General features: G+C 73.8%; 52 protein-coding genes (2 of these 52 cut by a window edge). 26 read left to right on the top strand and 26 right to left on the bottom strand.

All coding sequences use genetic code 11. The features are described 5' to 3' along the window. Positions 1-102, bottom strand: partial view of a DUF6412 domain-containing protein gene (locus tag ACGFIA_RS22070; protein ID WP_357383813.1) — the 5' portion only. Its footprint begins 183 nt before the window's first position; the window shows 102 of its 285 coding nt (coding positions 1-102); it begins with the start codon at positions 100-102; its stop codon lies off the left edge, out of view. A gap of 196 nt (positions 103-298) precedes the next feature. Between ACGFIA_RS22070 and ACGFIA_RS22075 the strand changes: the two genes are divergently transcribed. The 4 genes from ACGFIA_RS22075 (at position 299) to ACGFIA_RS22090 (ending at position 5,365) form a co-directional block, all read left to right on the top strand. Further along, positions 299-1,447: a glutamate--cysteine ligase gene (locus tag ACGFIA_RS22075; RefSeq protein WP_357383811.1), complete on the top strand. Its 1,149-nt coding sequence runs from the start codon at positions 299-301 to the stop codon at positions 1,445-1,447. A gap of 41 nt (positions 1,448-1,488) precedes the next feature. Beyond that, positions 1,489-2,865: an FAD-dependent oxidoreductase gene (locus tag ACGFIA_RS22080; RefSeq protein WP_357383809.1), complete on the top strand. Its 1,377-nt coding sequence runs from the start codon at positions 1,489-1,491 to the stop codon at positions 2,863-2,865. A gap of 130 nt (positions 2,866-2,995) precedes the next feature. Then, positions 2,996-4,417 carry a WGR domain-containing protein gene (locus ACGFIA_RS22085; protein ID WP_393261753.1) on the top strand — a complete coding sequence of 474 codons (1,422 nt, stop codon included), beginning with the start codon at positions 2,996-2,998 and terminating at the stop codon, positions 4,415-4,417. A 75-nt stretch (positions 4,418-4,492) separates the two neighbouring features. Beyond that, the gene (locus ACGFIA_RS22090; RefSeq protein WP_357472270.1) at positions 4,493-5,365 is read left to right on the top strand and encodes an aminoglycoside phosphotransferase family protein; all 873 of its coding nucleotides are present in this window, start codon (positions 4,493-4,495) and stop codon (positions 5,363-5,365) included. Between the two features lie 61 nt (positions 5,366-5,426). On the opposite strand, the gene ACGFIA_RS22095 is transcribed toward ACGFIA_RS22090, so the two are convergent. After that, a complete protein-coding gene (locus ACGFIA_RS22095; protein ID WP_393261756.1) occupies positions 5,427-6,236 on the bottom strand; it encodes an Fpg/Nei family DNA glycosylase in 810 nt (269 codons plus the stop codon). A 313-nt stretch (positions 6,237-6,549) separates the two neighbouring features. Between ACGFIA_RS22095 and ACGFIA_RS22100 the strand changes: the two genes are divergently transcribed. From ACGFIA_RS22100 to rocD, 5 genes are all read left to right on the top strand, one after another. After that, the gene (locus tag ACGFIA_RS22100; RefSeq protein WP_393261759.1) at positions 6,550-7,299 is read left to right on the top strand and encodes a cellulose binding domain-containing protein; all 750 of its coding nucleotides are present in this window, start codon (positions 6,550-6,552) and stop codon (positions 7,297-7,299) included. Positions 7,300-7,304: 5 nt separating this feature from the next. Next, positions 7,305-8,753 (top strand): RICIN domain-containing protein, encoded by a 1,449-nt coding sequence (locus tag ACGFIA_RS22105; RefSeq protein ID WP_393261762.1) that lies wholly within the window; start codon positions 7,305-7,307, stop codon positions 8,751-8,753. 135 nt (positions 8,754-8,888) lie between these two features. After that, positions 8,889-9,797 (top strand): thrombospondin, encoded by a 909-nt coding sequence (locus ACGFIA_RS22110; RefSeq protein WP_357383797.1) that lies wholly within the window; start codon positions 8,889-8,891, stop codon positions 9,795-9,797. A gap of 286 nt (positions 9,798-10,083) precedes the next feature. Continuing rightward, positions 10,084-10,899: a dimethylargininase gene (gene ddaH / locus ACGFIA_RS22115; protein WP_393261879.1), complete on the top strand. Its 816-nt coding sequence runs from the start codon at positions 10,084-10,086 to the stop codon at positions 10,897-10,899. Further along, positions 10,899-12,113, top strand: coding sequence for an ornithine--oxo-acid transaminase (gene rocD / locus ACGFIA_RS22120; protein ID WP_357383927.1), 1,215 nt, complete (start codon positions 10,899-10,901; stop codon positions 12,111-12,113). Before ddaH ends, rocD begins: the two co-directional genes overlap by 1 nt. A gap of 72 nt (positions 12,114-12,185) precedes the next feature. On the opposite strand, the gene ACGFIA_RS22125 is transcribed toward rocD, so the two are convergent. Then, the gene (locus tag ACGFIA_RS22125; protein ID WP_357383795.1) at positions 12,186-13,334 is read right to left on the bottom strand and encodes an FHA domain-containing protein; all 1,149 of its coding nucleotides are present in this window, start codon (positions 13,332-13,334) and stop codon (positions 12,186-12,188) included. A 119-nt stretch (positions 13,335-13,453) separates the two neighbouring features. Further along, positions 13,454-14,506 carry an acyl-CoA desaturase gene (locus tag ACGFIA_RS22130; RefSeq protein ID WP_357383793.1) on the bottom strand — a complete coding sequence of 351 codons (1,053 nt, stop codon included), beginning with the start codon at positions 14,504-14,506 and terminating at the stop codon, positions 13,454-13,456. A gap of 285 nt (positions 14,507-14,791) precedes the next feature. Here ACGFIA_RS22130 and ACGFIA_RS22135 point away from each other — a divergent pair, with 285 nt between their 5' ends. Then, a complete protein-coding gene (locus ACGFIA_RS22135; RefSeq protein ID WP_357383791.1) occupies positions 14,792-15,571 on the top strand; it encodes a glucose 1-dehydrogenase in 780 nt (259 codons plus the stop codon). Positions 15,572-15,644: 73 nt separating this feature from the next. Here the strand turns inward: ACGFIA_RS22135 and ACGFIA_RS22140 are convergent, their stop codons facing one another. From ACGFIA_RS22140 to ACGFIA_RS22155, 4 genes are read right to left on the bottom strand one after another with little or no spacing between them, the layout of a single operon-like run. Further along, a complete protein-coding gene (locus tag ACGFIA_RS22140; RefSeq protein WP_357383789.1) occupies positions 15,645-19,154 on the bottom strand; it encodes an SCO7613 C-terminal domain-containing membrane protein in 3,510 nt (1,169 codons plus the stop codon). Between the two features lie 47 nt (positions 19,155-19,201). Beyond that, positions 19,202-19,522: a divalent-cation tolerance protein CutA gene (gene cutA / locus ACGFIA_RS22145; protein ID WP_357383787.1), complete on the bottom strand. Its 321-nt coding sequence runs from the start codon at positions 19,520-19,522 to the stop codon at positions 19,202-19,204. Positions 19,523-19,580: 58 nt separating this feature from the next. Next, positions 19,581-20,603, bottom strand: coding sequence for a 1-acyl-sn-glycerol-3-phosphate acyltransferase (locus ACGFIA_RS22150; protein ID WP_357383785.1), 1,023 nt, complete (start codon positions 20,601-20,603; stop codon positions 19,581-19,583). Continuing rightward, on the bottom strand, positions 20,604-21,437 hold the full coding sequence (locus ACGFIA_RS22155; protein WP_357383783.1) for a patatin-like phospholipase family protein: 834 nt from the start codon (positions 21,435-21,437) through the stop codon (positions 20,604-20,606). It abuts the gene before it with no gap. Between the two features lie 180 nt (positions 21,438-21,617). Between ACGFIA_RS22155 and ACGFIA_RS22160 the strand changes: the two genes are divergently transcribed. Further along, entirely contained in the window at positions 21,618-23,108 is a 1,491-nt protein-coding gene (locus tag ACGFIA_RS22160; RefSeq protein WP_357383781.1) for a protein kinase, read from the top strand. A gap of 4 nt (positions 23,109-23,112) precedes the next feature. On the opposite strand, the gene ACGFIA_RS22165 is transcribed toward ACGFIA_RS22160, so the two are convergent. The 9 genes from ACGFIA_RS22165 to ACGFIA_RS22205 all read right to left on the bottom strand — a co-directional run bounded on the left by ACGFIA_RS22165 (position 23,113) and on the right by ACGFIA_RS22205 (position 32,307). Then, positions 23,113-24,174 (bottom strand): glycosyltransferase family 4 protein, encoded by a 1,062-nt coding sequence (locus ACGFIA_RS22165; protein ID WP_393261882.1) that lies wholly within the window; start codon positions 24,172-24,174, stop codon positions 23,113-23,115. Positions 24,175-24,306: 132 nt separating this feature from the next. Further along, positions 24,307-24,981 carry a BON domain-containing protein gene (locus ACGFIA_RS22170; RefSeq protein ID WP_357383779.1) on the bottom strand — a complete coding sequence of 225 codons (675 nt, stop codon included), beginning with the start codon at positions 24,979-24,981 and terminating at the stop codon, positions 24,307-24,309. A gap of 250 nt (positions 24,982-25,231) precedes the next feature. Then, on the bottom strand, positions 25,232-26,719 hold the full coding sequence (locus ACGFIA_RS22175; RefSeq protein ID WP_357383777.1) for a trypsin-like peptidase domain-containing protein: 1,488 nt from the start codon (positions 26,717-26,719) through the stop codon (positions 25,232-25,234). A 62-nt stretch (positions 26,720-26,781) separates the two neighbouring features. Further along, positions 26,782-28,326 carry an ATP-binding protein gene (locus tag ACGFIA_RS22180; protein WP_357383775.1) on the bottom strand — a complete coding sequence of 515 codons (1,545 nt, stop codon included), beginning with the start codon at positions 28,324-28,326 and terminating at the stop codon, positions 26,782-26,784. Then, positions 28,323-29,024 carry a response regulator transcription factor gene (locus tag ACGFIA_RS22185; RefSeq protein ID WP_357383773.1) on the bottom strand — a complete coding sequence of 234 codons (702 nt, stop codon included), beginning with the start codon at positions 29,022-29,024 and terminating at the stop codon, positions 28,323-28,325. Before ACGFIA_RS22185 ends, ACGFIA_RS22180 begins: the two co-directional genes overlap by 4 nt. A gap of 64 nt (positions 29,025-29,088) precedes the next feature. Next, positions 29,089-29,709 (bottom strand): PadR family transcriptional regulator, encoded by a 621-nt coding sequence (locus ACGFIA_RS22190; RefSeq protein ID WP_357383771.1) that lies wholly within the window; start codon positions 29,707-29,709, stop codon positions 29,089-29,091. Next, complete coding sequence (locus tag ACGFIA_RS22195; RefSeq protein ID WP_357383769.1) at positions 29,706-30,536, bottom strand: DUF4097 family beta strand repeat-containing protein; 831 nt, start codon at positions 30,534-30,536, stop codon at positions 29,706-29,708. The genes ACGFIA_RS22190 and ACGFIA_RS22195 overlap by 4 nt, the downstream gene beginning before the upstream one ends. Positions 30,537-30,661: 125 nt before the next feature. Continuing rightward, the gene (locus ACGFIA_RS22200) at positions 30,662-31,534 is read right to left on the bottom strand and encodes a lysophospholipid acyltransferase family protein (RefSeq protein ID WP_393261772.1); all 873 of its coding nucleotides are present in this window, start codon (positions 31,532-31,534) and stop codon (positions 30,662-30,664) included. Then, positions 31,531-32,307, bottom strand: a complete 777-nt coding sequence (locus ACGFIA_RS22205; RefSeq protein ID WP_357383764.1) for a GNAT family N-acyltransferase — start codon at positions 32,305-32,307, stop codon at positions 31,531-31,533. Before ACGFIA_RS22205 ends, ACGFIA_RS22200 begins: the two co-directional genes overlap by 4 nt. A gap of 173 nt (positions 32,308-32,480) precedes the next feature. On the opposite strand from ACGFIA_RS22205, the gene ACGFIA_RS22210 reads away from it, so the two are divergent. From ACGFIA_RS22210 to ACGFIA_RS22230, 5 genes are all read left to right on the top strand, one after another. Beyond that, positions 32,481-33,137, top strand: a complete 657-nt coding sequence (locus ACGFIA_RS22210; RefSeq protein ID WP_393261884.1) for a hypothetical protein — start codon at positions 32,481-32,483, stop codon at positions 33,135-33,137. 137 nt (positions 33,138-33,274) lie between these two features. Then, entirely contained in the window at positions 33,275-34,216 is a 942-nt protein-coding gene (locus ACGFIA_RS22215; RefSeq protein ID WP_393261774.1) for an ABC transporter ATP-binding protein, read from the top strand. Next, positions 34,213-35,037, top strand: coding sequence for an ABC transporter permease (locus tag ACGFIA_RS22220; protein ID WP_357472295.1), 825 nt, complete (start codon positions 34,213-34,215; stop codon positions 35,035-35,037). The genes ACGFIA_RS22215 and ACGFIA_RS22220 overlap by 4 nt, the downstream gene beginning before the upstream one ends. A gap of 257 nt (positions 35,038-35,294) precedes the next feature. Then, on the top strand, positions 35,295-39,038 hold the full coding sequence (locus ACGFIA_RS22225; protein ID WP_393261777.1) for a multifunctional oxoglutarate decarboxylase/oxoglutarate dehydrogenase thiamine pyrophosphate-binding subunit/dihydrolipoyllysine-residue succinyltransferase subunit: 3,744 nt from the start codon (positions 35,295-35,297) through the stop codon (positions 39,036-39,038). 63 nt (positions 39,039-39,101) lie between these two features. Then, a complete protein-coding gene (locus tag ACGFIA_RS22230) occupies positions 39,102-39,281 on the top strand; it encodes a DUF6104 family protein (protein ID WP_357383756.1) in 180 nt (59 codons plus the stop codon). 6 nt (positions 39,282-39,287) lie between these two features. On the opposite strand, the gene ACGFIA_RS22235 is transcribed toward ACGFIA_RS22230, so the two are convergent. Beyond that, positions 39,288-41,600: a bifunctional polysaccharide deacetylase/glycosyltransferase family 2 protein gene (locus ACGFIA_RS22235; protein WP_393261780.1), complete on the bottom strand. Its 2,313-nt coding sequence runs from the start codon at positions 41,598-41,600 to the stop codon at positions 39,288-39,290. Further along, the gene (locus tag ACGFIA_RS22240) at positions 41,593-42,129 is read right to left on the bottom strand and encodes a hypothetical protein (protein ID WP_357383752.1); all 537 of its coding nucleotides are present in this window, start codon (positions 42,127-42,129) and stop codon (positions 41,593-41,595) included. The genes ACGFIA_RS22235 and ACGFIA_RS22240 overlap by 8 nt, the downstream gene beginning before the upstream one ends. A 93-nt stretch (positions 42,130-42,222) precedes the next feature. Here ACGFIA_RS22240 and pta point away from each other — a divergent pair, with 93 nt between their 5' ends. Continuing rightward, positions 42,223-44,298, top strand: a complete 2,076-nt coding sequence (pta, locus tag ACGFIA_RS22245) for a phosphate acetyltransferase (protein ID WP_357383750.1) — start codon at positions 42,223-42,225, stop codon at positions 44,296-44,298. Then, entirely contained in the window at positions 44,295-45,407 is a 1,113-nt protein-coding gene (locus ACGFIA_RS22250; RefSeq protein WP_393261784.1) for an acetate/propionate family kinase, read from the top strand. Before pta ends, ACGFIA_RS22250 begins: the two co-directional genes overlap by 4 nt. Before the next feature lie 37 nt (positions 45,408-45,444). Here ACGFIA_RS22250 and ACGFIA_RS22255 read toward each other — a convergent pair whose 3' ends face one another. Further along, positions 45,445-45,618 (bottom strand): hypothetical protein, encoded by a 174-nt coding sequence (locus ACGFIA_RS22255; protein ID WP_216929420.1) that lies wholly within the window; start codon positions 45,616-45,618, stop codon positions 45,445-45,447. 181 nt (positions 45,619-45,799) lie between these two features. Between ACGFIA_RS22255 and ACGFIA_RS22260 the strand changes: the two genes are divergently transcribed. The 3 genes from ACGFIA_RS22260 to ACGFIA_RS22270 are packed head-to-tail and all read left to right on the top strand — an operon-like array spanning position 45,800 to position 48,536. Next, on the top strand, positions 45,800-46,885 hold the full coding sequence (locus tag ACGFIA_RS22260; protein WP_357480766.1) for an alpha/beta hydrolase: 1,086 nt from the start codon (positions 45,800-45,802) through the stop codon (positions 46,883-46,885). After that, positions 46,882-47,529, top strand: a complete 648-nt coding sequence (locus ACGFIA_RS22265; protein ID WP_393261789.1) for a nucleotidyltransferase domain-containing protein — start codon at positions 46,882-46,884, stop codon at positions 47,527-47,529. The genes ACGFIA_RS22260 and ACGFIA_RS22265 overlap by 4 nt, the downstream gene beginning before the upstream one ends. A 41-nt stretch (positions 47,530-47,570) precedes the next feature. Continuing rightward, the gene (locus ACGFIA_RS22270) at positions 47,571-48,536 is read left to right on the top strand and encodes a chlorophyllase (protein WP_357383742.1); all 966 of its coding nucleotides are present in this window, start codon (positions 47,571-47,573) and stop codon (positions 48,534-48,536) included. A gap of 62 nt (positions 48,537-48,598) precedes the next feature. Here the strand turns inward: ACGFIA_RS22270 and ACGFIA_RS22275 are convergent, their stop codons facing one another. The 3 genes from ACGFIA_RS22275 to ACGFIA_RS22285 form a co-directional block, all read right to left on the bottom strand. Then, positions 48,599-49,552, bottom strand: a complete 954-nt coding sequence (locus ACGFIA_RS22275; RefSeq protein ID WP_357383740.1) for a zinc-binding dehydrogenase — start codon at positions 49,550-49,552, stop codon at positions 48,599-48,601. Positions 49,553-49,637: 85 nt separating this feature from the next. After that, on the bottom strand, positions 49,638-50,813 hold the full coding sequence (locus ACGFIA_RS22280) for an NADP-dependent malic enzyme (RefSeq protein ID WP_357383738.1): 1,176 nt from the start codon (positions 50,811-50,813) through the stop codon (positions 49,638-49,640). A gap of 158 nt (positions 50,814-50,971) precedes the next feature. Continuing rightward, positions 50,972-51,310 carry a S24/S26 family peptidase gene (locus ACGFIA_RS22285; RefSeq protein WP_357383736.1) on the bottom strand — a complete coding sequence of 113 codons (339 nt, stop codon included), beginning with the start codon at positions 51,308-51,310 and terminating at the stop codon, positions 50,972-50,974. 78 nt (positions 51,311-51,388) lie between these two features. Here ACGFIA_RS22285 and sodN point away from each other — a divergent pair, with 78 nt between their 5' ends. Genes sodN through ACGFIA_RS22300 form a run of 3 tightly spaced genes read left to right on the top strand, consistent with a single transcriptional unit; the run spans position 51,389 to position 52,754 of the window. Continuing rightward, positions 51,389-51,793 carry a superoxide dismutase, Ni gene (gene sodN, locus ACGFIA_RS22290; RefSeq protein ID WP_128138300.1) on the top strand — a complete coding sequence of 135 codons (405 nt, stop codon included), beginning with the start codon at positions 51,389-51,391 and terminating at the stop codon, positions 51,791-51,793. Beyond that, on the top strand, positions 51,790-52,314 hold the full coding sequence (locus ACGFIA_RS22295) for a GNAT family N-acetyltransferase (protein ID WP_357383734.1): 525 nt from the start codon (positions 51,790-51,792) through the stop codon (positions 52,312-52,314). Before sodN ends, ACGFIA_RS22295 begins: the two co-directional genes overlap by 4 nt. Before the next feature lie 32 nt (positions 52,315-52,346). Continuing rightward, the gene (locus ACGFIA_RS22300) at positions 52,347-52,754 is read left to right on the top strand and encodes an ATP-binding protein (RefSeq protein ID WP_357383732.1); all 408 of its coding nucleotides are present in this window, start codon (positions 52,347-52,349) and stop codon (positions 52,752-52,754) included. Between the two features lie 78 nt (positions 52,755-52,832). Here the strand turns inward: ACGFIA_RS22300 and ACGFIA_RS22305 are convergent, their stop codons facing one another. Then, positions 52,833-53,234 (bottom strand): hypothetical protein, encoded by a 402-nt coding sequence (locus ACGFIA_RS22305; RefSeq protein WP_357383730.1) that lies wholly within the window; start codon positions 53,232-53,234, stop codon positions 52,833-52,835. 43 nt (positions 53,235-53,277) lie between these two features. Between ACGFIA_RS22305 and ACGFIA_RS22310 the strand changes: the two genes are divergently transcribed. Both ACGFIA_RS22310 and ACGFIA_RS22315 read left to right on the top strand, forming a co-directional pair. Continuing rightward, positions 53,278-54,228 carry a diacylglycerol kinase family protein gene (locus tag ACGFIA_RS22310; protein WP_357383728.1) on the top strand — a complete coding sequence of 317 codons (951 nt, stop codon included), beginning with the start codon at positions 53,278-53,280 and terminating at the stop codon, positions 54,226-54,228. 446 nt (positions 54,229-54,674) lie between these two features. After that, a complete protein-coding gene (locus ACGFIA_RS22315; RefSeq protein WP_013288358.1) occupies positions 54,675-54,932 on the top strand; it encodes a WhiB family transcriptional regulator in 258 nt (85 codons plus the stop codon). Positions 54,933-54,997: 65 nt separating this feature from the next. Here ACGFIA_RS22315 and ACGFIA_RS22320 read toward each other — a convergent pair whose 3' ends face one another. Then, the gene (locus ACGFIA_RS22320) at positions 54,998-55,747 is read right to left on the bottom strand and encodes a CbiX/SirB N-terminal domain-containing protein (protein ID WP_357383726.1); all 750 of its coding nucleotides are present in this window, start codon (positions 55,745-55,747) and stop codon (positions 54,998-55,000) included. Continuing rightward, on the bottom strand, positions 55,729-55,856 hold the end of the coding sequence (locus ACGFIA_RS22325) for a phosphoadenylyl-sulfate reductase (protein ID WP_357383723.1). Its footprint extends 622 nt past the window's final position; the window shows 128 of its 750 coding nt (coding positions 623-750); its start codon lies beyond the right edge, outside the window; the stop codon is at positions 55,729-55,731. Before ACGFIA_RS22325 ends, ACGFIA_RS22320 begins: the two co-directional genes overlap by 19 nt.

Below are 55,856 nucleotides of genomic sequence, written 5' to 3' on the forward strand. Positions count from 1 at the left end.
GGCGACGACCGCCGCACCGGCGAGCAGCCCGGCCGGCCGGTCGGCGACCAGCGCGAGGGCGTAGGCCCACGCCCCCGTCAGCACCGCCAGGATCCCCGCCACACGGTGACAGTAGCCCGCCGTGTCACGCCCCGCGGCCCCGTGCGTCCACGCCGCCGCGCCGCCGGGCGGACCCCCACGACCCCGAACGGGCGAACCGGCGCCGACACGCCGCCGGGCGCGTTTCCGGGCCCGGACACGGTGGGTAACAGGCCATCGACCACGCGGCACGGTGCCGCAAGCGGTCCCGAGGAAGACGGTGGTGACGATGAGTGGCTCAGTGGCGGAGCGGGAGCGGAGCGCCGCAGCGGGCGGAACCGACCTGCTGACAGTCGGCGTCGAGGAGGAGTTCCTGCTCGCCGACCCGCACACCGGGACCGCCGTACCCGCCGTGGACCTGGTGATGGAGCAGGTGCCGGCCGAGCTGCGGGGCCAGGTGGAACGCGAGTTCCAGACCAGCCAGATCGAGATCGGCAGCCCGCCCGGGCTGGACCTGTCCTCGATCCGGCACTCGCTGTCGATGCTGCGCGCCGAGCTGGCCGACGCGGCCGAGCGGGCCGGCGTACGGCTGCTGGCGATCGGCACCGGGCCGGTCGACGGGCCGGTGCCGCCGGTGGTGGACAAGCCGCGCTTCGACCGGATGATCGAGCGGTTCCGGCTGCTGGTGCCCGGCCCCGGCAACAACGGCATGCACATCCACGTCGGCATTCCCGACCCGGACACCGGCGTGCAGGTGCTCAACCACGTCCGGCCGTGGCTGCCGATCCTGCACGCGGCCACCGCGAACTCCCCGTTCTCCCGGGGCGAGGACACCGGGTACGCGAGCTGGCGCTCGGTGGAGTGGGAACGCTGGCCGTCGGTCGCGCCCACCCCGTACCTGGAGTCGCACGAGCACTACGAGCGGCTGATCCGGCAGCTCATCGCCAGCGGCGTGATGCTGGACGAGGGAATGCTCTACTGGTACGCCCGGCTCTCCGCCAAGTACCCCACCGTGGAGATCCGCATCGGCGACGTCTGCCCGTCGGTGGACGACGCGGTGCTGGTGGCGGCGCTGGTCCGCGCGCTCGTCGCGACAGCGCTCACCGACATCGCCGCCGGCCGTCCGGCCGTCAACACCGACCACCACCTCCTGGTGGCGGCGCACTGGCGGGCCGCCCACGACGGGCTGGAGGGCGAGGGCGTCGACCTCACCGACGGTGAGCTGCGCCCGGCCTGGGAACTGCTGGACCGGCTCGTCGACCGGCTGCGCCCGGAACTGGAACGGCACGGCGACCTGGACCGGGTCACCGATCTGCTGGGCGGGCTGCGCCGGCACGGCAGCGGCGCGGCGCGGCAGCGCGCGGTGTTCGAGCGCACCGGCAGCCTCGTCGACGTGGTCGCGGACGTGGCACGGCAGACCCGTGGCTGAGCGGCCGTGCGGCCGCGGCCCGGCGTGACAGGATGGGCGACGTGGCCGAGCGCATGATCGTCATCGGCGGCGACGCCGCCGGAATGTCGGCGGCGTCGCAGGCGCGACGCCGCCGCCGCGACCGCTCCGACCTGGAGATCGTCGCGTTCGAGCGGGGGCACTTCACCTCCTACTCGGCCTGCGGCATCCCCTACTGGGTGAGCGGCGTGGTCGAGGAGCGGGACGAGTTGATCTCCCGCGACCCGGAGACCTTCCGCGACGAGTTCGGCATCGAGGTCCGCACCCGGCACGAGGTCACCGCCATCGACCTCGACCGCCGCGAGGTCCTCGCGCGGGACCTGGACGGCGGCGGCGAGGTCCGCGCCGGTTTCGACACCCTGGTGTACGCCACCGGCGCGTCACCGATCCAGCCGGACTGGGCGCGCGACGACGTGTCGGGGGTGTTCGGCGTGCAGACGCTCGACGACGGCGCGGCGCTGATCGACTGGCTCGCACGTGAGCCCCGGCCGCGGCGGGCGGTGGTGGTCGGCGGCGGCTACGTCGGCGTCGAGATGGCCGAGGCGCTCGTGCAGCGCGGGCTCTCGGTGCAGCTGGTCGAGCAGGCCGACCAGCCGATGTCGACTGTGGACCCGGACATGGGCGAGCTGGTGGTCGAGGCGATGCGGGCCACCGGGATCAACGTCCGTACCGGCATCACCGTCACCGGCCTGGAGGAGCGGGACGGCCGGATCCGCGCGGTGCTCACCGACGAGGGGCCGATCCCGGCCGACGTCGTGGTGCTGGGTCTCGGGGTACGCCCCAACACCGCGCTCGCCGAGGCCGCCGGCCTGCCGATCGGTCCCTCCGGGGCGATCCGGGTGGACCGGCGGATGCGGGTGCCGGGCGTGCCCGGCGTCTGGGCGGCGGGCGACTGCGTGGAGTCCCTGCACCGGGTCAGCGGCATGCCGGTGCACATCCCGCTCGGCACGCACGCCAACAAGCAGGGCCGCGTGGCGGGCATCAACATCGGCGGCGGGTACGCCACCTTCCCCGGCGTCATCGGCACCGCCGTCACAAAGGTCTGCGAGCTGGAGGTGGGCCGCACCGGGCTGCGCGAGCGGGACGCCCGGGAGGCCGGCTTCGAGTTCGTCACCGTGCACACCCAGTCGACGAACCGGGCCGGCTACTACCCGGGCGCGCGGCCGATGACGATCAAGCTGATCGCCGAGCGGCCCAGCGGGCGGCTGCTCGGGGCGCAGATCGTCGGCTGGTCCGAGGCGGCCAAGCGGATCGACGCGCTCGCGGTGGCACTGTGGAACGGCATGACGGTGGACGAGATGACAGCGCTCGACCTGGGGTACGCGCCGCCGTACGCCCCGGTGTGGGATCCGGTGCTGATCGCCGCCCGCAAGGCCGTCGACGCCCTCGCCGCCGTGTAAGGAAGGGCCCCCTATTAACGCCTCCGGTAGAGGAAGGGCCCCTTCTTAACACCGAGACCCGGGTTTGTCGGTGCCGGGGGTTAGCGTGTGCGCGTCGCCGGTCCGGCACTCCCCTCGGAGGTAACCCCACATGTCCCAGGAGACGACCTACCTCGAACTGTCCGAAGTGGACGGTGGAGCCCACAAGTTCTACGAGGTGGTGGTCGACGACACCGCGATGACAGTGCGCTTCGGGCGGATCGGCGACCAGGGCCAGGTGAAGACCAGCACCTACCCGGACAACTCCCGCGCCCGCGCCGCCGCGGCGAAGAAGATCGGCGAGAAGATCCGCAAGGGGTACGCCCCGGCGGTGCCCGGCGTACGCCAGAAGCGCACTGTCTCGCGCCGGCAGATCGTCAGCACCCGCTCGACCGCCCGCACCGCCCCGGTCCTCTGGCGGTACGCCTCGGGCGCCCCCGCCTTCGGCATCTTCGTCGACGACAGGCACTGCATGGTCGGCAACGAACACGGCGTGATCACCACGCTCGACCACGACGCCCGCCTGGTCAACCAGGTCCGGCTGCCCGACGGGGTGAAGTGCATCGTCGCCGACGACGCCTGGGTCTACGCCGGCTGCGACGACGGCAACGTCTACGACCTGTCCGGCAAGGTGCCCCGCGCGGCGTACGCGATCGCGCCCGAGATCGACATCTACTGGCTGGACATCCACGACGGCGTGCTGGGCGTGTCCGACCGCGACGGCGGCATCTCGGCGATCGACCACGAGGACGAGTTCCTCTGGCGCCGGCCGGGGCGGGGCCGGTCGGCGTGGATGGTCCGCTGCGACGCCGACGCGCTCTACCACGGCCACTCGCAGGGCGTCACCGGTTACGACTGGCGCACCGGGCGGGAGCTGTGGCACACCGGCACCGGCGCGGTGCTGTTCGGCTGGCAGGAGCGCGACGCGGTCTTCGCCGGCACCGGCACCCGCGAGGTGGTGCGCCTGCGCAAGGACGGCCGGGCCGAGCAGGTCTACCGCTGCGACTCGGCGGTCTTCTCCTGCGCCACAGCCGAGGGCGGCCGGTACGTGTTCGCCGGCGACAGCGCCTCCTCGATCTACTGCTTCGACCAGGCCGGCAACCGGTTGTGGAAGCTCGGCACCGGCTGCGGCTCGGCATACTCGATGCAGTACCACGACAACCGGCTCTACGTGGTCACCACGAGCGGCCACCTGGCCTGCATCGACGCGAGCGAGGCGGCGATCCGGGCGGCCGAGGCGGGCAGCGTGCCCGACGTGGTCGACGTCAAGGCGCCGGCCCGGATGCCGGAGACGGCCGCCTGGACCTCGGTCGAGGTGACCACCGACGACCGTGACGGCGTGCTGGTGCAGTGCGTCGAGCAGGGCGGCCGGCTGCGCGTGCACGTCCTCGCCGACGGCTACCGGCGGGACTGGTCGGTGCAGTTCCCCAAGGGCATCCGTGAGCCGGGCGCGCGCTACCTGGTCACCGAGGTCCGCGAGTCGGGCCGTGGCGGCTTCTACCGGGCGTACGGGGACATCCGCCGACTGCGTTGACGCGCACCGGCGAGGCGGGCCGCACGAGGCCGGGCCGGGACAGCGGATCGTCGCCGTACCAGCCAGGATGTGCCGATGCGGTACGACATTCCCGAAGGGCTGCGCTGGGTCGAGCGGACGGAGGCCGGCCGGGCGTGGCTCGCGGAGCTGCCCGGCCGGCTGGCCCACTGCGTCGCGCGGTGGGAGCTGACGGTCGGCCCGCCGTTCGCGTACGCGTTCGCCTCGCTGGCGCTGCCCGCGACGCTTCCCGACGGCACGCGGGCGGTGCTGAAGCTCCAGTACCCGGACGACGACAGCGTCCACGAGGCGACAGCGCTGGCACACTGGGCCGGTCGGGGCGCGATCCGGCTGCTCGCCCACGACGCCGACCGGCGCGCGCTGCTCGTGGAACGGTGCGATCCCGGTACGCCGTTGCACGCGCTGGCGGCCGACGCCGCGCTCGACGTCGCGGTCGGCCTGCTGCCGGGGCTCGCGGTGCCGGCCGGCGCGCCGTTCACCTCGCTGGCCGAGGAGGCGGCCGGGTGGGCGGAGCGGATGCCTGGCAACTGGCGACGGGCCGGGCGCCCGTACGAGCGGCGCCTGCTCGACGCCGCGCTCGGGCTGCTCGCCGAGCTGGCGCCGGGCCAGGGCGAGCAGGTGCTTGTCAACCAGGACCTGCACGCCGGCAACATCCTGGCCGCCGCACGCGAGCCGTGGCTGGTGATCGACCCGAAGCCGCTGGTCGGCGAGCGGGAGTTCGCCGTGGTGCCGCTCGTGCGCGGCGCGGAGCTGGGGCACTCCCCGGCGGCGGTGCGGCACCGGCTCGACCGGCTCAGCGCCGGCCTGGGCCTGGACCGGGAGCGGGTACGCGGCTGGGCGATCGGTCAGACGGTGGCCTGGAGCATCGGCGGCGACCAGGTCTTCCCCGGCAACGTCGAGGTCGCCCGGTGGCTGCTCGACGAGACGTGACAGCGCCGCCGCACCCGGGAGGGCGCGACGCGGCCGACGCGACAGCCGGTGCGGCGCGCGGTCAGCCCGCCTGGCAGGCAGGGCACCAGTAGAGGTTGCGGCCGGCCAGTGTGCCCCGGCTGACCGGGGTGCCGCAGACGTGGCAGGGCGCGCCGGGGCGGCGGTAGACGTACACCTCGCCACCGTGCCTGTCGACGCGCGGCGCGCGGCCTGTCACCTCCGGCAGGTCGGCGTCGCGCACCGTGTCGATCCGCCCCCGCTCGACAGCCCGGGTCATCAGCGCGACCAGGTCTGCCCAGAGTTCGGTCCAGCCGGCCGGCGTCAGTTCCCGCCCGGGCAGCAGCGGCGGCAGCCCGGCCCGGAACAGCGCCTCGGTCACGAAGATCAGGCCGGTGCCGGCCACCACCGACTGGTCGAGCAGCAGCGCCGCGAGCGGGGTGGGGCTGCGCCGGATCCGCGCGTACGCCCGGTCCGGGTCGGCGTCGGCGCGCAGCGGGTCCGGCCCGAGCCGGTCGCGCAGCGCCGCCACCTCCGGCGGGGTCAGCAGCTCGCAGGCGGTCGGACCGCGCAGCTCCAGCCAGTTCCGGTCGCTGTGCAGGCGCAGCCGCAGCTGCCCGACCGGGGCCGGCGGCTCCCCCGGCCCGTCGGCGAACTTCCCGTACAGACCCAGGTGTACGTGCAGCGTCAACTCGCCCGCGTAGTGGTGCAGCAGGTGCTTGCCGTACGCCTCGGTGCCGTCCAGCACGGTGCCGCTCAGGCGGGCCACGCCCTCGGCGAAGCGGCCCTGCGGGCTGTCGGCGTGCACCTTGTCGCCCGCGAACAGCTCGGCGTGCCGGGCGGCGAGGCGGTGGATGCTGTGTCCCTCTGGCACGACCGCCAAGCGTAGCCAGCGGGTCGCACCGTCGGCGACGTCGGGTCGTGGGACGGCATTGAATCGATGCTCGTCGACTGAAAGACTGGCTGCGGTAGCGCTCGGGAGCCAGTGCGAGCCGCTCGATCTCGCCGGAGGGACAAGCGCGGGGTGATGCGCCGCCCCGGTGCCGGGCAGTCGTCTCCGGCAGTCCACCGTGCCGCCGCGCCGCCCCTCGGGGACGGCTGGGCACCAGCCGATCACGCGGCGGCGACATCGCGGTCCACCACCGCGGCGCCGACCACCCCCGGCGCCCCCAGTTCGGGAGAGACACATGCTCCGTACGCTCGGCGCGGCCCTGGCCGCCGTGCTCGCCCTGACCGGCCTGGCCGCCTCGGCGGACGCCGGCCGGTCCCCCGCCACCACGGCGATGACGCCTGCCACCGCGGCGACGCCAACCCCCACGCCCACGTACGCCTGCCCGCCGGCGCTGCCGGTCACCGGCCAGGTGACCGGTGCCACCACGACCAGCATCACCATCACCTACTGGATGGTGCTCAGCCCGCCCTGCGGCTACGACCCGCCGCTCCTCATCAGCCTCTTCGCCAGCCGCGAGGACGCCACCGCGTGGCGCGATCCGGTGGCCGAGGCGGTCACCGGACCGGAACGGTCGGGGAAGGTGACGCTCGGCGGCCTGACCCCCGGTACCGAGTACTGGTTCCGGTTCGGCGACACCAAGGGCACGCGGGATCCGTACGTGATCGGCGGCCCGGCGCGCACGCTGTCGCTCTGTTCCGCGACGGCCACCATCGACAGCCGGTGGGACGGTGGCTTCGTCGCGACAGTGACGGTGCGCAACGACGGCGCCGAGCCGGTCCCGGGCTGGCTCGTGTCGTGGCGGTGGTCCGGTGACGAGCACATCCGGTCGGTCTGGGGCGGCGTGGTCGAGGGCGCCGGGCAGGACGTCGCGGTGCGCAACGCCTCCTGGAACGGGACGCTGGCACCCGGCGGTTCGGCGACGTTCGGCCTGCTCGTGGCGGCGGGCACGACGCCCGCCGCGATCACGCCGGTCTGCGGGCGGTGACCGCCATGCGACGGCACGGCGGCAGGGGCCGCCTCCTGGCGGCGGGGCTGGCGCTCGCGGTGGCCCTGGCGGCGACAGTGCTGGGGCCGGCGGCGGGTGCGCTCGCCGCGCCGGTGACGGTCACGAACGGCACCCAGTTCACCGACACGAGCGGCGCGGTGGTGCACGCCCACGGCGGCGGCGTGCTCGAGGTCGGCGACTACTACTACTGGTTCGGCGAGAACCGCAACCCGGACAACACGTTCCGGGCGGTGTCGGTCTACCGTTCCACGGACCTGCGTACCTGGGAGTTCCGCAACAACGTGCTCACCCAGTCGTCGGCCGCCGAACTGCGGGTCGCCAACATCGAGCGGCCGAAGGTCGTCTACAACGCGGGCACCGGCCGGTTCGTGATGTGGATGCACAAGGAGAACGGGTCCGACTACAACGAGGCGCGGGCCGCCGTCGCCTCCTCGGCGACTGTGGACGGGAACTACACCTACCACGGCAGCTTCCGGCCGCTGGGGCAGCACATGTCCCGCGACATCACGCTCTACAACGACAACGGCACCGCGTACATGATCTCGGCGGCCGACGACAACTACGACCTGAACATCTACCGGCTCACGCCGGACTACCTGAACGTGGCCGCCCTGGTGGGCAACTTCTGGGACGGTGCCCACCGCGAGGCGCCCGCGATGTTCAAGCGGGGCTCGACGTACTTCCTGCTGACGTCGGGGGCGACGGGCTGGAGCCCGAACCAGGCCCGGTACGCCACCGCGCCGAGCATCGCGGGGCCGTGGAGCGGCTGGACCGACGTGGGCAACGGCACCGCCTTCAACTCCCAGCCGGCCTTCGTGCTGCCGATCCAGGGCACGTCCGGCACCAGCTACCTCTACCTGGGTGACAGGTGGGCGGGCGCGTGGGGCGGCCCGGCCAACGACTCCCAGTACGTGTGGCTGCCGATCACCTTCCCGACCGCCACCAGCATGAGCCTGACCTGGTATCCGTCGATCACCATCGACACGGCGGCGGGCACCGTCACCGGGAACTCGCCCGCGTACTACCGCGTCACGGCCCGGCACAGCGGCCGGGTGCTCGATGTGATCAACGGCTCCACGGCGAACAACGCCGAGGTCAAGCAGTGGAGCTGGAACGGCGGCGGCAATCAGCGGTGGGAGTTCCAGGACGCCGGAGGTGGCTGGTTCCGCCTGGTCAACGCCGGAAGCGGCAAGTGTCTCGACGTCGCGAACGCGTCCACCGCCGACGGCGCCAACATCATCCAGTACACCTGCGGCAGCGGCGCCAACCAGCAGTGGCAGTGGGCCGCGCTGGGCGGCTGGTTCCAGCTGCGGGCGCGGCACAGCGGCAAGTGCCTGGACGTGGTGAACGCCGGCACCGGCGACGGCGCGGACGTGCAGCAGTACACCTGCGGCGCGGGCACCAACCAGCAGTGGTCACGCACCGTGTCCTGACCGGCGCCGATCTCCGCACGCTCCGGTGCTGGTCGCCTGAGCGTGCGGAGCAGCCGACGGGTGTCGATTTCGGCACACCTGGGTACTTCCTTTCTGTCATGCGCGGCCTCCGCGCCTGGATCAGGAGGTGCCATCGTGAAGATCCTGTCCCGCCGGAACCCTCCGGCGACCAGTACCGATACCAACGGCGACGGCGTGGTCGACGAGCGCGACCGGACCGCCGAGCAGCCGGCCGGCCGGCCCGTGGTCACCGACCGCGACGAGGAGCGGACCACGTACCGCAGCGCCGCCACCGCGACCGAGAACGAGCGTGCCCGGGACGCGGTGGCCGACCGGGACGCGCGCGATCTCGACGCGGCGACGCCGGCCGACGACCGCACGACCGACCTCCGGGGAGCGGCCACGACGGCCCACGGCCGGAACGCGGCGGCCGACGACGAGCCGGACGCCGAGGCCCGGCGCCGGGCCGCGGACCGGGGCGCGGCGGCGCGAGCGGTCACCGGCCGCCGGGTCGACGCCGACACCCGGACGGTTCCGGTGACCGACGCCCGGACCGCCGGTGCGACGCCCGCCGTCGGAGCCCCCGTCGCCGAGCCCACCGTCGACCTGGACCGCGACGGCCGCCCGGACCACACCGACCTCGACCGGGACGGCCGCCCCGACGGTACGGATGCCGATCGCGACGGCCGGGTGGACCGGCCGGAGCCGTACACCACAAAGCGTCCCCGGGCCAGCCTGCTCGCCACGCTCGGCCTGATCGTCTCGGTGGTCGGGGCGTTGTTCGTGCTCTCCGGCACGCTCGCCGGGTACGGCATCGGGCTCGGCGCGGCCGGCGCGGTGCTGGCGGTGCTGGGCCTGATCGCCACCCGTCGGCGGCACGTGGCCGGCAAGACCGACGCGCTGATCGGCATCGCGGTGGGCCTTTCCGCGGTGGTGCTCGGCATCGTGGCGATGACCGGCCAGTTCGACTGGCCGACCACCGACGGCGACTGGGTGGGCCGCTTCCGCGAGTGGCTCGACTCACAGTTTGGCGCCTGGTTCTGACGGGCACCTTTCCGATCGCCGGCAGGGCCGGCCAGCCCGATCAGATCTGGTGGTTCACCAGCCGGGCGACACCTCTTTCGGGGGCGGCGGTTCGCCGCCCCCGAAGTGTGTCCGGCGTCGGCGCAATGATTGCTCACTGGTGACCGATTCAACGCAACGATTCGCCGCCGAACGCAACTTCTCGCGGTGGATGTCGTCTACCGGGGCCGCATAACGTTGGACCACGGCGCCAGCCCGTGGGCCGACGGTGGCCGGGCGCGCCCGACCCTGGGAGCACGACATGACGATGGACGCCATCCGCCAGCGCTTTCTGATGTGCCGGCCGACGTACTTCGCCGTCGACTACGCGATCAACCCGTGGATGGACCCCACCGCCCCGGTCGACGCCGACCTGGCGATCCGGCAGTGGGAGCGGCTTCGCCGGACGTACCTGGACCTGGGCCACGAGGTCGAGCTGATCGAGCCGGTCGTCGGCCTGCCGGACATGGTCTTCGCCGCGAACGGCGGCACCGTGATCGACGGCAGGGCCATGGCGGTGCAGTTCCGCGACCCGCAGCGCGCCGACGAGGCGCCCGCGTACCGGGCCTGGTTCGAGGGCGCCGGCTTCGAGATGTACGACCCGAAGCACGTCAACGAGGGCGAGGGCGACGTCCTGCTGGCCGGCGACCACCTGCTCGCCGGCACCGGGTTCCGCACCGCGCACGCCTCCCACGCGCAGCTCCAGGAGGTCTTCGGCTACCCGGTGGTGACCATGCAGCTGGTGGACCCCCGCTTCTACCACCTGGACACCGCGCTCACGGTGCTCGACGAGCGCACCGTGGCGTACCTGCCGGAGGCGTTCTCCCCCGGCAGCCGGGCGGTGCTGCGCCGGCTGTTCCCGGACGCGATCCACGCCACCATGGCCGACGCCGAGGTGCTGGGCCTGAACGCGGTCAGCGACGGCCGGCACGTGGTGCTGCCCGCGCAGGCCACCGACCTGGCCGCGAAGCTGCGCGACCGGGGCTACGAGACCATCGGGATCGACCTGTCCGAGCTGCGCAAGGCCGGCGGCGGACCGAAGTGCTGCACGTTGCGACTCCGTCAGGGAAAGGCGAGCAAGTGATCATCGACGACATGCTGCGGACTCCGTCCGCGGTCCGGGACGCGGAGCGTCACACGGCGCACAACTACCACCCGCTGCCCGTGGTGATCTCGTCGGCCGAGGGCGCCTGGCTGACCGACGTGGACGGCCGCCGCTACCTCGACTGCCTGGCGGGATACTCGGCGCTGAACTTCGGCCACCGGCACCCGAAACTGATCGAGGCCGCGCACGCGCAGCTCGACCGGCTCACGCTGACCAGCCGCGCGTTCATCCACGACCAGTTCGCCGACTTCTGCCGCGAGCTGGCCGCGCTCTGCGGCAAGGACCTGGTGCTGCCGATGAACACCGGCGCCGAGGCGGTGGAGACCGGCATCAAGGTGGCCCGCAAGTGGGGCTACCAGGTCAAGGGCGTCACGCCGGGCCAGGCCAACATCGTGGTGGCGGAGGGCAACTTCCACGGCCGTACGACCACGATCGTCAGCTTCTCCACCGACGAGGACGCGCGCGCCGACTTCGGGCCGTACACCCCGGGTTTCACTGTGGTCCCCTACGGCGACCTGGACGCGCTGACCGAGGCGATCGACGAGAACACGGTGGCCGTGCTGCTGGAGCCGATCCAGGGTGAGCAGGGTGTCGTGGTGCCGCCGGAGGGCTACCTGCCGGGTGTGCGCCGGGTCTGCACCGAGCGCGACGTGCTGTTCGTCGCCGACGAGATCCAGTCGGGGCTGGGGCGTACCGGGGCGACGTTCGCCTGCGAGCACGAGGGCGTCGAGCCGGACATGTACCTGCTGGGCAAGGCGCTCGGCGGCGGCATCGTGCCGGTGTCGGCGGTGGCCGCGAACCGCGACGTGCTGGGTGTGCTCCAGCCGGGTCAGCACGGCTCGACGTTCGGCGGCAACCCGCTGGCCTGCGCGGTAGCGACCGAGGTGGTCCGGCTGCTGGCCACCGGCGAGTTCCAGCGCCGCTCGGCCGAGCTGGGCGAGCGGCTGCACGCCGGCCTGCGCGGCCTGATCGGCAAGGGCCTGGTGGCGGTACGCGGTCGCGGCCTGTGGGCCGGGCTGGACATCGACCCGGCGCTGATGACGGGCCGGCAGGCGTGCGAGCGGCTGATGGAGCGCGGTGTGCTCGCGAAGGACACGCACGGCTCGACCATCCGGCTCGCCCCGCCGCTGGTGATCACCGAGGACGAGATCGACCACGCGGTGGCGCAGCTCGCCGCCGTGCTGGCCGGCTGAGGGCGTACGCCTCACTCCGTACACGAGAAGGCGCCGGGACCGCGACGGTCCCGGCGCCTTCGCGCGTGCCGGTCACTGACGCGGCAGCCGCATCGCCATGGTCGGCGCCTCGGCCATCACCGAGTTCGGCGTGTACTTCGCGTCGCTGCTCATGTCGTCGGCGCGGCCGATCTGCACGCCCGGGTACAGCTCGATCAGGTCGCCCTCGGCCAGCACCCGGGACTGCTGCGGCGCCAGCGCGATCCGCTCGTGCTCGGCCATCGAGCCGCCGGGGCGTACGCCGGAGCCGTTGGTGCTGGTGTCGGTGACCACCACCTCGCCCACCCGCAGCTCCAGCCGGATGTGGCTGCGGCTGATCCAGCGGCGGGCCTCGTCGTTGAGCCACTGGCCGAGCGTCACCCCGCCCGGGCCGTCGGGCGCCCGGCCGATCGCCACCGGCTCGGTCTCGGTCAGCACGAACCGCTTGCGGACCAGCCCGCCGATGCGCGCCGCGAGCACCACGGTACGCGGGCGCGGGCCGGCGTCGGAGAGCCGTGCGCCGTGCCGGGGGCAGGTCGGCGCCCCGGTACGCAGCGTGGGCGGCGGCTGCTCGGCCGGCACCCGGTCCACGGCGGCCAGGTCGGCGAACGCGCCCCCGCCCCCGCCGCCGCCGAACAGCGCGCACCCCGGCTCCGGGCAGCGCCACTTCCGGGAGAGCAGCTTGACCCCGGCCGGGGAGCGGCTGCCGGTGGCCGGGTCCTGGCCGCCGCCGACGTGCGCGATGAAGACCGGCCCGCCGGCGCCGGGCACCGGGGCGAGCACGCGGCCCGCCTGCCCGACCCACGGGTACCGCCCGACGAGCCCGTCCAGCCGCGCCCGGGTGAGCACCGGCAGGCCGAGCAGGTCGGCCACCTCCAGCATCCGGTCACCGGGCTGGTCGAGCACCTCCACCAGGCCGTCGTCGGCCCAGCGGCGCACCACCATCCGCTCGTTGGAGGTCAGGTCGGCGTCGGACAGCAGCGCCCGGTGCACGATCGCGTAGACCGGGACGCTGTCCTCGCCGATCTGCCGGGACAGCGCGTCGATCACCATGCCGAGCCGCAGCAGGCTGGCCGGACGGCCGCCGTCCAGGTTCTGCCACCGGATGACCTCGGCCAGGTCGACCACGGCCCGGGCCAGCGACGGGTCGGTGCAGACCCGCCCCTCGATGGCGTCGAGCACCTTGCTGATCTCGAATCTCATGCCGCAGCTCCGCACGATGTCGTCAGTGACGCGGCCGGGCCCGTTCGCCCCGCCGCGCCGCGCGCCACCACCGCGGCGCGCCCTCCACCACCCGACGACCCTACCGGCAGCCGGTCGGCTCAGGCCGCGCGCAGCGGCCGGCCCACGTCGTGCAGGTGCGCCAACGCCTGCCGGTACGACTCGACCAGCCCGGTCTCCGCGTACGGGACGCCCTGCTCGGCGCAGTACGCCATCACCAGCGGCCGGGCCCGGCGCAGGTTGGCGCGCGGCATGTTCGGGAACAGGTGGTGCTCGATCTGGTAGTTGAGCCCGCCCAGCGCCAGGTCGACGAACCGGCCGCCGCGTACGTTGCGCGAGGTCAGCACCTGCTTACGCAGGTAGTCCAGCTCGTCGTCGGCGGTCGGCATCGGCATGCCCTTGTGGTTCGGGGCGAACGAGCAGCCCATGTAGAGGCCCCACAGCCCCTGGTGCACGGCGACGAACAGCAGCGCCTTGGCCGGTGACATGACCGCGAACAGCAGCCCGAGATAGCCGGCGGCGTGCGCGGCGAGCAGCAGCGCCTCCACGGCCCGGTGCCGCATCGGCACCCGCCACCGCCCGTCCGGCTCGCGGCCGACGAGCGCCTGCACGCTGGCCACGTGCAGCGCCAGCCCTTCCAGCAGCAGCAGCGGGAAGAACAGCCACGCCTGGCGGCGGGCCATCCACCGGCTCAGGCCGCGCGTGGCCGTCGCCTGCTCGTACGTCCAGACCAGCGCGCCCGCGCCGACGTCCGGGTCCTCGTCGGTGTGGTTCGGGTTGGCGTGGTGGCGGTTGTGTTTGTCCACCCACCAGCCGTAGCTGAGACCGACCGCCAGGTTGCCGGCGACCAGTCCGGCCGCCTCGCTCGGCCCGCGCCGGCGGAACATCTGCCGGTGCCCGGCGTCGTGGCCGAGGAAGGCCACCTGTGTGGTGGCCGCCGCCATGACCACCGCCAGGAGGATCTGCCACCACGAGTCGCCGACGAGCGCCACCACCACCCAGCCGGCCACAAACACGCCGAGCGTCAGCGCGATCCGGAGCGCGTACCGGCCGGGCCGCCGCTCGAACAGCCCCGCCTCGGCGATCCGGCGGGACAGCCGCGCGTAGTCGCTGCCCCGCCGTGCCGCGGGTTCCGTCAACGTGGAAGAAGTCATGTCGCCCCCGATGCCGCGAGCCACGCTCTCGTACGCGACTCTCCGTCACCGATTCTGGCGATTTTCGTCGCCGTGGGTAATCCCGCAGACCCCCGGCCCGATGGTGGTGCTGTCCCTACCCCGCCGGGCCGGACCAGCGCAAACGATCTTCGTCACATCGCAGCGAGCCCGCTCGCCGGTGGGCGCACCCGCTCTGACCAGCTAGTCTGGACGAAAAGATGAGTGTTGCTCACCCGAACGGCCAGGTGCGGGCCGCAGGGTCATCGACAGACGGGAGACAGCGCGGTGCGTGGATTGACAGACAAGGTTGTGCTCGTGACAGGCGGCGGCTTCAGCCCCGATCAGGTCGGCTCCGGACTCGGCATGTCCATGTGCGTCGAGCTGGCCGCCGAGGGCGCGAAGGTCGTCGTCTCCGACCTCTCCCTGGAGCGCGCCGAGGCGACCGTCGCGCGGATCAAGGAGGCCGGCGGGGACGCGGTGGCGGTGGCCGCCGACGTCATCGACGAGGACTCGGTACGCGCCATGGTGAGCGCCGCTCTCGACGCGTACGGGCGCATCGACGTGCTGGTGAACAACGCGGGCGTGTTCGGCGCGTACGTGCCGCTGCTGGAGATCGAGAACAGCCAGTGGGACCGCGTCATGGAGGTCGACCTGAAGGGCGTCTTCCTCGCCACCAAGGCCACGCTGCCGCACATGCTGGAGCGCGGCAAGGGCGTCGTGATCAACGTGTCCTCGGCGTCCGGCCTGGTCGCCAGCGAGGTCGGCGCGGAGTACACCACCGCCAAGCACGGCGTCATCGGGCTGACCAAGCAGATCGCCTACGACTACGGCCACAAGGGCATCCGCGCGGTCGGCATCGGCCCCGGCGTGATCAAGACCGCCGCCTTCGAGGGCGCGGAGATCACCAGCGACTTCCCGTTCTACGACCTGACCATGCAGGCGCCCGCCGGCCGGTACGGCGAGCCGCACGAGATCGCCCGCGCGGTCTGCTTCCTCGCCAGCGACGACGCGTCCTTCATCCACGGCCACACCATCCCGGTCGACGGCGGTTCGCCGATCCGGTGAGACCGACGACACCGATCGATCCCGACGCGGCGAGCCCTCCCACCATCGCGGGTGAGAGGGCTCGCCGCGTTCGTCAGCCGAGCCGGGCGACGGCGTCGCGCAGCCGGACCAGATCGCGCCGGCGCCGCTCGTAGGTGGCGGCCAGCCCGATCAGCAGCAGCCCACCCACCCCCAGGAAGATCCAGCGGGGCATCAGGTCCCAGCCCCGGGCCAGCTCGTGCAGGGCCAGCGGCACCAGCGTGGCCGCGCCCAGCACCACCGGCGCCTGCCAGCGCCGGGCCGCCCCGCCGAGCACGACCGCCAGCGCCGCCGCGCCGAGCGCCAGCCGCCGCCACGGCTGCGGCTCACCGGAGACCAGCACCGACACGAGGCTCGGCAGGAACGCCGCGACGAGTCCCGGGCCGAGCGCCAGCCAACTGGTCAGCCCGGGCCGGCGCCGCAACGCCAGCAACCCGGCGCCCAGGGCGAGCGCCGCCGCCGACAGCGTGTACGCCTCCGGCACCGTCACCCCGCGCGCGGCCAGCAGCAGCCAGGCGCCGACCAGCTCGCTGCTCGCGGCCACCGCCGCGAGCACGCGCCGCCCGGCCGGCGACTCGCCCCGGCGCAGCACCCGGAGCGCGACGGCGACGCCCCACAGCACGCAGACGGCCGCCGCGTGCCGCAACGAGCCGCTGGCGAGCAGCAGCGCGAGCAGCGCCACGGCCTGCGCCGCCGCCTCCAGCACCCACGCACCGGCCCGCTTCGCGCCGACTCCGCCCGGCCCGTTCGCCGGCAGGGCCGGCCCGCCCACAGCACCCGACGTCACCGGCCCAGCCGCACCCGGCGCCAGAGCGGGCACGACGGGCCCGGCCGCTGCCGGCCGACGGGACCGGCCCGCGCGCAGCAGCGGCGCCGCGTGCGACGTCACCGCCGCGACGGCCAGGACGGCGAACGCCCCGGTACGCATCGGCTGCCCGGCCGCGATCGACGCGGTGACGGCGAACCCGGTGGCCGCCGCCACGGCGCCCAGCCAGCCCGCGATCCGGACCGGCGTCGACCGCCCGGCCACCCCGGTCACGACCCCGGCCACCACCAGCACACCCAGCGCGGTGAGCGTCAGGGCCCGGGTGGCGAGCAGGCCACCGAACCCGGGTACGGCCAGCACCGCCCCGAGCGGCACGAGCACCACCGGGCGCACACCGGTGAGCGCGGCGGCCAGCAGCGCGGCCAGCCCGATCCCGAACGCGACCGCCGGCACCACCGGCCAGGGCGCACCCGCCGCCGCCAGCAGCACCGGAAGCGCCACCGCGCCGAACGGCAGCGCGGCGAGCCACCACGCGACGCGGCGATCGGTGGCGGCGAAGGCTGCGGCGGCGACGCCCAGGGCCAGCAGCACCAGCCCGGCACGGGCGGTCTCGGCGGACGCCGCCGCGACGGCGGGCGCCCCGGACCAGGGCAGCACCGGCAGGTTCGCGAGCACCAGCAGCACCGGCCGCGCGGAGTCCAGCAACGCCAGCACGGCCAGCGCGGCACCCACCACCCGCGGCGCGACCGCCGGCCGGGCACCCGCCCCGGCGGCGAGCGCCAGCAGTACCCCCGCCGTGGCGTACGGCGCCACCGGTTCCCCGCCCGGCGCGACGACCGGGCCGAGGCCGACCCCGGCGAGCGCCACGGCGAGCCCCGCCGAGGCGTACCCGCTCAGGTCGGTCCACAGGCGACGGACGGCGAGGACGGCGGCGACCGGCACCACGACAGCGGCGGTAGCGCCCCGCAGTTGCCACCAGACCGGCGCACCCAGGCCGAGCAGCGCGACGGCCACCGCAGCCGGTACGGCAAGCAACGCCACCGCCAGCGCGACGCCGCCGACCACGGGCTGCGCGTCCCGCCCGCGCCGGCCCAGTGCCGCGAGCGCCACGCCGAGCACCACCGTCACGGCGAGCACGGCGACGGCACCGGCCGGGGCGGCGCAGCCGACCAGCAGCGCGTGCCCGAGCAGCACCGCCCCGGCCGACGCGGCGGCCGGCACGACGACCCGTCCCCCGCGCGGCCGGACCACCGCCGCCAGCAGCAGCGCGGTGGCCGCCGCGAGGTCCACGACCAGCACCAGCGGCCACGGCGTCGCCGTCACGGCCGGCACCGCGAGGGCGACCAGCCCGGCGGCCGCCACGCCGGCGAGCGGCCGGACGGCCCGCGGCGTCAGCAGCGCCACCGCCCCGGCGGTCAGCAGCAGGGCCACCGGAAGCTGCCAGCCCCAGGACGGAACCGGCACGTCCCGGCCGCCCTGCCAGGCCGGGAATCCGGCACTCGCGGTGGCCGCGCCGACCAGGCCGGTGAGCACGACCGCGACCTGGCCCAGCCCGGCGGCCACGGCGAGCGCGCCCACGAGCGGGCCGGTCCGGACCGGCGCCGGCAGCGCCCGGACCGCACCGGCGAGCGCCGCCACCACCAGGCCGGCGGCGAGCAGCAGCAGCCCCGGCCGCAGTTCGCCGACCGGCCGGATCAGCGCGAGGGCGAGCACCGGCACCAGCAGCCCGGTGGTCGTCGCGCGCCAGAGGCGGCCACCGGCGGCGAGCGCGCCGGCGACCACTGCGAGCGCCACCACCAGCAGCGGGCCACCGGCGAGCAGCGGCGTGCCCGCCGCGCGACCGACAGCCAGCGGCACCAGCGCGCAGCCGGCCGCCAGGACCAGCGCCACACCGTGTCCGGTCCAACCCAGCACCCGCCCGACCACCAGCGCCACGCGCGCCTCAGGGGTCCGGCGGCGCAGCGCGAGCACCACCGCGAGGTTGCCGAGCGCCACAGCGGTCAGCACCAGCGCCCAGCCGGCGGCGGTGGGCCGGAACGCGGCAGCGGCCAGCGGCAGCACCGGCTGGGCGAGCAGCCACGCCGCGAACCAGGGTGCGGTCAGCCGGCTGGCCAGGCCGTACCCGGCCGCCACCGCCGTGCCGGCCGCCGCGACAAGCGCCGCGTACCGGCTGCCGGGCAGGGCGGTCACCCCGAACAGGTCCACCGACCAGGCGGCGTACCCGTCCAGGACCACGAGCAGCAACGCCACCGAGGCGAGCGTCTCGGCGGTGCCGCGCAGCCCGCGCGCCCGGGCGACCAGCGGCGCGGCCAGGGCCAGCGCGGTCACGGCGAGCAGGATCAGCGCCCGGCCGGCCACCCCGAACGTGGTCCAGGCGACGGCGGTGAACACCACAGCGGCGGTGCCGAGCAGCAGTCCACCGAGGACGAACAGCAGGCCCTGGACCGCGCGGGTGGAGGTCTCCGCGCCGCCGGGGCGTACCGCTGGGGTGGGGGGAACCGGGCGCGGCGGCGTCACCGCCGGGTGCGGCGCGGGACCGGCGGCGTGCGGCGCGGGGATCTCCTGGCGGACCCGGGCGGCGAGCGCCGCCCGCCGCTGCCGGGCCGTGACCAGCCGGCCGGAGAGCTCCTGGTACGCGAGCCGGGCCGCCTCGACGCGCGGCACCAGCTCGCCGATCTCCCGGTCCAGCCGGATCACCTCGGCGGCGGGCGGGTAGGGCGGACGGCCGCAGCCGCGGCATCCGGCGACGAGGTCGGCCGGGGCGCCGCAACCGGGGCAGGGGTAGCCGGTGTTCTCCACCCGGCCAGCCTCGCGGGCGGCGGGGTGGAGGGACAGAGTAGGAGTACCTAGGGCCGGGTCTGCTCGTGTACCCAGGCGGTGTAACCGGGGTTGCCGCTGCCCTCCCGGCTGACCAGGATCTCCGGCACCTCGTACGGGTGGTTGGCCCGGATCTGGTCGACCAGGGCGTCCACCCGGTCCGGCGCGGTCTTGAACCGCACCTGCCACTCGACAGTGGTCTGGATCGCCGACTGCCACCAGTAGGTGCTGTCCACCGGGCCGCCGACCTGAGCACAGGCCGCCAGCCGGCCGGCGACGGCCGCGGCCGCCAGCACGTCCGCGACCCCGCGGGCGTCCACCACAGTCGTCACCACGCAGATCTGGTCCACCAGCGCACCCTACGTCGCCCGCCGCCACCGCGCTGAACAGGAGCTCCGGTGATTCGGCTCAGGTGTCGGCCGCGCCGTCGCGGTTGTCCGCGATCCACCTGTCGATGCGGGCCCACCAGTCGAAAAGCCAGTCGATGCGTTCCTGCTTGCCGGCCGGGATCTCCTCCGGCGGCACCGACCAGAACCGCATCACGATCCGCTTGTCCATCGGCAGCTCGCGCCACACGTCCGCGACGGTGAGCATCTGGTCCAGACCGGTGTGCGCCACGAAGATCACTCCGGCGTCCGGCGCGGCGTCGAGCGCGGCGAGCAGCCCGCCCGGCTGCGGGGCGAGCACGTGCCGCATCCGCTCGGCCCGCCGCGCCATCCGTTCCAGGCCGAGCGAGCGCAGCCGGTCGATCGCGCGCAGCCGGCGCGACGGGGTGAAGTTGCCGCCCTCCGGGAAGATCACGAAGGCGTCGTCGTCGTCCAGGCCGGTGGCCAGGTGCCCGACCTGCCGGGTCACCGACTCGCGCCCGTCCGGCCCGGCCGCGATGAACCGGTTGGGCAGCCGGTTGAGCAGCACGTCGATGGCCGGATCCCACTGGAGCGTCTCCTTGAGCACGATCCGGGGCTCACGGTTGAACCAGTTCACCAGCGCGTGGATCAGGATGAACGAGTCGCCCGGCCCGGCGTGCCGGCAGACCACCAGCTCGGGGCGGCCGGGCAGGGCGGTGTCCGGGTCGGTGCCGACCACGTCGATGCTCAGCCGCAGCGTCCACCGGGCCTGCCAGAACATGACCCGCAGGAACCAGCCGGCCAGGACGTAGTGGGCCCGCTGGAAGGCCGGCGCGCGCTTGTACACGCCGAAGCCCGAGGCGAGCCAGAGCACGAACAGGGCGAGCAGCGCGGCGGCGTCCCAGACCAGGTAGACGGTGCCGATCCAGAGCAGCCGCAGCGGGCGCAGCCGCCCCGGCACCAGCGGGGACGCGGCCAGCGCCAGCAGCGCCCAGCCGGGCAGCGTGGTCACCACGAAGAAGGCCAGCAGCACCACACCAGGGGCGAGCACCAGCCGGCGTAGCCAGCGGGGCGGCAGCGGCATTCAGCGCTCCAGCGCGGTGTCCAGGTATCGGCGGGAGGCAGTGTACGCCCGGCTGATCCGCCGTCCCACCGCCGCCGTGTCCCGGTACGCCCACGGGCTGTCGTCGCGCGGCTCCAGCCCGCCGGTGGGCAGCACGTGCACCTCGACGTCCTCGGGCAGCGCCGCCATCTCCCGCGCGAACCGGTGCCGGCGGGCGATCTCGAACGCCACCTGGGCGATCTCCCACGGGCGGCGCGGCGGGCTCAGCTCGCGTTCGATCCGGCCCACCTGGAGTACGAAGATCTGCTTCGCGCCGAGCGTTACCGCCTCGCCGACCGGGATCGAGTTGACCACCCCGCCGTCGATGTAGTGCTGGCCGTCGATCTGGGTGGGCGGCAGCAGCCCCGGCACCGAGGCGGACGCGAGCACCGCCGGCACCAGCGGTCCGGTGTGGAACCAGTGCTCGGCGGCGCGCTCGATGTTCGCGGCGCAGCAGCGGAACGGCACAACCAGGTCGGCGAAGGTGGTGTTCTCGCCCAGTGTGCTCTCCAGCAGGCGGTACAGCGGCCGGGGCGAGTGCAGGTGGGTACGGGCGGCGAACCGGCGCAGCTGCCGGGCGACCGAGTCGCCGTACACCTCGCTGGCCTCGGGCGACGCCCACAGCCGGACCAGCCGGTCGGTGACCGCCTCGGTCGGGTCGGCGGCGACCAGGGCGCCGTTCACCGCGCCGATCGACGTGCCGAGCACCAGGTCGGGTTTGATCCGGGCGCGGAACAGGGCGCGCAGCATCCCCACCTCGACCGCGCCGAGCACTCCCCCGCCGCCGAGCACGAACGCCACCGGACCTGCTGCCATGCCGTTCATCCTGGCACGCGGCCCACACCCGGCCGGTTGGCCGCCCCGCCCGGTCACCGGAGCGTCACACGAACCGGCCCGGCTTGTGACGCACCGCGATCGTCAACCGGACGACTGTTGACAGGTCAGACACATTCCCGCAACCTGATAGCGCTCCCGAGCCCAGGCAGGTGCGAGCTGATGGCGACACTCCAGGCCGGCCGTCTGCTGGCCCGTCGGTACCGGCTCATCGACCGGATCGGCGCCGGTGGCATGTCGGTGATCTGGCGTGCCCGCGACGAGGTGCTCGACCGGGTGGTGGCGGTGAAGGTGCTCGCCCCCTCGCTCGCCGCCGACGCCCGGTTCCGCGACATGGTGCGCGAGGAGGCCCGCTCGGCCGCGCAGCTCGACCACCCGCACGTCACCGCCGTGCACGACTACGGCGAAACGGTGGCCCCGGACGGCTCGATCACCTCGTTCGTGGTGATGGAGCTGCTCAGCGGCGAGGAACTGGAGCACCGGCTCACCGAGGGGCCGATGCCCTGGCCGGCGGCGGTGGAGACGGGCGCGCAGGTGGCCGAGGCGCTGGCCGCGGCGCACCGGCTCGGCATCGTGCACCGCGACGTGACACCGGCCAACGTGATGATGACGGCCACCGGCGCGAAGGTGCTCGACTTCGGCATCGCCACCCGGATCGGCACGCCCGACGACGACGAGGACGGCGGCACGTTCGGCACTCCGGCGTACGTGGCACCGGAGCGGCTCGACGGTGCGCCCGCCCAGCCGGCCACCGACGTGTACTCGCTCGGCGTGCTGCTGTTCGAGACGCTGACCGGGCACCCGCCGTACCCGGCGGAGACCTGGGAGGAACTGAGCGCGGCGCTCGCGGACAGTCCGGAGCCCACTCTGGACGACGTACCGGGACTGCCCCGGCCGGTCGCGGAGATCTGCCTGCGCTGCCTGGCCCGCGACCCGCGGCGGCGGCCCACCGCGCACCGGGTCGCCGCCGTGCTGCGCGACCAGTTGCTGCCCGCCGACCCGCAGGCGGCCACCATGCTGGCGCCGACCATGACGCTGCCCGCGCTGACCTCGCCGCCGCCCGATCCAGCCGCGCAGCCGGCTGCGGGCCGGATCCCCGTGGCGCAGCCGGTGCCGGAGCCGTCCCCCGCCGCGCAGCCGCTGCCGGTTGCGCGGCCGGGCCGGCGGCGTACCCTCACGCTGGCAGCGGTCGGTGTGACAGTGGTCGCCGCCGCGGCGCTGCTGGTGCCCGCGCTGACGCCGGACCGGCAGGCCGGACCCCGGGTGCTGCCGACCGCCGGGCCGGTGCAGCCGTCGCCCGCCGAACCGCCGGTGACCGACGACCCGGCCACCACCCCGCCGGCCACCACGACACCCCCGCCGCCGACCGGGGGCACCCGCCCGCCGGCCGCCGGTCAGGCCGACGCCGCCGAACGGGTGGACGGACTGATCGAGGCCGGGCTGACCGAGGGCCAGATCCGCGAGGACGTCGGGGTGGACCTGCGTAACCTGCTGCGCAACGCGGTCGCCGCGAACGGCGAGGACGCGGTGACCGCCGCCGTGGACCGGCTCCGCGGCAAGATCGACGAACGCCGCCGTGAGGGCAGCATCAGTCCCGGGTACGCGCGGCGGCTCGACGCCGCCGCCGCGGAACTCGTGGCCGGGCAGACCTGACGGGTCAGCCGGCGACGGCCGGCGCCACCGCGCGGGCCGCCCCCGTGCTCGCCCGCGCGGCCAGGAAGCCCCGGTAGACCGCCTCGTAGTCGGCGGCCATCCGCTCCACCGAGAAGTTCTCCGCCACGTGCGCGACGCAGTCCCCCGGGTCCAGGTCCGCCGCCGCCCGCAACGCCGCCGGCAGCTCGCCGGGGTGGTCGCAGACGAAACCGGTGACCCCGTCGCGGATCAGCTCCGGCACCGCGCCCCGGCTCAGCGCCACCACCGGCGTACCGGTCGCCATCGCCTCCACCATCACCATGCCGAACGGCTCCGCCCACTGGATCGGCATGATCAGGCAGCGGGCGTCCAGCATCAGCCGCAGCGCGGTCGCCCGGTCCGCGTTCACCACGAGTGTCACGTCGTCGCCGAGCAGCGGCCGGACCACCTGCTCCAGGTAGCGCCGCTCGGCCGGTTCGCTGCTCTTGCCGGCGAGCGTGAGCGGCAGCCCGGCCGCCCGGCAGGCCGCCACGGCCACGTCCGGGCCCTTGTCCGGGCTGAACCGGGCCAGCCAGAGCACCGGGCCCGCGCCCGGACCGCGCTTGCGGGGGATGTCCCGCAGCGGCATCGCGTTGTGCACGGTGCCGGCCCAGGGCAGCCCCGGGTTCGCCCGGCGCTGGGCGTGCGAGATCGCGACCAGCCCCACGCCCCGGTCGGTGGCGCCGAGCGCCGTGCCGTACTCGCCGACCGGGTTGCCGTGCACGGTGGCCACTGTGGGCACCCGGCGGCGGCCGGCCACCATCGGGCCGATCGTGGTGTGGTCGTGGATCAGGTCGAAGTCGGCCGGGCCGACCAGGCGGTCGACGTGGGCCAGGTGCGCCAGCTCGGGCAGCGACTCGCCCATCCGCTCGTACTGGAGGTCGGCGCAGGTGGAGACGAACTCGGCGGCGGTGCCGTGGTCGGTCCCGGCGCCGAACAACGTGACGCGGTGCCCCCGCTCGACAAGCGCGTCGACGAGACCCGCCACCACGGTCTCCAGCCCGCCGTAGCCGGGCGGCGGCACCGACAGCCAGGGCGGCACCACCATGGCGATCCGCAACGGCCCGGCCCACCCGCGCTCCGGGGACTGCTGGTTCACGGCTACGAGTCCTCCCCGTCGGTTCCCCGGCGTACCCCGCTGCGCGCGGGTTCCCGACCCGGCTCGCGGTAAACGACCGCGTCAGCCGGACACCACGATCCCGACGTGCACCTCCCGTACGCCGGGTAGCGCCCAGGCGGCCCGTTCCGCGTCCTCCCGCTGCCACCAGGCGCTCGCCACGCCGTCGAGCACGACCGTGTCGCCGTCGACCCGGGCGTCGATCCGCTCGGTCCCGGTACGCCGCGCCAGCAGGCGGCGCAGGTCGAGCCGCCTCTGCTCGTCGCTCGGCGGGGTAGGGGGCCGCACCTCGACCAGGTTCGTCACGCCGCGTACGCCGCGCAGCCGGCGCAGCTCCCGCTCGGCGGTACGGCGCTGGAAGCCGAACTCGACCTCGCCGCGGAGCATCACCCAGCCGTCGGCCACCGTCACGTCCAGCCGCTCGGCGGGCACGAAGCTGTCCCACTCCAGGGCCCGGCTCGCCGCGATCGCGATGTCGGCGTCGGTACGCCGTTCCGTGGCGGGCAGGACGACCGCCAGGTCACTGGCGACCGCGCGCACGCCGCGTACCCGGTGGGCGCAGCGTTCGGCGGCCCACCGCCGGGCGTAGCCGTCCACCTGCCCGGTGAGCGTGACGACGCCGTCGGCGACCGTCACGCCGACCTCGGTGGCCCGGGTCTGCGCGTCCCAGTCCAGTTCCGCGAGGACGTCACGCTGGATCGCCTGGTCGGTACGCACGGCAGGCATGGTGGTGGTCATACCCGCCAGGCTGCCGCCGGTGCGGGTGAGCCGGCCTCACCCGTACCGGGTGACAGATCGTCATCCGCCGTGGGCGATCCGCCCTCGCAGGGGCGAGGCCGGCCCTGCCGGCGTCGGTGACCTCGACGCCGGCTCCACGTCACTGTGAGTCGCGGCTCGGGCGAGAGGGAACGAGGAGGGGCGGCGGGTGACGGAGCCAACCCCCTTGGCTCCGTCGCCCGCCGCCCGGGAGGGAGGCAGATCCTCGGGACTATGACGTCTCGGCGAGCGTCACGGTTGCGTTCTCGGTGGATCCGTTTCGCTTGTACTGCACCTCGACCCGGTCACCGACCTTGCCGGCCTGCACGGCGCCGACCAGGTCGTTCGAGTCGTTGATCACCTTGTCGCCGAACTTGGTGATCACGTCGCCGCGCTGGATCCCGGCCTTCTCGGCGGGGCTGCCCGGCGTGACGGCGGCGACCAGCGCCCCGCCGTCCTCGGCGCCGTTGACGCTCACCCCCAGCGAGGGGTGGCTGATCTTCTCACCGCGCTGGAGCTTCTCGGCCACGTCCTTGGCCTTGTTGCTCGGGATGGCGAAGCCGACGCCGATGTTCCCGGTGCTGCCCTGTCCGGCGGTGGCGATGGCGGTGTTGATGCCGATCACCTCGCCCCGGGTGTTCACCAGCGCGCCGCCGGAGTTGCCCGGGTTGATCGGGGCGTCGGTCTGCAGCAGCCCGGAGATCGAGCTGGCGCCCTGCTGCGGGTTCTGCTGCTGGCCGCCGCCCGCCTGGATGGTGCGGTCGCGGGCGCTCAGGATGCCGGCGGTGACCGAACCCTGGAGGCCGAGCGGGCTGCCCAGGGCGAGCACCTGGTCCCCGACCTGCATGGCGTCGCTGTCGCCGAACTTGGCCGCCTTCAGGTCGCGCACGCCCTCGGCCTGGACCACCGCGAGGTCGGTCTTCGGGTCGGTGCCGACGACCTTGGCGGAGGCGCTCTTGCCGTCGGCGAAGACCACCCGGACCGTGTCGCCGCCACCGGCGACCACGTGGTTGTTCGTGAGCACGTACCCGTCGGCGCTGAGGATCACCCCGGAGCCCTCACCGCTGCCCGTCATGATCGTGACGATGCTGTCCTGGACGGAGGCCGCGATCTTGGGCAGGTCGGCGCTGTTGATCACCGGAGCGGCGGAGTAGGTGCGGGTGGGGCCGCCCCCGTCGAGCGCGAGGGCGAGCGCGCCACCCGCGACACCGGAGCCGAACATCAGCGCCAGCGCCAGCACGCCCGCGCCGACGAACTTACCGGCCCGGCTGGGCCGCGCCGGTTGCTGCGGGCCCCACTGCGGCGTCGGCTGGTACGGCTGGTAGCCCTGCTGCCCCTGGTACGGCTGCGCCTGGTACGACGGCACCGGCCCACCGTGCTGCGTGGACGGGTAGCCCGCGTTGCCCTGCTGGTTCCAGCCGCCCTGCTGGTGCTGTCCCCCGTACCAGGGATGGGGTTGCTGCGGCTGCCCCGAGGCCGGGTACGGCGGGGCGGACGGCGTCGCCGGCTGCGGCGGGTACGGCCCGGCGGGCGTGGTGTTCCCGGCGGGCGTGGCGGTTCCGGCGGCCGGGGAGTCGGCCGGAACCGACGCGGGGGCCGGGGTGGTGGAGGAGGAGTCCGACGTCCCGCTCTCGACGCGGGGCAGCTCGGCGGTGTGGTGCGACGGCTCGGCGTCGGCGGGGGCCGGCGACCGCTGCGGATCGGTCTCGTGGTCGGTCATGTCACCAGCTTTCCCCGTAGCACTGTCACCAGCCTGGAATCTGCCTGGAAGTTTTCTGAATGTCACTCGCCCGAATCGGTCGCCTCGGCGAGCAGCGGCAACTTCACCCGGAACGTCGCTCCGCCCCCGGGCGTCTCCGCCACCTCGACGGTGCCGTGGTGAGCGGCGACGAGCGCGGCGACGATGGCCAGGCCGAGGCCCGTGCTGATCGGCCCGCCGGCCCGGCGGGTGCGGGCGGCGTCCACCCGGTAGAACCGCTCGAACACCCGCTCGGCCTGCTCCGGCGTGAGGCCCGGACCGGTGTCCGCCACCTCCACCACGGCGAGGTTGCCCGCCTCCTCCCGCAGCCGCAGCGTCACCGCGGCGTCCGGCGGCGTGTGGGTGAGCGCGTTCGTCATCAGGTTGCCGATCACCTGGCGCAGCCGGGCGTCGTCGCCGAGCACCACCAGCGGGCCGCCGCCCGGCTCCCGCTCCAGCTCGATCCGCCGCTCCGGGTCGACCACCCGGGCCGCCTGCACCGCGTCGGACGCCAGCACCGGCAGCTCGACCGGGGCCAACGTGATCGGCCGTTCCCGGTCCATCCGCGCGAGCAGCAGCAGGTCCTCCACCAGCAGACCCATCCGGGACGCCTCGTCCTCGATCCGGCGCAGCAGATCCGCGGTCTGCTCCGGCGCGCGCACCGCGCCCTGCCGGTACAGCTCGGCGAAGCCCCGGATGGTGGTCAGCGGCGTCCGCAGCTCGTGCGAGGCGTCGGCGATGAACTGCCGCATCCGTTCCTCGGAGCGGCGGGCCCGTGCCTCCGACGCCTGCGCGTACGCGGCGGCGTCCCGCGCGCCCATCTCGGCGCTGCGCGCCGCCGCCTCGGAGGCGGCCCGCGCGGTGAACGCGGCCTCGATCTGCGCGAGCATGGCGTTCAGCGCCCGGGACAGTCGGCCCAGCTCAGAGGTGGGGCAGGGCCGCCCCATCTCCGGGTCGGGCACCCGCCGGGTCAGATCGCCGCCGGCGATGGCGGCCGCCGTACGCTCTATCTCCACGAGCGGTTTCAAGCTGGCCCGGACGATTCCCGCACCCACCGAGGCCAGGATGATCAGGACCGCGCCACCGACGAGCACGTCGATCCAGAGCAGCTGCCGGACCGAGAGGTCGACGTCGTCGAGGTTCTGCCCGATCGCCAGGTAGGTGTTCTCGTCGACCTGCCGCACCATCAGGCGCCACCGCACCCGCATGTCCGCGCCGTCGTCGGTGAAGGCCGCTCCGCCGGCGTGGTCGAGGTACCAGTTCGCGTCCCTGAGCCCCGCGGGCAGGTCGTCCGGCACCAGCGAACTGTCGCGGAGGATCGCCACGCGCTGGGTGCGGCGGTCCCACTCGCTGAAGAGGTAGTCGGTGGGCAGGTTGTTGGCGTTGGCCTGGTTGACCACCACATCCTTGTTGAACTGGTCGCTCAGCTCGCCGTCGATCCGGTCGACCAGGTAGTTGTGCAGGAAGTAGGCGGTGGAGACACTGATCACCAGCAACGCGCCGGCCACCAGCGCCAGCACGGCGGTGACCAGCTTGAGCCGCAGCGGAATCCCGCGCAGCCAGCCCTTGGCGTCGTGGACGAGGTTCACGCCGCCGGCTTGCGGAGCACGTAACCCACTCCCCGGAGCGTGTGGATCAGCCGGGGCTGGGTGTTGTCGACCTTGCGCCGCAGGTAGGAGATGTACGACTCGACGATGTTGTCGTCACCGCGGAAGTCGTAGTTCCAGACGTGGTCGAGGATCTGCGCCTTGCTGAGCACCCGGTTGGCGTTGAGCATCAGGTAACGCAGCAGCTTGAACTCGGTCGGCGAGAGCTGCACCCGCTGACCGGCCCGGTGCACCTCGTGCGTCTCCTCGTCCAGCTCCAGGTCGGCGAAGGTGAGGCGGGACGGGGCCTGCTCGCCGGTCGCGGTGCGCCGCAGCACGGCCCGGATCCGCGCGGTCAGCTCCTCCAGGCTGAACGGCTTGGTGACGTAGTCGTCGCCGCCCAGGGTGAGCCCGCGGATCTTGTCGTCGGTGGCGTCGCGCGCGGTCAGGAAGACCACCGGGGTACGCGTGCCGCCCTCGCGCATCATCCGGATGACCTCGAAGCCGTCCAGGTCGGGCAGCATCACGTCGAGCACCACCAGGTCGGGCCGGTGGTCCTTGGCGGCGTTCAGCGCGGCGCTGCCGCTGGTCGCGGTGGCCACGTCGAAGCCCGCGAAGCGCAGGCTCGCGGAGAGCAGTTCGAGGATGTTGGGATCGTCCTCGACGACGAGAAGTCGTGCCTCGGTCTGGGTAGCCGCCATGGCACCCATCATCCGCGCCTCGGCTGCGGTCGCGCTGGGCGCCGGCTGGAAACAACCTGTGAGATCAGCGGAGCAGCCGCCGCAGCCCGTCCAGCGCGCCGTCGAGCAGCCGGATCGCGGTACGGAGCTGGTTGTCGCTCAGGCCCCGGGCCCGGACCAGCGCACCGACCTCGACCGTGAACGCGGCCAGCCGCTCGTCGAAGTCGGCGAGCAGCGGCGGGTCGTCCGGACGGGCCGCGCCCCCGCCGTTCGCCGGGCGGGCGGTGGCGGACGGCGCCCAGCCGCCCTGCCGGGTCTGCCGGGTCGCCTCGCGCAGTTCCCGCTTCAGGTCGCGCACCGATCCGCGTACCTCGGTGCGGATCTCCCCGGCCAGCGCGGAGAGATCCTCGACGGCGGCGCCGATGTCGCTCTCCAGCGTCGCCAGCTCGTCGGCGCGGCGGCTCAGTTCGGCGCGGCCCGCCTCGGTGATCTCGTAGACCTTGCGCCCGCCGGCCGCGGTGTGCCGGACCAGCCCTTCCGCCTCCAGCCGTTGCAGCCGCGGGTAGATGGTGCCGGCGCTGGGCGCGTACAGGCCGAGGAAGCGCTCCTCCAGCAGGCGGATCAGCTCGTAGCCGTGCTTCGGGCCGTCATCGAGCAGCTTCAGCAGGTAGAGCCGGAGGCGGCCGTGGCTGAACACGGCGGTCACGGCACGTCCTCCACGTGGTCGGCGGGCGCGACCGGGCGGGCGAGCAGCGCGATGCTGCCGGAGGTCGCGGAGGCCCAGAGCCTACCCGCACCGCCACCGAGCACGCCGTGGCTGTCCTTGATCGAGCCGAGCCCGCGCCCGCCGCCGTCCACCTGCGGGAAGCCGCTGGTGATCTTGCCGGAGGTGGTGTGCAGGTGCACGGTGAGGTCGCTGTCCTCGCGGACCCGCACGGTGATGCTGCCGGAGATGGCGCTGAGCCGGATCTCGCTGCCGCGCGGGTTGTCCAGGTCGCAGGTGATCGAGCCGGAGACGGCGTGGGCGCGGACCCGCTCGGGCGCGCTGTCGGCGAGGATCAGCTCGCCGGAGACCGTCTCCAGGTCCAGGTCGCCGCCGATGCCGAGCGCCTCGACCGGGCCGGAGATGACCTTCGCGCTGGTGCGCCCGCGCAGTCCGCGCAGCGTGACCTGGCCGGAGGTGACGTCGACCCGGGTCTCCCGCCGCAGCCCGGAGGCGACGAGCGCGCCGCTGACCACAGACAGGTTGGCGAGCACGTCCGGCGGCACGGCGACCGACACCTCGGCCCGGATCCGGTTGCCGAACCAGGAGAAGATGCCGAAGAGGCCGGGCTTGCGCTTGTGCCGGATGGTCAGCCGCCCGTCGCGGACCTCGACGAGGAGCGGCCGGTTGCTGACCCGGGTCACGTCGACCCGGGCCGGACCGTCGGCGCCGACCACGTTCAGCCGGCCGCTGACCAGTTCGGCGTCGAGCCGGGTGATCGGCTCGTCCACGGTGATCCGCTGCGGGCTCTCGACGGTCCAGCTGGCCATGACGCGCTCCCCTCGTCGGCGGGCCGACCCACGGCCCCGCCAGGTGTTGCGAGGAGCATAACGCGATACATCGCGACTGAACAAGACACTATCGCGTCTGTGTCGCGTCCCGACGCCCCAGCGGGTCAGGCCGCCAGGTCGAGCCGGTCCGCGAGCACGGAGCGAGGGGTCGAGTGGACCGCGGCCTCGGCGATCCGGGCCAGCGCGCGGCGATCAACGCCCTCGGCCGGGTGCAGCGCCGCGCCCACAGTCACCGACACGGTCAGACCTCGGGCGGCGAGCACCCGGCGTACCGACGCCCAGAGCGTCTCCGCACCCAGGAAGGCGGGCAGCGTGCTCGGGTCGCCCGCGTACCGGTAGGCGAGGCTCAGCGGCACCACCGGCGCACCCGCCGCCACGGCGGCCTCGAACATGGCCGGGCGGAACCCGCGGCTGGGGCGGCAGCCCGTCGCGGCGCCACACCAGGTCGTACCCTCCGGGAACACCGCCACCGACCGCCCGGACCGCAGCGCGCCGGCCACCCGCGCGACGGTGGCCGGCAGGTCACGCGGCCGGGACCGGTCCACGAAGACGGTGCCCGCCGCGGCGGCCAGGGCGCCCACCAGCGGCCAGCTCCGGACCTCGCACTTGGCGACCATCCGGGTCGGCGACACGGCGAGCACCGCCAGGATGTCCAGCCAGGAGACGTGGTTGGCGACCAGCAGGGCGCGCCCGCGCGGCGTCCGGCCCCGGACCAGCAGCCGCACCCCGAGGGTACGCAGCGTCCACCGTGCCCAGCCGCGCGACGCGGCCCGGCCCCGGGCGGCCGGCAGCAGCACTGCCACGCCCGCCCCGGCCAGCAGCATGCCGAGTACGCCGAGCAGCCGCCCCGCCCGGCGCAGCCGCGACACGTCCGGGGCGACCGGCGGCGGCAGGCAGTCCGGCCCGCAGCCCGAGGCGGGACGCCACAGCCCCTCCCCGGCGTACGGACCGGCCGGATCGGCGGCGGTGGTGGTCACGACCCGTCCCCGCCGATGAAGTGCCGCAGGTAGCGGGGGTTCATCCGGTCCAGCGAGAACAGCACGTAGAAGTCGGCGCAGCCGAAGTCCGGATCGTACGCGGGCTCGCCGGCCACCCACGCGCCCAGCCGCAGGTAGCCCCGCAGCAGCGGCGGCACGAGCGCCCCTCGTCGCGCGGGGGTGAGCGCGGCCGGGTCGGCGGCCGACGCCTCGGCGAACCAGGGCCGGCGCGGGGTGACCCGCAACAGCGGCGGGGCGAGGTGCCGGGCGGTGACCTCGGCCCACACCTGCGCGGCGGCGGTCCCGCCGTCGGCCACCGGCACCGAGGCGCAGCCGCCGAGCCAGCGCGTGCCGCGCAGGTGCAGGTAGCGGCAGATCCCGGCCCACATGAGGTTGATCACGGCGCCGGTGCGGTGATCCGGGTGCACGCAGGAGCGGCCCGCCTCGACCAGGTGGTCGCGGAGCGGGGCCAGCGGGCTCAGGTCGAACTCGCCGTCGGCGTACCGGCGTTCGGTGCGACCGGGCGGCAGCAGCCGGTACGTGCCGACGACCTCGCCGGTCTCCTCGCGCAGCACCACCAGGTGGTCGCAGTGCGCGTCGAACTCGTCGGTGTCGAGGCCGGTGGCGGCGGTCGGCAGGGTGGCGCCGAGTTCACTGGCGAACACCTCGTGGCGCAGGCGTTGCGCGGCCGCGACCAGAGTCGGGTCGTCGGCGATCAGCAGGGTGTAACCGCTGGTCGTGAGCGGTGCGCCAGCGGCGTGCAGAACGGCCATGACTCCTGTGTAGGTGCCCCGGGTTGCCACCGGCCGGGGTGAGCGGTGTCGATCCGGTGAACGCCGGTGGGCCGCGGCGTGCGAACCGGGACGGCCGGGGCGCGACGGGCGTGTGCGAGGCTGCCGGGCGGACCGCCCGCGACGGCGCCGGCGGCGGTGAACCGGAGGTGCACATGCTGGTCGAGGCCCGCTTCCAGGGGCCGGACGGTTCCGGCAACGGCGGCTGGAGCGCCGGGATCTTCGCCGCGCTGATCGACGACCGGGGCCCGGTGGAGGTCACGTTGCGCCGGCCGCCGCCGCTGGACACCCCGCTGGCCGCCGCCGACGGCGAGGTACGCGACCCGGACGGTCACCTGGTCGCCGAGGTACGCCGCGCCCGGCCGGTCGACGCGGTGGTGCCGCCGGTGGACCGGGCGACGGCGACCGACGCCGCGCGGGCGTACCCCGGCCTGGTCGACCATCCCTTCCCCCGCTGCTACGTCTGCGGCCCGGCACACCCGGACGGGCTGCGGATCTTCCCCGGGCGGCTGCCGGACGGGCGCACCGCCGCCCCGTTCGACGCGCCGGCCGAGGTGGTGCCCGCGACCGTGTGGGCGGCGCTGGACTGCCCGGGCGGCTGGGCGGTGCTCGCGCCCGGCCGGCCGTACGTGCTGGGGCGCATCGCCGCGCAGGTCACGGCGCTGCCACAGCCGGGCGAGGAGTGCGTGGTCACAGGCCTCGCGGTCGGCGCCGAGGGACGCCGGGCCGAGGTGCACACCAGCCTGTACGGTTCGGACGGCGCGCTGCTCGGCCGCGCCCGGGCCACCTGGGTGGCGCTGCCGGCCGGGTGATCTCATCCCTGAGGGGGACGGCGCGTACGCGTCCCGCCTGATTGACCCCCTTGCGCCGGGTTGGAAGGCTGTTGCCGGGCGCCCCCGCAACGGCGCCCCACCGGCGTGCGACGAGCCCGCCGGGGCAGGAGAGGAGAATGATGTCCGACGGGCAGCCACGCCCCAGTGCCGGGACCGGCCAGATCACCGTGTCCGGCCTGACCAAGCAGTACAAGAACGTCCGCGCGGTGGACAACCTGTCGTTCACGGTCGAGCCGGGCCGGGTCACCGGCTTCCTCGGCCCCAACGGCGCCGGTAAGACGACCACGCTGCGCATGCTGCTCAACCTGGTGACGCCGAGCGCCGGCACGGCCACCATCGGCGGCAGCCGGTACGCCGACCTGCCCGACCCGCTGCGTACGGTCGGCGCGGTGCTGGAGGCGTCCAGCGCGCACAAGGGCCGCACCGGCATCAACCACCTGCGGGTGATCTGCGCGGCGGCCGGGCTGCCCAAGGAACGCGCCGACGAGGCGCTGGCCCTGGTCGGGCTCACTCCGGCGGCGAAGCGCAAGTTCAAGGGCTACTCGCTGGGCATGAAGCAGCGGCTCGGCATCGCCGCCGCGATGCTCGGCAACCCGCAGGTGCTGATCCTGGACGAGCCGGCGAACGGCCTGGACCCGGAGGGCATCCGCTGGATGCGCGGCTTCCTCAAGGGGCTCGCCGCCGAGGGGCGCACGGTGCTGGTCTCCAGCCACCTGCTCTCCGAGATGCAGCTCCTCGCCGACGACGTGGTGATCATCGCGGCCGGCAAGCTGGTCCGGCAGGGCCCGGTCGACCAGGTGATGACCTCGATGACGCACGGCGTGCGGGTGCGGGTGCGTACCCCGCAGGCCGACGATCTGGCCGCGGCGCTGCGCGAGCAGTCGGCCACCGTCGACACCGACCCGCAGGGCGCGCTGCTCGTCAGCGGCGTGGACGCGCCGACCGTGGGCCGCGTCGCGCTGGCCGCCAAGGTCGAGCTGCACGAGCTGACCACCGAGCGCCCTGACCTCGAAGGGGTCTTCCTGGAGCTGACGGCCGGAAAGGCGGAGATCCGATGACGCTTGTCCGATCCGAACTGCTCAAGATCCGCACCACCAGCACCTGGTGGATCTTCGGGCTGATCAGCCTGCCGCTCTGGGTGCTGGCGCTGCTGTTCAACTGGTTGCAGACCGACGCGCTGGCCAGCGACAACCTGGGCGAGATCCCGGCCGACCAGGCCGACCAGGTGCAGGCGATCTCCAGCGCCGACAGCATCGCCGCCAACCTCTACACGAACGGTCAGTTCTTCGGGCTGCTCATCGTGCTGCTGCTCGGCATCGTCGTGGTGACGAGCGAGTTCTTCCACCAGACGGTGACCACCACGTTCCTCACCGCGCCGCACCGCACCGCGGTGATGCTGGCCAAGCTGGTCGCGGCCGGTGTGCTGGCGCTGCTGTTCTGGCTCGTCACTACCGTGCTCAACCTGATCTTCGCGCCGATGATCCTGGGCGCGTCGGACATCGGCAGCCAGCTCGGCAGCGGAGAGGTGTGGGGGGCGATCGCGCTCAACGGGCTGGCCTACCTGCTCTGGTCGGTGCTCGGCGTCGGCCTCGGCGTGCTGATCCGCAGCCAGATCGGCGCGACGGTGACCGGCATCCTGCTCTACCTGGGTGGCACCATCGGGGCCGCGATCGCCATCGGCCTGCTGGCGGGGCGCTTCGGCGACTGGATCAACCAGCTCCAGCTGCTGGTGCCGTCCCTGGCCTCCAGCCTGATGGTCGCCGGCACCGAGATCCCCGGCAACCCGCCGCGCTGGGCCGGCGCCGCGGTGCTCATCGGGTACGCGGTGCTGACCGGCGCGATCGGCGTGGCCACGATCCGCAAGCGCGACATCTCCTGACCTGACGGTCCGGGGCGGACCCCGGCCGGTGACCGACGTCATCGGCCGGGGTCCGTCGTGTAGCAGCAGTCGGCGGGTCACGCAGCGTTTGCCGAACTTCTGGCATCTTCTGTGAAACGGACCACCAGCCGGAGGCGAGAATGCCTGCGCGTAGCGCACGGCGTAGCCTTGGCATCGGTTTACCCAGCGTCGGCAACCGGGGGTCACCGGGGGCCACCGTGACATTCACAACCGCGTGAAAGAGGCGATTAGCGGCCGTGTCGACCCAGCAGACTTCGCAGGAGAACCCATTGGCGGGTTTCGGCCCGAACGAGTGGATCGTCGAGGAGATGTACCAGCGCTATCTCGCCGACCCCTCGAGCGTCGATTCGGCCTGGCACGACTTCTTCGCCGACTACCGGCCGGCCCCGGGCGCCGCCACCCCGCGCGCCGAGGGACAGGCCAAGCCGGCCGCGAAGCCGGAGCCGGGCGAGCAGCAGGAGGCCGCGGCCACCGTCACCGCGCAGCCGGCCAGGTCCGAGCCGAAGGCCGCCCCCGCCCCGGCCAAGCCCGCCGCCAAGCCCGCCGCGAAGCCGGCCGCCAAGACGCCCGAGCCGGCCAAGAAGTCGGTCCCGGCCAAGCCGGCCGCCAAGGCGCCCACCGCGAGCGCCGCGGGCACCACGCCGCTGCGCGGCGTCGCCGCCAAGATCGTGCAGAACATGGACGCGTCGCTGTCGGTCCCGACCGCCACCAGCGTGCGCGCCGTCCCGGCCAAGCTGCTCGTCGACAACCGCATCGTGATCAACAACCACCTGGCCCGCGGTCGCGGCGGCAAGGTCAGCTTCACCCACCTGATCGGGTACGCGCTGGTCCGCGCGGTCGTCGAGCACCCGGAGATGAACAACTCCTTCGCCGAGGTGGACGGCAAGCCGGCGATGGTCCGCCCGGAGCACGTCAACCTGGGCATCGCGATCGACCTGGTCAAGCCGGACGGCTCGCGCAACCTGGTGGTGCCGTCCATCAAGGGCTGCGAGCAGATGGACTTCCGGCAGTTCTGGCAGGCGTACGAGGACGTGGTCCGGCGTGCCCGCCGCAACGAGCTGACCATGGACGACTACGCCGGCACCACGATCTCGCTGACCAACCCGGGCGGCATCGGCACGGTGCACTCGATCCCGCGCCTGATGCAGGGGCAGAGCGCCATCATCGGCGTCGGCGCGATGGAATACCCGGCTCCCTACCAGGGCATGAGCGAGGCCACGCTGGCCGAGAACGCGGTCAGCAAGGTCATCACGCTGACCAGCACCTACGACCACCGGATCATCCAGGGCGCGCAGTCCGGCGAGTTCCTGAAGGTCATGCACGAGCTGCTGCTCGGTGAGCGCGGCTTCTACGACGACATCTTCACCTCGCTGCGCATCCCGTACGAGCCGGTGCGCTGGATGCGTGACGTCGCAGTCGACAGCGAAGGCCAGATCAACAAGACCGCTCGGGTGCACGAGCTGATCCACGCGTACCGGGTGCGCGGCCACCTGATGGCCGACACCGACCCGCTGGAGTTCACCATCCGCAAGCACCCGGACCTGGACGTGCTCCAGCACGGGCTCACGCTCTGGGACCTCGACCGGGTCTTCCCGGTGAACGGCTTCGCCGGCCAGCAGCGGATGAAGCTGCGCTCGATCCTCGGCGTGCTGCGCGACTCGTACTGCCGCCGGGTCGGCATCGAGTACATGCACATCCAGGACCCGGAGGAGCGGCGCTGGATCCAGGAGCGGGTCGAGCGCAAGTACGAGAAGCCAAGCACCGACGAGCAGAAGCACGTGCTGAACCGGCTCAACGCCGCCGAGGCGTTCGAGACGTTCCTCCAGACCAAGTACGTCGGCCAGCGGCGCTTCTCGCTGGAGGGCGGCGAGTCGCTGATCCCGCTGCTCGGCGAGGTGCTGGAGTGCTCCGCCGAGGCCGGGCTGGACGAGGTCGTCATCGGCATGGCCCACCGCGGCCGGCTCAACGTGCTGGCGAACATCGTCGGCAAGCCGTACGAGAAGATCTTCTCCGAGTTCGAGGGGCACCTCGACCCGCGGTCCACGCAGGGCTCGGGCGACGTGAAGTACCACCTCGGCCAGAACGGCAAGTTCAGCACGCCGGACGGCGAGTACGCCGTCAAGGTGTCGGTGGTGGCGAACCCGTCGCACCTGGAGGCCGTGGACCCGGTGCTGGAGGGCATCGTCCGGGCCAAGCAGGACCGCATCGACCTCAAGCTGGAGGGCTACACCGTGCTGCCGCTGGCGGTGCACGGTGACGCCGCCTTCGCCGGCCAGGGCGTCGTCGCCGAGACGCTCAACCTCTCCCAGCTGCGCGGCTACCGCACCGGCGGCACCGTGCACGTGGTCGTGAACAACCAGGTCGGCTTCACCACCGCCCCGGAGTACAGCCGGTCCAGCCTCTACAGCACCGACGTGGCCCGGATGATCCAGGCGCCGATCTTCCACGTCAACGGCGACGACCCGGAGGCAGTGGTCCGGGTGGCCCGGCTCGCGTTCGAGTACCGGCAGGCGTTCAACAAGGACGTCGTGATCGACATGGTCTGCTACCGGCGGCGCGGGCACAACGAGGGCGACGACCCGTCGATGACCAACCCGCAGATGTACCAGATCATCGACTCGAAGCGGTCGGTCCGGAAGCTCTACACCGAGGAGCTGATCGGGCGCGGCGACATCACCGTGGAGGACGCGGAGGAGCTGCTGCACGACTACCAGTCGCAGCTGGAGCGGGTCTTCAAGGCCACCCGCGACGCCGCCACCACGCCGCGCCAGCTCAGCCGCCCGGCGCGGCAGGACGAGCCGGAGCCGCAGGTCGAGACCGCCACCGACGCCGACGTGATCAAGGCGATCGGCGAGGCGCACGTCAACCTGCCGGAGGGCTTCACCCCGCACAAGCGGATCCAGCAGCTGCTGGAGCGGCGGCGCAAGATGTCCGTCGAGGGCGGCATCGACTGGGGCTTCGCCGAGATCATCGCGTTCGGCACGCTGCTGAACGACGGGGTGACCGTCCGGCTCGCCGGGCAGGACTCGCGCCGCGGCACGTTCGTCCAGCGGCACGCCGCTGTGGTCGACGCCAAGACCGGCGAGGACTACCTGCCGCTGATGTCGCTCACCGCCGACGGCGAGCGGTCGCGCTTCTTCGTCCACGACTCGCTGCTCTCCGAGTACGCGGCCATGGGCTTCGAGTACGGCTACTCGGTGGAGAACATCAACGCGCTGGTGGCCTGGGAGGCCCAGTTCGGTGACTTCGTCAACGGCGCCCAGTCGGTGATCGACGAGTTCATCTCCTCCGGCGAGGTGAAGTGGGGCCAGCGCTCCGCGGTGACGCTGCTGCTGCCGCACGGCCACGAGGGCCAGGGCCCGGACCACACCTCCGGCCGTCCGGAGCGGTTCCTCCAGCTCTGCGCCGAGGACAACATGCGGGTGGCCATCCCGAGCACCCCGGCGAGCTACTTCCACCTGCTGCGGCGCCAGGCCATGTCGCCCAAGCGCAAGCCGCTCGTGGTGTTCACGCCGAAGTCGCTGCTGCGGCACAAGCTCTGCGTGTCGCCGGTGGAGGACTTCACCACCGGCACGTTCTCCCCGGTGCTGGCCGACCCCGCGGCTCCGGCGCCGGAGCAGGTGAAGCGGGTGCTGCTCTGCTCGGGCAAGGTCTACTACGACCTGTTCCAGGCCCGGCAGGAGCGGGGCGTCACCGACACCGCGATCATCCGGATGGAGCAGCTCTACCCGCTGCCCGTCGAGGAGGTCCGGGCCGCGCTGGCGCAGTACCCGAACGCCGAGGACTTCGCCTGGGTCCAGGAGGAGCCGGCCAACCAGGGCGCCTGGTCGTTCGTCGCGCTCAACCTGCTGGAGCACCTGCCCGAGGTGCGGCTGCGCCGCATCTCCCGGCCGGCCGCCGCCGCTCCGGCGGTCGGCTCGGCGAAGATGCACGAGGTCGAGCAGAACGCACTGATCGAGGCGGCTCTCCCCCGCCCGTGACCCCACCGGCAGCGGCCCGTCCCGACCCGGGGCGGGCCGCTGCCGTACGACGAGAGGAACACCGTGTACTTCACCGACCGTGGCATCGAGGAGCTGGTCGAGCGCCGGGGCGACGAGCAGGTCAGCCTGGAGTGGCTGGGCGAGCGGCTGCGTGACTTCGTCGACCTGAACCCGGAGTTCGAGACCCCGGTCGAGCGGTTCGCCACCTGGCTGGCCCGCCTCGACGACCCCGACGACGACTGACCGGTCTCAGCCGGCCGCGCCCCGCCCGGCGACCCGGAGTCCTCCGGTACGCCGCAGCTTCTGCCAGCCCAGCCGGCCGCCGGTGAGCGCGGTGCCGACCGCCTGGAGCAGCACCAGGTACATCACCTGGCGGTAGACGAACTGCTGCAGGGGCAGCACCCAGAGCACGCCGAGCTTCTCCCGGTCCAGCCGGAAGGCCAGCACCGCGGTGAGGAACTGGAGCGCGAGCATGGCCAGCCAGGCCACCATCGTGTCGCCGCGGTCCAGGAAGATCAGCCCGTAGATCGCGAGCAGGTCGATCACCGGGGCGGCCAGCGGCAGCAGCACGCCGAACAGGGTCAGGAACGACAGGCACCGGCGGCCGAACCGGCCCGACGGGCCGCTCTCGATCACCGAGCGCCGGTGCTTCCACATCGCCTGCATGGTGCCGTAGCTCCACCGGTAGCGCTGCTTCCACAGCTGGCCGATCGTGGTCGGCGCCTCGGTCCAGGCGCGGGCGCTCTCCTCGTACACGATGTGCCAGCCGGCCCGGCCGGCGGCGATGGTGACGTCGGTGTCCTCGGCCAGCGTGTCGTCGGTCATGCCGCCCACCTGCTCCAGCGCCTGGCGCCGGAACGCGCCGATCGCGCCGGGGACGGTGGGCATGCAGCGCAGCGTCTCGTAGAGGCGGCGGTCGAGGTTGAAGCCGATGACGTACTCGATGTGCTGCCACTTGGCGATCAGGCCGCGGCGGTTGCCGACCTTGACGTTGCCGGCGACCACGCCGACCCGGGGGTCGGCGAACGGCTGGACCAGCCGGCGGACCGAGTCCGGCTCGAAGATCGTGTCGCCGTCGACCATGACGATCAGGTCGTGCCGGGCCAGCGCGACGCCCGTGTTCAACGCGCTCGGCTTGCCGCCGTTGGGCTTGCGCACGACCCGGACGTTCGGCAGGCGCAACGCCGCCACGAGGTCGGCGGTGCCGTCGGTCGAGCCGTCGTCGACCACCACCACCTCGATGCCGCCGGGGTGGTCACCCATGGCCAGCGAGCGGACCGCCGCGACGATGCCCTCCCGCTCGTTGTAGGCGGGCACGATCACCGAGACCGGTTCGGTGACCGGTGGACCCCACGACCAGTCGCGGCGACGGCGGCGGCGCGCGTGCCGTGGGGCGAGGACGAACAGCAGCAGCGCCCGGCCGACGGTGAGCACGCCGACCAGCAGGAAGAAGGCGCCGAGCACCCCGAACATGCCGTCGGCCACGCGAACCGCGCCGACCAGGACGTGTCCCCGCCACCGCTCGCCGAGCGGGGCCGCCGCCTGCCCGCCGACCGGCCCGGGTACGCCCGCTGCCGCGAACGTCTGGTTGAGCCCCTCGCTGACCGTGGTGAAGCGGTAGCCGCGTTCCAGCATCATCGGGATGTACCGGTCCAGCGCGGCCACGGTGCCGGACCGGTCGCCGCCCGAGTCGTGCCAGAGCGCGACGGTGCCGGCGGTGCCGGCCGGCGTGGCGTTGGCGACCATCTCCTCGACCGGGGGAAGTTCCCAGTCCCGGCTGTCGACGTCGTTCACCACCGTGAGGTAGCCCAGCCGGCCGGCCTGCCGCAGCATCGGCCAGTCCCGGTCGGTGTAGGCGTCCGCGCGGGACGAGTACGGGAAGCGCAGCAGCGACGAGCGGACACCTGTGGTGCTGGCGATGGCGAGCTGGGTCTGCGCGTACTCCAGTTCCCGCCGCCAGTCCGGCAGCGTGGCGAGGTCGGGGTGGGTGAACGTGTGCACGCCCAGTTCGTGGCCCTCGGCCACCAGCCGTCGGGTCACGTCCGGGTTGCGGACGACCTGCGAGCCGAGGACGAAGAAGGTGCCCTTCACCTGGTACTTGTCCAGGACGCGCAGCACCTCGGGCGTCCAGCGCGGGTCGGGCCCGTCGTCGAAGGTGAGCGCGACGGTACGCGCCGGCAGGCGGTGTGACTGGGTCCGCCCCTCGGGGCTGACGTTGACGATCGGGCCGCCCCCGATCACCGAGCTGGGGACCTCCCGCTGGCTGCCGGGCTTCACCCGGTTGTCGGGCACGAACGCGGCGTTCGTGTACGCCTCGACGAACAGCAGGCCGGCCAGGACCACCATGACCATGACGACAAGGGTCCAGCTCGGCCGGGGCAGCAGACGCCGGCCGCGGGAGCGGCGCGGGCCGGCGATCCGCCGGGCGTCCAGGACGACAGTGGGCTCGTCGTCCGGCCGCGCTCCGGCCCGGTGCCGGCGGACGGCGTGCACGCGGCGGGGGTCGAGCGGAACGGTGGGCTGGTCAGCTGTCGACTGTCGGGCGGGCGCCTGGTCAGTCATCGGCTGGCGCGGCCGGCGCGACGGGTTCGGCGGGCGGGTCGACGGCGGGCGGCGGATCGACCACTGGCGGCGGCACCTCGGCGGTGGGGGCGGTGGGCGGCGCGGTGGTGCCCGGCGCCGGGCGGGTGACCGTGGGCGCGCTCGGGGCGCTCCGGGTCGGCCGTGCGGACCGGGGGCTCGGCGGGACCGTGCCGCCGGGCGTGACGGAGGTGACCGGGGTCCGCGCCGGGGCGGTACGGATGTCCGCAGGCGTGTCCGGCGTGGGGCGCGTCACCGTCGGTGCCGGCGACGTGGTCGGCTTCGACGACGGCAGCCGCTGCTCGGTGGTCTCCTCGACGAACGGGATCACGGTGGCCGGGGTGATCGGCCCGCCGGCGAAACTGACCCCGACCATGATCGTGTAGACCGCACCCGCCGCGCCGGCACAGTAGGCGAGACGACGCAGCCACCGGCGTCGCCGCCCGCTGGGGTCGACGAAGACGGGGGGCGATTCCGGTACGACGGGAATCAGCGCGGTCGGGCCTTCCACGGCCTCAGTGTAGATGCGAGAAATTTCCACCTTCTTCCCTGGCTAGCCGGTGTGACCAGGCAGAACGGGCAGCACTCACCTCGATCTTGTAGGTTGGGGGCCGTGGCGCGCAGCGTGTACCTGACCGGCGTTGGTTCGGGCGGGGGAAAATCGACGGTGGCGCTCGGCCTGGCCGAGCTGTTGTCCCGACAGGTGGAACGGATAGGCGCGTTCCGGCCGCTCGTCTCAGGTGAGGGGCCCGACCCCATCCTCGCCCTGCTCACCGAGCGCTACCGGATGGACCTGCCGGTCGACGAGCTGCACGGCGCCACGTACGCCGAGGCGAGCGCGCTCGTCGCGGACGGCCGCCGGGAGGAGCTGATCTCCCGGATCGTCACCCGCTACCGGGAGGTCGAGCGGCGCTGCCCGGCGATAGTGGTGGTCGGCAGCGACTTCGCCTACGGCGACGGCGCCGGCCCGCGCGAGCTGGCCTTCAACGCCCGGCTGGCGACCGAGTTCGGCAGCGTCGTGGTGCCCGTGGTGGACGGGTTCGGGCAGACGCCCGAGACGATCGCGGCGGCGCTGCGTGGCGCGTACCACGATCTGGTCGACCTCGGCGCGACGGTGATCGCGGCGCTGGCCAACCGCGTGCCGGAGCCGATGACGCTGCCCGAGCTGCCGGTGCCCGCGTACGCGATCCCGGAGGTGCCGACCGTGTCGGCCCCGACGGTGGCCGAGGTGGCGGCGGCGCTGCGCGGCACCGTGCTCACCGGCGACGCGACCGCGCTGGACCGCGACGTGCTCGACTACGTGGTCGGCGCGGCGCACGTGCCGACGCTGCTGGACCACCTCACCGACGGGGCGCTGGTGATCACCCCGGGCGACCGTGCCGACCTGCTGGTGGCCGCCGGGGCCGCGCACGTGGCCGGGCAGGTGTCGCTGGCCGGGCTGGTGCTCACGCTCGGCGAGCAGCCCGACCCGCGCGCCATGCGCCTCGTCGAGCGGATGAACACCGGGCTCCCAGTGCTGTCGGTGCCGAGCGATAGCTACGACACGGTGTCCGCGTCCAGCCGGATCGAGGGCCGCCCCAGCACCGCCAACCCGCGCAAGGTCGAGGCCGCGCTCGGCGCGTTCGAACGCTGCGTGGACACCGACGACCTGGCCCGCCGGCTGCGGGTCAGCCGTTCCGCGCGGGTCACCCCGCTGATGTTCGAGAACGACCTGATCGACAGGGCCCGCGCCCGGCGCCGCCGGCTCGTGCTGCCCGAGGGCGCCGACGAGCGGATCCTGCGCGCGACCGAGGTGCTGCTGCGCCGGGGCGTCGCCGAGATCACCCTTCTCGGCCGCCCGGACGAGATCGCCCGGCGGACCCGGGAACTGGGCGTCGACCTCGGTGACGCCCAGGTCGTCGACCCGGCGAGCAGCCCGTGGCGGGACGAGTTCGCGCAGGCGTACGCGGAGTTGCGCGCCCACCGGGGCGTCACAGTGGAGCTGGCGCACGACATCGTGGCGCAGCCCAACTACTTCGGCACGATGATGGTGGAGACCGGCCACGCCGACGGCATGGTCTCCGGCGCCACCCACACCACTGCCGCCACCATCCGGCCCGCGTTCGAGATCATCCGGACCGTGCCCGGCGTCTCCGTCGCCTCCAGCGTCTTCTTCATGCTGCTCGCCGACCGGGTGCTGGTGTACGGCGACTGCGCGGTCAACCCCGACCCGGACGCCGACCAGCTCGCCGACATCGCCATCTCGTCTGCCGACACGGCGGCCCGGTTCGGCATCGAGCCGCGGGTGGCGATGCTGTCGTACTCCACCGGCAGCTCCGGCTCCGGCGCCGACGTGGAGAAGGTCGCGGCGGCCACCAAGCTCGTCCGGGAACGCCGGCCCGACCTGCTCGTCGAGGGCCCGATCCAGTACGACGCGGCGATCGACCCGCAGGTGGCGGCCACCAAGCTGCCGGACAGCCCGGTCGCCGGGCGGGCCACCGTGTTCATCTTCCCGGACCTGAACACCGGCAACAACACGTACAAGGCGGTGCAGCGGTCCGCCGGAGCGGTGGCCGTCGGGCCGGTCATGCAGGGCCTGCGCCGGCCCGTCAACGACCTGTCCCGGGGCGCTACCGTTCCGGACATCGTCAACACGGTGGCGATCACCGCCATCCAGGCCGCCGCGGAGGCGTCGGAATGAGCCGCATCCTGGTCCTCAACAGCGGGTCCTCGTCGGTCAAGTACCGGCTGTACGACGGCGACGACGTCCTGGACAAGGGCACGGTCGAGCGGATCGGCGAACCGGGCGGCGGGCCGGCCGACCACGAGAGCGCGGTCCGGGAGATCATCGGCCGGCTCGACCTGACCGGGCTGGCCGGTGTCGGTCACCGGGTGGTGCACGGCGGGCGGAAGTTCAGCGCGCCGGTACGCGTCGACGACGCCGTCGTCGCCGCGATCGAGGATCTGGTGCCGCTGGCGCCGCTGCACAACCCGGCCAACCTCGCCGGCATCCGGGTCGCGCTGGAGGCGCTGCCGGACACCCCGCAGGTCGCGGTCTTCGACACCGCGTTCCACCACACGCTGCCCGAGGCCGCCGCCACGTACGCGATCGACAAGGACACCGCCGAGCGTTACGGCGTACGCCGCTACGGCTTCCACGGCACCTCGCACGCGTACGTCTCGCGTCGCGTCGCCGACCTGCTCGACCGCCCGTACGACGAGATCAACACCATCACGCTGCACCTGGGCAACGGAGCGAGCGCGTGTGCCGTACAGGGCGGGCGCAGCGTGGCCACCTCGATGGGCATGTCCCCGCTGGAGGGGCTGGTGATGGGCACCCGCAGCGGCGACCTCGACCCGACTGTCATCTTCCACCTGCGCCGCGAGGGCGGCATGGTCGTCGACGACATCGACGACCTGCTCAACCACCGCAGCGGCCTGCTCGGGCTGACCGGCGTCAACGACATGCGCGAGGTGCTGGCCCGCCGCGACGCCGGTGACCCGGATGCGACGCTGGCCTTCGACGTCTACTGCCGCCGGATCACCGGCTACGTGGGCGCGTACTACGCGCTGCTCGGCCGGGTCGACGCGATCGCGTTCACCGCCGGGGTCGGCGAGCACGCCGCACCCGTCCGGGCCGCGTCGCTGGCCGGGCTGGAGCGGCTGGGCGTCACCGTCGACCCGGCACGCAACGACGGTCAGGGCGACCGGGTCGTCTCCCCCGACGGCGCGGAGGTGGCGGTGCTGGTGGTCGGCACCGACGAGGAGCGGGAGATCGCCCGCGAGACCCGCGAGGTGCTCGGCGTCTGACCGCGGGCGCCCGGTCCTCCGCGCGGCCCGGCCCGGATCAGCCCAGGGCGATCCAGGCGACCAGGGCGACGACCACCACGGCGGCGACTGCGACGCCGGCGATCAGCGGCAGGCGGGACGGCGCCGACGCCGGCGCGGCCGGCTCGGGAGAATCGACGAATGCGCGGAACTGCGCGGTGTTGCCACTCGGGTCGGTGTAGTTCTCAGCCATGCGGCTGACCCTAGCGAAGCCGAACCGGGCGGACCGTCCCGCCGGGCCGCCACCTGCGGATCCGGGTGGCGGGACCGGGCAGACCCGGCCACCCGGTGGAGGCGGGAGCCGCCCGGGTGGCGGCGCCGACCGGTCCGGACGGCTGGCGCGTGCCGCCCGCTCGGCTGCCTACCGTGCAGGTGTGAGGGGGCAGCGGCTGGTCGCCGCGCTGATGACGGCGCTGCTGGCCGGTTGCGGCCCGGCCGTGACCACGTCCGGCCCGGCGCCGGCCGCCCTCGGGCCCGCGCCGGAGCGCCCGTACGCGGTCGGGATGCGGCAGTTCACGCTCGACCCGGACGGCAGGCGCCCGCTGCCGGTCACCGTCTGGTACCCGGCCGCGCCGCCTGCCGCACCGTCGCGCTCAGCCGTACTCCCGACGGGAACCGGCCCGGGCGGGCCTCGCGCGGTGGCCCTCCCGGCTCGCCAGTCGGTCGTCGCGGTCCCCTCCGGATCCGGCCGGGCCACACCGGCGAGCCCCGTTCCGGAGCGCGGACCGCAGGTCCGGCCGGGCGCGCCGTTCGCGGCCGGACGGTTCCCGGTGGTCCTCTACAGCCACGGCCTGCGCAGCCTGCCCGCCCTGCACGCGGCGCTGACCAGCCGCTGGGCCGCCGCCGGGTTCGTGGTGGTCGCGCCCACCTATCCGCGTACGAACCAGCGCGCCCGCGCCTACACCCGCGACGACGTCCGCAACCAGCCCGCCGACGCCTGGCGGCTGGTCCGTCACCTGGTCCGGCTGGGTGACCGCCCCGGCGATCCGCTCGGGGCGCACATGGCGGTGGACCGGTTCGCCGCCGCCGGGCACTCGGCCGGCGGTCACACGACGCTCGGCATGTTCGCCTCCGGGCAGCCGTCCCCGTTGCGGGCCGGAATCGTGATCGCCGGTGGCCGGATGGTTGCCGGTCTCTCTCGGCCGCTCGCACCGATGCTGTTCGTGCACGGGAGCGCCGACCGGATCGTGCCGGAGTCGATCGGCCGGGCCGCGTACGCCCGCTGCCTCGGCCCGGCCGCCTTCCTGACCCTGACCGGTCAGGGCCACGGCGAGTACCTGACGCCGGGCCGAACCGGGTTCACCCAGGTGCTCGCCACCACCACCGACTTCCTGCGATGGACGCTCTACGCCGACCGCGAGGCCCTGCACCGCCTCCCCACCGACGCGACAGCGCCCGGCACCACCACCTTCACGACCCGCTCCCTCCCGCCCACCCGCCCCTTGGCCCGTCGATCATGAAGTTGACGGCGTTCGCTGTCCGGTTTGTCGCCGCCAACTTCATGATCGACGGGGTCTGGGCGGGCGGCGAGGGGCGGCGAGGTGTGGGCGGGGTGGGTAGCGTGCGCGGGGTGGACGGGCTGGAGGGACGGCAACTGGGGGCGATCCGGGAGGTCGTCGATGTCGCCGATGCCGCCGGGATCGAGGTGTGGCTGCGCGGCGGCTGGGCGATGGACTTCCACCTCGGCGAGGTGACCCGGCCGCACGTCGACGTCGACTGGTACTGCTGGCGGCGCGACGCCGCACCGCTGGCCGACCGGCTCGGCGCGCTCGGCTGGCGGCCCGACCCCCGGATGCCCACCGAGACGCAGCTCGACCTGCTGCGCGGCGACGTCGAGCTGAGCTTCGCGTACCTGGACCGGGACGCGGACGGCCGGGTCGTCGTCGGCGCCGGACCATGGGCCGGCACCCTCCTGCCCGACGGGATGCTGAGCGGCCCGCCCGGGCGGATCGGCGCGTTCACCGCACCGGTGATCAGCGTCGGCGCCCAGATCGAGTTCAAGGAGATGTTCCCGGTCTGGATGCCGGAGCGCCCCCGCCGGGCCAAGGACGCCGCCGACCTGGCTCGTCTCCGGGGGTCAGCGGGTGGTCACCCGGCGCGCTGACCGGGCCTGGTGGCCGCCGATCGCGAGGCACAATCGAGTTCATGCGCCGTCGTCCCGCCGCCCTCGTCACCGCCGCCCTGCTCTCCGCCGCTCTCACCGGCTGCTCGGAGCAGCCCACCGCTCCCGCCGAGCGGCCCGCTCCCGACGCCCCACCGACGACGAGCACAGCCGCCCCGCGGGTGCCGGCCGGCAAGGCGCCCGCGGAGAGCTTCGCGGTCGGCGTACGCCAGGTGAAGCTGAACCGCGACGGCGACCGGCCGCTGCCGGTGACGCTCTGGTACCCGGCGGCGGGCGCTGCCGGCGGCGCGGTCGAGCGTTCCGCCCCGGCGGCGGAGGGGCGGTTCCCGGTGGTGCTGTTCAGCCACGGGCTGGGTGCCCGGCCGGAGGACTACCAGGCGCTGCTGACCCGCTGGGTGGCGGCCGGTTTCGTGGTCGCCGCGCCACGTTTCCCGCACACCTCCCGGGGCACCGACGGCAACCCGCTGGACGTGCTCAACCAGCCGGCCGACGTGTCGTACGTGCTGACCCGGGTGCTCGCGCTCGGCGAGAAGGCGGGCGACCCGCTGCGCGGCCGGCTGGACCCGGAGCGGGTGGCCGCGACCGGGCACAGCGCCGGCGGCGTGACCACTGTCGGGTTGTTCACCGCGAGCCGGGACGAGCGGCTGGACGCGGGCATCGTCTTCGCCGGCACCGCCCTCGGCGTGGGTACCGCCTTCGCCGGCGCCGCCGCGCCGCAGTTGTTCGTGCACGGCGAGGCCGACGAGGTGGTGTCGTACGCCGCCGGCAAGGCCGTGTACGACGCGGTGCCGTGGCCGAAGGCGATGCTCAGCCTGCCCCGGGGCGACCACGGCCGGGCACTGCTCGGCGACGGCAAGGCGCTCGGCGTGGTAGCCGACACCTCTGTCGAGTTCCTCCGCTGGACGCTGTACGGCGACCCGGCGGCGAAGAAGCGCCTGCCCGCCGACGCCTCCCGGGGCGGCCTGGCCACCCTCGACGACCGCCTGTAAGGAAGGGCCCCTTCTTAACGTCTCCGGTAGAGAAAGGGCCCCTTGTCAACGCGCCACACGGCTCAGGCGGTGTGGTCGACTACCACCTTGCCGAAGACCTCACCGGAGTGCAGCCGGGCGAACGCCTCGGAGATCTCGCTGAACGGCACCACCCGGTCGACCACCGGGCGCACCTCGTGCTCGGCGCAGAACGCGAGCAGCTCGGTCAGCTCGCCCGGCGTGCCCATCGAGGTGCCGAGGATCTCCAGCTGCATGGCGAAGACCCGGCGGAGGTTGACCTTCGGCTCGTGCCCGGCGGTGGCGCCGGAGACGACGATCCGGGCCATCGGGGCCGCCGACTTCAGCGAGTGGTCGAAGGTGGCCGCGCCGACCGTCTCGATCACCACGTCGACCCGTTCCGGCAGCCGCGCGCCGGGCTCCAGCGCGGTCGCGCCCAGCTCGGTGATCCGCTCCCGCTTGGCGGCGTCGCGGCTGGTCGCGTACACCCGCTTGCCGAGCGCGACGCCGAGCGCGACAGCCGCGGTGGCCACGCCACCGCCGGCGCCCTGGACCAGCACCGACTCGCCGTCGGCGACCCGGCCCTTCGTGGTCAGCATCCGCCAGGCGGTGAGCCAGGCCGTGGGCAGGCACGCCGCGTCGGTCGCCGACAGGCCGTCGGGCAGCGGCAGCAGGTTCATCCGGGGTACGGCGACGAGCTCGGCGAACGTGCCCTGGTAGTGCTCGGAGAGGATGGAGACCCCGCGCGGGTCGCCGGGGGTGGGCACCACCGGGTAGATGACCACCTCGTTGCCGTCCGGGTCGGTGCCGACCGCGTCGCAGCCGAGGATCATTGGGAGCTGGTCGGCGGTCAGGCCCACGCCGCGCAGCGACCAGAGGTCGTGGTGGTTGAGCGAGCTGGCCCGGACCCGCACGGTGACCCAGTCGTCCTGCGGGTGGGTCGGCTCGGGACGGTCGCCGACGGCGAGCGCGGCGAGCGGGTTGTCGGTGTCGAAGGCCGAGGCGAAGGCAGCACGCATGATCGGCACGGTAACAAGCTGAGCAGCAGTTAAGAAGGGGCCCTTCCTCTACCGGTGGCGTTAGGAAGGGCCCCTTCCTTACATCTCAGCGGCGGGCGACGCCGTCGCGGCGGGCGGCCTCGGCGACCGCCTCGGCGACCGCCGGGGCGACTCGCGGGTCCAGCGGCGAGGGCACGATCGCGTCGGCGGTCAGCGACTCGGCCACCACGCCGGCGATGGCGTCGGCGGCGGCCACCTTCATCGAGTCGGTGATCCGGGTCGCCCCGGCGTCCAGCGCGCCCCGGAACACGCCGGGGAACGCGAGCACGTTGTTGATCTGGTTCGGGTAGTCGCTGCGCCCGGTGGCGACCACCGCCACGTGCCGGGCGGCCACCTCGGGGTGCACCTCGGGGGTGGGATTCGCCAGCGCGAACACGATGCCGCCGGGGGCCATGCCGGCCACCGCCGCCTCCGGGATCTGGCCGCCGGAGACGCCCACGAGCACGTCCGCGTCGCGCAGCGCCTCGGTGATGTCGCCCTGCCGGCCCTCGGCGTTGGTGAGTTCGGCCAGCTCGGCCTTGGTGCCGGTCAGCTCGCGGTGCCGGCCGATGATGCCGCGCGAGTCGCACACCACCACCCGCTCCGGGTCGACGCCGCCGGCGATCAGCATCTTGGTGACCGCCACCCCGGCCGCGCCCGCGCCGCTGACCGCCACCCGCAGGTCGCCGAGCTTGCGGTTGAGCAGCGTCGCGGCGTTGCGCAGCGCGGCGAGCACCACGATCGCGGTGCCGTGCTGGTCGTCGTGGAAGACCGGGATGTCCAGCGCCTCGTCGAGCCGGCGCTCCACCTCGAAGCAGCGCGGGGCGCTGATGTCCTCCAGGTTGATGCCGCCGAACGACGGCGCGAGCGCCCTGACGGTGGCCACGATCTCGTCCACGTCCTGGGTGTCCAGGCAGACCGGCACCGCGTCCACGCCGCCGAACTGCTTGAACAGCACCGCCTTGCCCTCCATCACGGGCAGCGCGGCGCGCGGGCCAATGTTGCCCAGACCGAGTACGGCGGAGCCGTCGGTGACCACGGCGACGGTGTGCGACACCCAGGTGTAGGTGTCGACGAGCGCGGGGTCGGCGGCGATCGCCTCACACACCCGGGCGACACCCGGGGTGTACGCGAGGGAGAGGTCCTCGCGGCTGGTCAGCGGCACGGTGGAGGCGACCGCCATCTTGCCGCCGACGTGCAGGCGGAAGACGGGATCGGCGGGGTCCGGGGTGGACGAAGACATGGTGACTCCAGGATCTGTCGAGCAGACGGACCGGCCGGCAGTGGTCAGCGCTGGTCAGCGACCGGCGGCGCGGCGGTGCGGGGGTCACCCGGGCACTTTTCGAGCATAGTCACGCACCCGCGCCCAGTATGTGAGCGGGGTCATATCCGCTTCGGTCGTTACCGTCCTCTGACCCGTCCCGGACGTGGCCACCAGCGGGCCACCACCCGGCCCCGGACGTCGGCCACCCCGTACGCCCGGGAGTCGTCGGTGACGAACTCGTTGTCGCCGCGCAACCACCACCCGCCGTCGCGCGGTTCCACCGCCCGCTTGACGACGAGCAGGTCGGGGCGGCTGCGGAACACCGCCACCACCACGTCGCCGGGGCGTACCGGCCGGCCGCCGGTGCGGACCAGCACCGCGTCGCCGTGACGCAGCGTGGGGGCCATGGAGGGGCCGGTCACCAGCACCGGAACCAGCGGGCCGCGCAGCGCCGGATGCCCGTCGGTGCTCGTCACGTCACCTCCCGGCCCCTGAGGGCGTCTCCAGGAGTAATGTCGTCTTGGATCATCGCAAACAACCCATGGAGGACCCTGATGCGCCTTCCCCGCATCCTCACGCCCCGGGTGACGGCCAGCGCTCACTGCGACCTGCCCTGCGGCGTATACGACCCGGCCCAGGCCCGGATCGAGGCCGAGTCGGTCAAAATGATCTGCGAGAAGTACCAGGCCAACACCGACCCGGAGTTCCGCACCCGCGCCATCCTGATCAAGGAGCAGCGGGCGGAGCTGGTCAAGCACCACCTGTGGGTGCTCTGGACCGACTACTTCAAGGCACCGCACTTCGAGAAGTACCCCCACCTGCACCAGCTGTTCAACGAGGCCACCAAGCTGGCCGGCGCGGCCGGCGCCAAGGGCGCCACCGACCCGGCCAAGGCCGACGAGCTGCTGGCGAAGATCGACGAGATCTCGAAGATCTTCTGGGAGACCAAGCAGGCGTGACGTCGCCCGACGGCACTCCGACGATCCGGCCGGTACGTCCCGAGGACGTACCGGCCGTCGTCGCCATGGTGCACGAACTCGCCGAGTACGAGCGCGCCCCGGAGCAGTGCCACCTCACCACGGCGCAGCTCGACGCGGCCCTGTTCGGCCCCGCCCCGGCGCTGTACGGCCACGTCGCCGTCGACGCGTCGGGCCGGCCGGTCGGTTTCGCGCTCTGGTTCCTCAACTTCTCCACCTGGGCCGGCGTGCACGGCATCTACCTGGAGGACCTCTACGTCCGCCCGGACGCCCGGGGCACCGGCGCGGGCCGGATGCTGCTCGCCACGCTCGCCGCGATCTGCGTCGAGCGCGGCTACCAGCGGCTGGAGTGGTGGATGATCCACTGGAACCCGGCGGCCCGTTTCTACGCCGCGATCGGCGCCACGCCGATGGACGAGTGGACCCCGTACCGCCTGGCCGGGCCGGCGTTGCGCGAGCTCGCCACGCACGCGACGGCCGTGCCCACGCGGCCCGTCCGCTGACCGGGTAGAGTCCCGCACCGGGGGGAGGAGCCGTGACTCAACTGACCGGGCACCCGGCGACCGACGACGACGTCGTCCATCTCACCGTGCCCGCCGACGGTGGTTACCTCGGCGTGCTCCGCACCGCCACGGCCGGCCTCGCGGCCCGGCTCCAGTTCGCCCTCGACGAGATCGAGGATCTGCGCATCGCCGTCGACGAGGCGTGCGCCATGCTGCTCGCGATCGCCACCCGCGACGCCGAGCTGGAGTGCCGGTTCGCGGTCACCGAGGACGCGCTCACCGTCGAGGTGACGGTGCCGACGGTCCGGGGCGCCACGCTCCCGTCCGAGTCGTCCTTCGCCTGGAAGGTGCTGACGGCACTGACCACCGGGGCGAACGCCCACGCATCAGCCGGCCGGGCCACCATCTCGCTGCTGACCCGCCGCGCCGGCGGCTACTGACCGGCTCGGCCGGCGGCCACCGGCCGGCTCGGTCCGGCCCACACCGGCCGGCGGAGGCCGGACCGGGGTGGGTCGCGTTCAGCGGGCCGGCTCGCCGAAGCCCAGCGCGCGGTTGGTCGGACCGCTCACCAGCAGCCCGACCATGCCGATCCCGAGCGCGATCAGCGGCACCCCGAGCCAGCCCATGCCGCCCTCGATCATGAACCAGCCGACCGGCAGCAGCATGAGCTGGAGCACGATGGCCGGTGCGCGGGCCCCGGCCCGGCGGCGGGACAGCGCGCCGCCGAGCGCCCAGAGCGCCACCGCGCCGCCGGCGGCGAAGACGGTCACCAGCAGCGCCGAGGTCAGATCCGTGGTGTCGGCGGTGAGGTCGGACCAGATGAGCCACACCGCGATCAGCCCCAGCGCCACCGCCTGGGCACGTAGCAGGAGCACCGCCGCGCGCAGCGTGCCGGGGAGCGGGTCGGAGTCGATCGTCACGGCCGCCACGATACCGGTGGGTAGGCGCGGTATTGTGCCGCCCATGCGGGCCGTCCTGGTGGTCAATCCGAAGGCCACCACCACCAGCGAGCGCAGCCGGGACGTGCTGGTCCGGGCGTTGCGCAGTGAAGTCGACCTGTCGGTGCGTTACACCCGCCGACGGGGCCACGCCATGGATCTGGCCCGGGAGGCCGCCCAGGAGGGCGTCGACCTGGTCGTCACGCTCGGCGGTGACGGCACCGTCAACGAGGTGGTGAACGGTCTGATGGCGGCGGAGCCGCCGACGTTCCGTACCGGGCAGACCTCGGCCGAGCGGCTGCCCGCGCTGGCCACCGTGCCGGGCGGTTCGACGAACGTCTTCGCCCGCGCGCTCGGGCTGCCCCGGGAGTGGCCCGACGGCACCAGCATGATCCTGGAAGGGCTGCGGCTCGGCCGGTCCCGCACGATCGGGCTGGGGCGGGCCGACGACCGCTACTTCACGTTCTGCGCCGGCTTCGGGCTGGACGCGGCGGTCATCCGCCGGGTGGAACAGGCCCGCAAGAAGGGGCGCGTCTCCACGCCGGCGCTCTACTTCCGCTCCACCGCGAGTCAGTACTTCGTCGGCTCGGACCGCCGCCACCCGTCGATCAGACTGGAGCGTCCGGGTGAGCCGCCCGCGACGGAGCTGGCCACCACGATCATCCAGAACACCGCGCCGTGGACGTACCTGGGCGACCGGGAGATCAATCCGAACCCGGAGGCGTCCTTCGACCTCGGGCTCGACGTGCTCGCGTTGCGGCGGCTGCGGGTGGCCAGCACGGCCCGTACGGCGGCGCAGTTCTTCTCGAAGCGACCGGATCCGCACGGCAAGCAGGTGCTGCGGCTGCACGACGTGGCCGAGTTCACGCTCGTCTCGGACCGTCCGCTGCCGTTCCAACTGGACGGGGACTACCTCGGCGAGCGGGAGAAAGTCCGGTTCACGTCCGTTCCGGCCGCACTGAGAGTAATCTGCTAGGTCTCGGGTATCTGAGTCGGTTGACGCGGACCCCCCGCCGCGCGGGTGCGGTGGCCGCCACGCCGAGGAAGGGTGCCGGAAATGTCAGCAACGTCACGCGGACCGTACTACATTGATTATCGACTGTGGCACGCCGGGTAACCAGGGCACTGGCAAACCCGGACAAATGGGTGGTGAGCCCGCTCACTGTTCGGAGTTTTTCCGAGCGTCACCCTTGACATCGCTGTAGTTCGTGAAAGTATTCACAAGCGAACTCGTGTTGCCGGGACATTGCCTGGATATGCTCGTTCGGTTGAGCTGTTCCAGCAGGTTCACGAGCCCACAGCCTGCTCACGCAGCGCCGAATTGATGGATGCTGACCGTCACCATTCGGCATTGCGGACGCATATAGGAATAGCAACGAAGCGTTATCTGGCCACCCACTAAGAATGAGGAGTGTTGCCGCCATGGACTGGCGCCACGATTCGGTCTGCCGCGACGAGGACCCGGAGCTGTTCTTCCCGATCGGGACGTCCGGCCCGGCCCTCCTTCAGGTGGAACAGGCGAAGGCCGTCTGCCGGCGCTGCCCCGTGACCGACCAGTGCCTGCAGTGGGCGCTGGAGTCCGGTCAGGACGCCGGTGTCTGGGGCGGGATGAGCGAGGAGGAGCGTCGCGCGGTGAAGCGCCGCGGCGGCCTCCGTGTGCTGCGCGCTCACTCCGCCTGACCCGTACACGCTGAACGCCCCGGCCGGGATTCCCGGCCGGGGCGTTCTGCTGTCCCGGACCGGGTTCAGCGGGTCACCGCCTCCACCCGCCGCCGGACCAGGTCGGCCAGCTCCGGCAGGTCGGTCAGCGGGTCGGCCACCGCCACCGCGCCGGCCGACCGGGCCGCCGCGCGTACCCCGTCGTGGAACCGGCCCGGGGCCAGGAAGTAGGCGGCCACCGCGACCCGGCGGGCGCCCGCCGCGCGCAGGCGCGCCACCGCGCCGCCGACCTCCGGGGGCGCCGCCGAGGCGTACGAGACGCGGCAGGGCACACCCAGCCCGGCGCCGAACGCCGCGGCGACCCGGCCCACCGAGGCTCGCGCCGCCGGATCCCGGGTACCGGCCGCCGCCAGCACCACCGCGTCCAGCCCACTCGGACCGTCGCCGGTCGCCTCCGCCAGGCGGCGGCGCAGCCCGTCCAGCAACCCGCCGTCCACCCCGCCGCCGGTCGGCCCCAGCACGTCGGTCACCCGTACCTCGATGTCCGCGCCGGCCGCCGCGACCGCCGCCGGGATGTCCACCTTCCGGTGGTACGCGGCGGTCAGCAGCAGCGGCACCAGGACCGCCCGGGAGTGACCGGCGGCGGACAGCCCGCGCAGCACCTCGGCCGGCCCGGGATCGGTGTGGTCGAGCCAGCTCGGCAGCACCGGACGCCCCGGCCAGGTGGCCGCCACGGCGAGCGCCAGCGCCCGGGTCGCCTCGGCCGCGCGCGGGTCACGGCTGCCGTGGGCCACCAGCACCACCGGCGGCCCGGCGCTCAGGTGTGCAGGCCGCACTCGGTCTTCTCGAACATCGCCCAGCGCCCGGCGCGCGCGTCCTCCCCCGCCCTGGTCCGCCGCGTGCACGGCCAGCAGCCGATCGAGCCGTAGCCGCGGGCGAACAGCT

The organism is Micromonospora sp. NPDC049203, assembly GCF_043197215.1.
Classification (GTDB): domain Bacteria; phylum Actinomycetota; class Actinomycetes; order Mycobacteriales; family Micromonosporaceae; genus Micromonospora.

What these genes read in the sequence shown, in the direction of transcription:
- ACGFIA_RS22165 (WP_393261882.1), bottom strand. Translation starts at nt 24,174, where the DNA reads ATGGTGGTGCCGCCCTGGCTGTCGGTGCCGCCGCCCGGCTACGGCGGG.
- ACGFIA_RS22150 (WP_357383785.1), bottom strand. Translation starts at nt 20,603, where the DNA reads ATGCCGCTGCCGCCCCGCTGGCTACGCCGGCTGGTGCTCGCCCCTGGT.
- ACGFIA_RS22090 (WP_357472270.1), top strand. Translation starts at nt 4,493, where the DNA reads ATGCGGTACGACATTCCCGAAGGGCTGCGCTGGGTCGAGCGGACGGAG.
- ACGFIA_RS22085 (WP_393261753.1), top strand. Translation starts at nt 2,996, where the DNA reads ATGTCCCAGGAGACGACCTACCTCGAACTGTCCGAAGTGGACGGTGGA.
- ACGFIA_RS22220 (WP_357472295.1), top strand. Translation starts at nt 34,213, where the DNA reads ATGACGCTTGTCCGATCCGAACTGCTCAAGATCCGCACCACCAGCACC.
- ACGFIA_RS22175 (WP_357383777.1), bottom strand. Translation starts at nt 26,719, where the DNA reads ATGACCGACCACGAGACCGATCCGCAGCGGTCGCCGGCCCCCGCCGAC.
- ACGFIA_RS22265 (WP_393261789.1), top strand. Translation starts at nt 46,882, where the DNA reads ATGAAGTTGACGGCGTTCGCTGTCCGGTTTGTCGCCGCCAACTTCATG.
- ACGFIA_RS22100 (WP_393261759.1), top strand. Translation starts at nt 6,550, where the DNA reads ATGCTCCGTACGCTCGGCGCGGCCCTGGCCGCCGTGCTCGCCCTGACC.
- ACGFIA_RS22170 (WP_357383779.1), bottom strand. Translation starts at nt 24,981, where the DNA reads ATGACCACCACCATGCCTGCCGTGCGTACCGACCAGGCGATCCAGCGT.
- ACGFIA_RS22280 (WP_357383738.1), bottom strand. Translation starts at nt 50,813, where the DNA reads ATGTCTTCGTCCACCCCGGACCCCGCCGATCCCGTCTTCCGCCTGCAC.
- sodN (WP_128138300.1), top strand. Translation starts at nt 51,389, where the DNA reads ATGCGCCTTCCCCGCATCCTCACGCCCCGGGTGACGGCCAGCGCTCAC.
- ACGFIA_RS22155 (WP_357383783.1), bottom strand. Translation starts at nt 21,437, where the DNA reads ATGGCAGCAGGTCCGGTGGCGTTCGTGCTCGGCGGCGGGGGAGTGCTC.
- ACGFIA_RS22275 (WP_357383740.1), bottom strand. Translation starts at nt 49,552, where the DNA reads ATGCGTGCTGCCTTCGCCTCGGCCTTCGACACCGACAACCCGCTCGCC.
- ACGFIA_RS22215 (WP_393261774.1), top strand. Translation starts at nt 33,275, where the DNA reads ATGATGTCCGACGGGCAGCCACGCCCCAGTGCCGGGACCGGCCAGATC.
- ddaH (WP_393261879.1), top strand. Translation starts at nt 10,084, where the DNA reads ATGGACGCCATCCGCCAGCGCTTTCTGATGTGCCGGCCGACGTACTTC.
- ACGFIA_RS22210 (WP_393261884.1), top strand. Translation starts at nt 32,481, where the DNA reads ATGCTGGTCGAGGCCCGCTTCCAGGGGCCGGACGGTTCCGGCAACGGC.
- ACGFIA_RS22205 (WP_357383764.1), bottom strand. Translation starts at nt 32,307, where the DNA reads ATGGCCGTTCTGCACGCCGCTGGCGCACCGCTCACGACCAGCGGTTAC.
- ACGFIA_RS22255 (WP_216929420.1), bottom strand. Translation starts at nt 45,618, where the DNA reads ATGGCTGAGAACTACACCGACCCGAGTGGCAACACCGCGCAGTTCCGC.
- ACGFIA_RS22250 (WP_393261784.1), top strand. Translation starts at nt 44,295, where the DNA reads ATGAGCCGCATCCTGGTCCTCAACAGCGGGTCCTCGTCGGTCAAGTAC.
- ACGFIA_RS22105 (WP_393261762.1), top strand. Translation starts at nt 7,305, where the DNA reads ATGCGACGGCACGGCGGCAGGGGCCGCCTCCTGGCGGCGGGGCTGGCG.
- ACGFIA_RS22130 (WP_357383793.1), bottom strand. Translation starts at nt 14,506, where the DNA reads ATGACTTCTTCCACGTTGACGGAACCCGCGGCACGGCGGGGCAGCGAC.
- ACGFIA_RS22270 (WP_357383742.1), top strand. Translation starts at nt 47,571, where the DNA reads ATGCGCCGTCGTCCCGCCGCCCTCGTCACCGCCGCCCTGCTCTCCGCC.
- ACGFIA_RS22310 (WP_357383728.1), top strand. Translation starts at nt 53,278, where the DNA reads ATGCGGGCCGTCCTGGTGGTCAATCCGAAGGCCACCACCACCAGCGAG.
- ACGFIA_RS22160 (WP_357383781.1), top strand. Translation starts at nt 21,618, where the DNA reads ATGGCGACACTCCAGGCCGGCCGTCTGCTGGCCCGTCGGTACCGGCTC.
- ACGFIA_RS22235 (WP_393261780.1), bottom strand. Translation starts at nt 41,600, where the DNA reads ATGACTGACCAGGCGCCCGCCCGACAGTCGACAGCTGACCAGCCCACC.
- ACGFIA_RS22195 (WP_357383769.1), bottom strand. Translation starts at nt 30,536, where the DNA reads ATGGCCAGCTGGACCGTCGAGAGCCCGCAGCGGATCACCGTGGACGAG.
- ACGFIA_RS22315 (WP_013288358.1), top strand. Translation starts at nt 54,675, where the DNA reads ATGGACTGGCGCCACGATTCGGTCTGCCGCGACGAGGACCCGGAGCTG.
- ACGFIA_RS22185 (WP_357383773.1), bottom strand. Translation starts at nt 29,024, where the DNA reads ATGGCGGCTACCCAGACCGAGGCACGACTTCTCGTCGTCGAGGACGAT.
- ACGFIA_RS22125 (WP_357383795.1), bottom strand. Translation starts at nt 13,334, where the DNA reads ATGAGATTCGAGATCAGCAAGGTGCTCGACGCCATCGAGGGGCGGGTC.